Origin of the sequence: Streptomyces sp. A1136 (assembly GCF_004795055.1) — a bacterium.
Taxonomy (GTDB): Bacteria; Actinomycetota; Actinomycetes; order Streptomycetales; family Streptomycetaceae; genus Streptomyces.
Genome location: NZ_SSBJ01000004.1, coordinates 1 through 55954, shown reverse-complemented (window position 1 = coordinate 55954; position 55954 = coordinate 1). Strand labels below are relative to the sequence as shown.

The following is a 55954-nucleotide window of genomic DNA, read 5'->3' as shown; positions in this document are numbered from 1 at the left end:
GATGGCGGATTCGACGAAGCGCTCCCGGCCGCCGATCGCCTGGAAGTTCTTCGCGTTCCAGGGGAGCAGCGCTCCGGTCGCCTGGAGGGACGAGGACCAGGTGTTGCCGATGTTGAGGACATCCGGTCCCTGACCGGAGGCGGTGGCGGCGAGGATCCGGTTGAGCAGGTCCGACCAGGGGACGACTTCGAGCTTGACCTTGATGCCGGTCCGCTGCTCGAACTTCTTCAGTTCGGGGGCGAGCGTGGCCTGGTCCGCCGTGATGTCGGGGCCCTGGTTGGAGGCCCAGTAGGTGAGCTCCTTCGGGGCGGTGTCGGAGCCGCCCGCGCTGTCCGCCGATCCGCCGCCGCAAGCGGTGGCGGCGGTGGCGAGGAGCGAGACTGTGACGGCGGCGGCAGCGGCTCGGGTTCTGCGCATGGCGGCTCGGTCCCTTTCGGCGGGGCTGGGGGAAAGGCCGACGTGGCGTACTCCGTCCAGGCCTTAATTTAGGACGTGAGTTAAGCCTCGTGAAAGGGTCGCGTCAAGGGGTCACGCAAGGGTATGTTGCGAGCGATGTCACTGCGGAAGGGGCCGAATGACGACGGGGCGTAGCGGGCGAACGGTGCGGGACCTGCGGCGGGGCAATCGGAGCGCCGTCCTCCAACAGCTCTACTTCGGCGGGCCGATGAGCCGCCAGGAGCTGGGGCCCGCCACGGGACTGAGCTCCGGGTCGGTCAGCAACGTCGTCGGGGAACTCGTCGCGGACGGGCTCCTGGAGGAGGCGGGGATCGTCGACTCCGACGGCGGCCGGCCACGTACCCTGCTGCGCGTGGCGCCCGGCAGCGCGCACATGATCGGCGTCGATGTCGGCGAGACCCGCGTCCGCGTCGAGTTGTTCGACCTGACGCTGACCGAAATGGCCCGCGCCGAGATGCCGTTGCTCCCACGCGGCTGTTACGACGTCGGCCCCATCGTCGACCACGTCAAGGACGGGATCGCCACCGTACTCGCCGAGGCCGGGATCGGCACGGAACGGCTGCTCGGCGTGGGCATCGGGGTGCCCGGCATCGTCGACCGGACCGGGCCCGGCGGGACGGTGGTGCACGGCCAGACGATCGGGTGGGACGCGGTACCCCTGGAGGAACTGCTGCGCGCTACCGGCGCCCTGCCGCCGGAGGTCCCGTACATCATCGACAACGGCGCACGGACCCTCGGCCAGGCGGAGATGTGGTTCGGGGCGGGTCGCGGCGCCCGGGAGGCATTGGTCGTGCTGTTCGGCTCGGGCGTCGGCGCGAGCCTGATCACCGACGGCTCGCCGGACGGCGGGACGACGGAGGGAACCGCGCTGGAGTGGGGGCACCTCACGGTCTCCGTGCGCGGCCGGCGCTGCCGGTGCGGGGCGCTCGGCTGCCTGGAGGCCTACACCGGGGCGGAATCCCTGCTGGCCCGGTGGGCGGAGCGGGGCGGCGGCCCCCCGGACCCCGTGGACGAGGAGGAGGCGCTTTCGGCCCTGCTGGCGGCGGCCGTCGGGGAGGACCCGGTAGCGCGGGAGGTCCTTGAGGAGACCGCGGAGTACCTGGGGGCGGGCCTGTCCGACCTCATCAACCTCTTCCAGCCGGAGCGCATCCTGATCGGCGGCTGGGCGGGCCTGATGCTGGGCCCACACATCCTTCCGGCGGTACGCGAGCACGCCACCCGGTACTCCCTGCGCCATCCCGCCGGCCGGGTCACCGTGGGCATGGGCTCGCTGGGTCCGGACGCGGTGACGGTCGGCGCGGCGACGCTGCCCCTGTCCGCCTTCTTCGCCACGGGCGGCCGGCGGACGACACCCCGGCCCGACGCCGAACCCCCCGCCTGGCGCACGGCCCTGCGCGTCCGCGGCGGAACGACCCCCGGCGGTACCTGACCCCGCCGCGACCCTGACCCCACCCGCCTACGCGCGGCCCGCCGCGCCTCAGGCGGCGGGGGGAGTCGGCGTCCCGGGAAGCAGCCGGTCGGCGCCGGGCGCGGGCTTCGTCGGGGACCACGGACCCCCGGCGGTTCACGCCGACTCGCGCACCACCAGGTCGGGCGTGAACAGCACCGACACCGGCCCGGCCGCCGACCCGCTCGTGACGCGGTCCGACAGCAGCCGGACCATCTCGGCCGCCATCTCCTCTACCGGCTGACGCACGGTCGTCAGCCTCGGACGGCAGGCCGCCGCGGCGCCCGAGTCGTCGAAGCCGACCACCGCCACGTCCTGCGGTACCCGACGGCCGTGCTCGCGCAGCACCAGGCACGCGCCCTGTGCCATCAGGTCGTTGGCCGCGAACACCCCGTCCAGATCCGGTTTTTCGGCGAGGAGGGACCACATCGCCCGCTCGCCCCCGTCGAGGGTGAAGTCCCCCTCGACCACCGCGACCCGCCCTCCCCGCGCGCCCTCCCGGAAGCCCGCCACCCGCTCCCGGCTCGCCGGTACGTCCGCGGGGCCCCCGATCACCGCGAGTCGGCCGCGTCCCAGCCCCAGCAGGTGCCGGGCAGCCAGCACCCCGCCGTCGCGGTGCCTGAGGTCCACGTGGTCGAGCCGCTCCCCGGCCGGCGGCCGCGCGAACGACACCGCGGGCAGGCGGGCCTCCACGAGCATCCCGGGCAATGGATCGTGCGGACGGGTACTGACCAGGAGCGCCCCGTCCGCACTCCCCTGTGTCAGGTACGCGAGCACCTCGGCACGGTCCCCCGCGGTCTCGGCGAACATCAGCACCGGGTGCACGCCCGTCGGCCGCAGCGCGCGCACCACCCCGCTGACGACCCGCCCGAAGAAGGGGTCCTGGAAGTCCCCGGCCGCGAGATCGTCTCGCCCGCCGGCGGCGGCGGCGCCCGCGCCCGAGACCACCAGGGCGACGGTTCCGGAGCGGCGGGTGACCAGGGAACGGGCCGCCCGGTTGGGTACGTAGCCGGTCGCGGTGACGGCCCGCCGGACCGCCCGCGCGATGGCGGGGTCCACGTTCCGCACGCCGTTGACCACACGGGACACGGTCGCCCGGGACACCCCGGCGGCGCGGGCGACGTCTTCCAGCGTCGGCGCCGCCCCCGTACCGCCGCCCGCCCCCGCCCCCGTGTTCGTCGTGCCCTTTCCCGTACGCCGCCCCGTGTCCATGGCGGCACTGTAGCGGCCGGGTCCGGCTAGCAGACGTCGAAGTGCGTCCGCAGGGGCAGCCGGCCGGCGTTCGGTCCCGCGAGGACGGTGAAGCGGCCGGGCTCCGTCACCCCCAGCCGCCCGCCGCCGGGCACCAGTGCAGCCAGGTGGTGGGCAGCCGGCCTCCGGGTTCCGCGCGGCCGAGGAGTACGTCGGCCAGAGCTGTTCGGGGCGAGTGCGCCAGGTGTCGGCACCGGTCAGCAGGTGGACGCCCCTGCGCGGGTCGAGGCCCTCCGCGAGTCGCTGCTCCTCGCCGTCGCGCATGCGGGTTGCCCTTCGTCGCGGAGCGCCGGGGCGCCGACGGTACGAGCACGTGCCGGGGCGCCGTCCGCCGCGATCACGTGGGAGAGCGCTCTCCCGGATGATCCCGGCCACCCTGCTTCACTGTCAACGCACTTGCCCCGAAGGGGCTTTGCCGAGTCCCGGTGGCTCCGGCAGACAGCGGTGGCCCCGGCGCCGTGCGCGCCGGGGCCACCGCGGCCTGGAGTCAGTCAGCGCTCCGTCGTACCGTTGCCGCCGTACGAACGGCGCACCGCGTCGGCGGCCTTGTCGGTCTGGGCGTCGTACTTGTTGCCCGTACGCTCATCGACCAGTCGTTCGACGCTCTCGACGCCCTTGTCGGCCTGGTCCGGGTGGCCCTTCGCCAGCTCCTTGGCCTTGTTCGCCATGTCTCCCAGCCTGCTCATGAGTACCTCCGCGGTAGTGCGTGCGTCGTACGCAAGCGCGGTTACCCGCCCGATGCACTCCTACGCCGAGGCAGGCGGACGAGCCCGACGTGCCGAAGGGGCCCTGCCGGCGGGTCGCACTCACGGTGCCAGGTGAACCTCCAGGGCGGTTCGCACCGCGGATTCCAGGGCTCCTTCGATCCACGCGGGCTTGACGGAGGTGTGACACCCCCCGAAGTGCAGGTTCCCTTCGGGCCTGCGGACGTGCGGGAAGAGTTCGGTGTGCTGGCCGGGGAGCAGCACGGACGCTTCCCCGTACGCGTACGCGTCGCGCATCCAGGACTGGGTCCGGCCGACACCCGTGTAGAACACCTCGATCCGCTGGCCGTACACGTCCTGAACGCCGGCGAGGGCGCGCGGGTAGCGCTCCGCGTCGTCGAACGAGTCCCACTTGAGGGCGTCGTCCGACCAGCTGTAGGACGCGAGGAGCACGCCGCCCTTGCTGCCTTCCACGGGGTAGGACGGCTGGAACATGAAACGGTTGGGGTTGTCCGTGGCCGAGCCTCCGCCGATGACGCCGACCGCCTCGGGTTGATCACGCGTGACGAGCCGGCAAGCGGCGTAGTGGGAGCGCTGGGCGGCGGAGACGTGCCCCTTGGGTACGGAGGCGTGCGCGCCCAGCAGGCTGCCGTCCACGGGGGTCCGCCCCAGTTGGTACTCCCGGTACAAGCCGGGTCGTACGGCTTCCAGTTCGCGCTTCCAGTCGGCCTCGTCGAACTCCCACCAGCGGCGGCTGAACTCCAACAGGACCTTGGTGGCGGCGTCGTAGTGGAGTTCCGTGATCGCGCGCCGCTTGCCGTAGGAAAGGGCCGGGGTGACCGGGATGTGGCGCAGCCCCGAGAAGGGGACGGTGATGATCGCCGCGTCGCCCGTGAACGTCTCCCGTCGCACCGGGTCGCCGCCGCGGCCCTCGGAGACGGTGTCGATGGTGACCTTGCCCTCGCCGTGCGTGATCCGGGTGGCCCGGCGATCGAGCCGCACCAGGTCCTTGACGCGCGCGTAGAGGGCGTCGGCCAGGGTGGCCGTGCCGCCGGGCAGCTCGAAGAAGGCGGTGTCGGGGCTGATCAGTGACGCCCCGATGAAGCTGTGCACGAAGGCGAGATGCAGCCGGGAGGTCAGGTTCTCGACGGTTCCGATCAGGTCGATGGTCCGCTCGTCGAGTTCCGCCTCCTCCGTCAGGTACCGGTACATCGACATGTGGCCGTAGCGCTGGATGACGCGCGCCCAGCCTTCGACGAGCGCCCTGTCCTTCTTCCCCTCGATCTCCTTGCGGACGGGAGCGAAGGCGTTGCGCACGATCTGCGCGGCCGGGACCGACTCGTGGGCGGCCGGGACCCCGAAGGAGCGGTTGACGGCCTGCGGAGCGCGCGCGTAGTCGGCCCGGCGTACGCGGATTCCGTTGACGAAGATCCACGTACGGTTCGCCGGGCGGCCGGCCCCGTCGACGTCGACGAGGTGGAAGCGCCTGCGCTTGAGGCCGAGGCCGTCGATGAGCCCGGTGACCAGGGGGTGACTGTCGGGGATGCGCATGGCGCCGGCTTCGGCGTACTGCTTGGGGTCCGCGAAGGGCGCCGGGGACTTCTCGTGGCCGCCGGTACGGAAGGTCTTGATCCGTCCGCCCACCCGGTTGCCGTTGGCCTCGATGACGGTGACCTGGTGCCCGGCCTCCCGGAGCAGGTGGGCCGCGCTGAGGCCGGCGGGACCGGCACCGACGACCAGCACCCTTCTGCCGGTGCGGCGGGCCCGGGGCAGGCCGTCCCTCAGCAGGATGTCCGCGTAGCGCGGCACCAGGGGCTGATCGTCGTCGTCCCGTACGAGGATGGCCCGGGCGATGGCGAGGCAGGTCTCCCAGTCGGTGTCCGCGGCGCGCGCGGGAGCTCGCGTGGTCAGCGCGGACGCCGGGGCCACGGGCAGTGCGCCAGCTCCCGTGACGGCCGCCGCTCCGGCGATGACGGTACGTCGGGACGGTCGGCGCGCAGGCACGGGTACGGGCTCGTCGGGGCCGTCGGCTGTGGGGGGCGTCTGAATGATCACGGGCCAACTCTGGCGGGCGGCGCGACCGCGGGATGTCGAAAAGGCCCGAATCCGGGGACAACCACCCGGACGTGCGGGACGCCCTCGGACGCTGACGAACTGTTCGCACGGCCGCTGTCCCGACACCGGTGTGCGTCCCGTCTCCGGTATCCGGTATCCGGTATCCGGTATCCGATTGAGCGTCACCGTCCCGGCCGCAGCGGTCGGGACGGTGACGTCCCCTCCTTCAAGGGGGCACGGCGTGCTCATCCCCGAGCCCGGTCACCTGCCGACCGTGCAGCCCGCGCTTGCCCCGCCGGCACGGCGGAACCCTCGGCCGTTCGAGGTAACTCCCCCGCGCCGCACCACCCGCCCGGGCCTGCCGCATTCGACCTCGCGGTCCCGGACGCACCACGGCTCGGGCCCGGGAGGGGACGGCCGCCGCGAGTGAGGTGCTGCTGCTCCCCATCGAGGCGGTCGCGCGGGCGTGCTTTCGCAGCCGCTCCCGCCGGAGCACGCCGCGCGGTGGCACTACGCCACCGCGCCCCGGGTACCGGACTTCGCCGGGCAGTCGGTGCGGGCCCGCACCGACGACATCGCCCTGCTCCTCATCCGACCCGCCCGCCCAGGCGTCAGGCCCTGAGCAGCGCGATGCCCAGGACGAGAAGGGCCAGGACCTTCACCGACTCGGCGGTCACGTAGAAGAGGTGGGCGCGGGAGCGCGGAAGGGTCTCGCCGGCGAGCACCCGGTCGGAGCGGCGGTTGAGGGCCGGCCGGATCACGACGAATTGGACGGCCGACACGAGCCCCGCGACGGCGGTCGCCACGACCACGGACCCGGGCGGCCCTCCGGTGGCGACCGCCACGATGATCGCGGTGGCGGACAGCGCCTCCAGCCGATTGAGCGCCCGGAAGACGATGCGACCGATGCCGAGCCCGATGGGCACGGTCACGCCGGGTGCCCGGAACTTCAGCGGTGCCTCCACGAAGGAGATCGCCAGGACCATCCCGAGCCACAGGAAGGTGACCGCGGCGGCCACGGCGGCGGACGTGGTGTTCATGTGCCTGCGCTCCTTTCCCTGCCGCCCGGTCTACTCACCGCCGAGCCAGAGGTCGGGGCCGAAGACCTCGTAGTGGATCGCCTGTGCCGGCAGGCCACGACGCAGCAGGTCACCGCGTACCGCCCGCATGAAGGGCAGGGGCCCACAGAGGTACGCGGTCAGCCCTTCCGGCAGTCGGAGTCCGGATACGTCGACGCGGCCGGGCGACGCGTCCGGTACGCCGGCGCGCGGCTCGTCGTACCACAGGTGCAGCCGGGCATCGGGGAGCTCCCGGACGAGTCGGCGCTGCTCGTCCCGGTGGGCGTGGTCGACCGGGGCGCGGTCGGCGTGGACCACGATCACGCGACGCGCCCTCTCCTGGACGGCCAGGTGGTGGAGCATGGACAGCATGGGCGTGACGCCGACACCGGCGGACACCAGCAGCAGCGGACCATCGTCCTCCGGCAGGACGAGGTCGCCGAACGGCGCGGACACGGTGAGCAGGTCGCCCGCGCGGGCGTGTTCGTGCAGCCGGGCGGACACCTCGCCCTCCGGTCCCGCGCCACCGCGCACGCGCTTGACCGTGATGCGCCACCGGTGGTCGGTGGGGGCGCAGGAGAGGCTGTACTGGCGTATCTGAATGGCGCCGTCGGGCAGTTCCACCCGGACGCTCACGTACTGGCCCGGACGGAAGGAGCCCGCGGGAGCGCCGTCGGTGCGGCGCAGCACGAAGGAGGCCGCGTCGGGGGTCTCCTCGTGTCGCTCGACGATCTCCATCCGCTGCCAGACCTCACCCTCGGGGACGCCGGCGTCCTGGTAGAGCCGGGCCTCGGCGGCGATCAGCGCGTTGGCCATAAGCCAGTAGACCTCGTCCCAGGCCGCGACCACTTCCTCGGTGACGGCATCGCCGAGGACGTCACCGATGGCGGCGAAGAGGTGCCGGTGGACGAGTTTGTACTGGTCGGAGGTGATGCCGAGCGAGGCGTGTTTGTGGGAGACGCGGGAGAGCAGGGAGTCCGGCCGGGTTTCGGGATGATCGAGGAGCATGCCCGCGAAGGCCGCGATGGAGCCCGCCAACGCCTTCTGCTGCTCTCCGCTGGCCTGGTTGCCCCGGTTGAACACGTGCCGCAGCAGCTCGGGCCGGTCCTCGAAGAGCTTGGCGTAGAACAGCCGGGTGATCTCGCCGATGGCCGCACCCACGAGGGGCAGGGTGGCGCGGATGACGGGGGTGGACTGCTCAGAGAGCACAGCGACTCCTCAAACTGGTATTTCGCTTTCGTGTTTTCGCGCGAGCTTGCCCTGGAGAGTGGGCGGCGCGAGGGTCAGCCGGGGCGGGGACCGACGAGCCCCAGGAGCACCGGCCCGGTGGGCGAGGAGACCAGGTCGGCCACGGTCAGCGGATCGAGGGCGGCATAGAAGGCCTCCTGCGCGCCGCGCAACGCCCGGCGCAACCGGCAGGCGCCGCGCAGGGGGCAGGGCGAATCGCCTTCGCAGGCGACGACCTCGCCCTCCCCTTCCAGTTCCCGCACGAGCCAGCCGACGGAAGCACGGCGCCCGAGGGAGGTCAGCCCGAGGCCGCCACCACGCCCCCGCCGGGCCTCCAGTACGCCCAGGTGCTGGAGCCGGGTGATCGCCTTTGCCATGTGGGTGGCCGGCACGCCCATGGCCTCCGCCACCTCGCGGGTGGTCAGCGGCGCGCCCTCCCCGGCGACCGCCAGGCGCATCACGGCGCGCAGCGCCAGGTCAGTGAATTTCGTCAGCCGCACGCCAGGACGCTAGCAAACACGTATGGCGGATACCTATTTGCATGGGCCGGCATCGGTTGTGGAGTAGGCCACCAGTTCGCGGCCCCGGCGCGGTGCGGACTCTCAGAAGGGCGTCACCGATACTTCGACACTGACCGAAACGATGGGACATCATGGAAGCATGAACACATCGCACGCCGCGGCACCGGACGACGCAGCACCGGACAAGGGGGTTCCGGAAGAGGGGGTTCCGGAAGAGGGGGTTCCGGACAGGGGCGCTCCGGGCGAGGGGACGGTCACGGAAGGCGTCGCCCCCGCCGCACGCCTCGCGGCCTTGGCCGCGGCCCTGGCCGACGAGACCCGGGCCGCCATCTGCATGACGCTGCTGGAGGGACGCGCCTGGACGGCGGGCGAGCTGGCCCGGATCACCGCGGTCGCGCCGTCCACCGTGAGCGGCCATCTGGCCCGGCTGACGGAGGCCGGCCTCTGTGTGACCGAGCGCCAGGGCCGACACAGTTACGTGCGGGTGGCCGACGCGGCGACCGCCCGCCTCCTCGACGAACTCGCCTCCTACGCGATTCCGGACCGGGACGCGGCGCACACGGTGCCCGTGGTCGCGGCGCCCGACCCGCTCGCCCGCGCCCGCACCTGCTACGACCACTTCGCGGGCCGCCTGGGGATGGCGGTGACGGACGCCATGGAACGGCGTGGGCTGCTCCGCACGGAGGGTGTGTTCGAGTTGACGGAGGCCGGTCGGCGGTGGTGCGCCTTGGTGGGTGTCGACCTCGCGCCCGAGGGCCGCAGGCCCCCGGCGAGTTCCTGCCTGGACTGGACGGAACGCCGCCGCCACCTGGGGGGCATCGCCGGGGCGCGACTGTGCGCACGGGCGCTTGGTCGAGGTTGGGTCGTGCGCCCGGTGGGCGGCGGGCGGGCCCTGGATGTGACCTCGGCCGGGGAGCACGCCTTCCGGGAACTGCTGGGAATCACCCCTGACGACTGGAAGTGAGCGCGCGTGGGGTGGGCGCGCACACGCACCGGACACGCGAACATATTTCGGTGAGTGCCGAAGTGTTCTGGGTTAAGGTGCACACATGACCCGCCTCCCTCCGCGTCGGATATCGCCTCGCGCCCTCACGGCCGGCGCCGTGACCTTCACGGTCTTCGCCTGGGCCTCCGCCTTCGTCTCCATCCGCAGCGCGGGCGCCGCCTACTCCCCCGGGGCCTTGGCCCTCGGCCGCCTGCTGGCCGGTTCCGTGGTGCTCGCCGCCCTGCTGTTGATCCGCCGCCAAGGCTTGCCACCCCGTAGGGCTTGGCGGGGCATCCTGGTCTCCGGCGTGGTGTGGTTCTGTGGCTACACGGTCGCCTTGAACTGGGGGGAACGACTGGTCGACGCGGGTACGGCTTCCCTGCTCGTGAACACCGGGCCCATCCTGATGGCGCTGCTCGCCGCGCGTCTGCTGGGCGAGGCGCTTGCGCCACGCCTGTTGTCCGGCATGGCGGTCTCCTTCGTCGGGGCGGTCGTCGTGGGTGTGTCCATGTCCTCCGGTGGCAACGCGTCGACCTCGGTGCTCGGCGTCGCCCTGTGCCTGCTCGCGGCCGTGGCCTACGCGACCGGCGTCGTCGCACAGAAGCCCGCGTTGTCCTTCGGAACGCCCCTGCAGATCACCGCCTACAGCTGCATGACGGGCGCGGTGGCCTGCCTGCCCTTCGCCGGGCAACTGGTCACGGAACTGTCGAGGGCGCCGATCTCCGCGACGCTGAACATGGTCTACCTGGGCGTGGTACCGACCGCCCTCGCGTTCATCGCGTGGACCTACGCCCTGGCCCGCACACCCGCCGGCAAGCTGGGCGCGACGACTTACGCCGTTCCCGCGATCGTGGTGCTGCTGAGTTGGGCCCTCTTGGGCGAGGTGCCCGGGTGGCTGACCCTGCTCGGCGGAGTGCTCTGTCTGGCCGGGGTCGCCGTCTCCCGCTACCGGCCGCACCCGGCCGAACCGGCGACCGTCACTCCCGCACCGTCCGGCCCCGACCGGCCCGCCGGTGGCACCCGCGCCGAGGCCTGACCCGTTCTGTCGCCGGTCGTGCCCCCGGCGCGGCGAACCGGGTGCGGCGCCCCGTGGGCCTCAGTTCTCCTCGGCGGTACGGGCACGGGCGCCCGAGCGGGTGCGGGACGAGGTCTGGGCGCGCTGCGGGTGACGGCGCAGGTATTCGAGTTCCAGCTCGTTCATCCGCTTCGTGTGGGTGACCAGCGCATCGTCGGACCCGTGCAGCAGGGTCTCGTGGCGCGTGCGGTGGATGGCCTCCAGCTCCTTGAGCAGCACGCTTTCTTCGAGGTCTTGGGCCGACGGGCCGCCCTGGTGATCCGTCATCACAGGTGCGCCTCCTTCTGCTCACGCGCCGAGGGGCGGGCGCGGGCTCGCCCTGGGCGGCCCCACGCCGCTCCCTCCATCATGCTGCCCGTGGCGGGCGGCTGCTTGCCCGGCTTGGGCCCGGTGCGGATCCGATGGCTACTCCTTGACCGGGTCGGCGCCCGGCCGCTTGACGATCCGATCGCCGACCGCGACCGACTTCCAGAGTTGACGGCCGATGCGGACCTTGACGGATGCGCCGTCGGCGAGGCAGATCTCGACAAAGTGGTACATGTTCGAGCCGTCGAGCATCCCCCGGGACATATCGGTGACGACGCCTTCCCAAGCGTCGTCCCGTCCCTCTTCGCGTGTTTTCGACATGTGTGAAGTCTAGGGAGAGCGGCAGCCACGCCAGTAGGGCGGCGAATCATCTCCTGGCGAGTACATATGTCATGCGGGAGCGTCGAAGTCCCGCCGGGTGGCGGGCGTCTCGCTGTCGACCCGATGTTTCAGCCGCCGGGTCAGCCAGCCGCCGATCACTATGAGGCCGACGCCGAGCCACCACATGTCTCCGTCGAAGACGAGCACGGCGATCCCCACCGGTACGAGCATCCCCGCCAGCGGGAGCAACAGGTCCGCCGCCGACGGAACGGGCCGGTCGCCGCGAGCCCGGGCGCGGACGACCTCGGGGTACCAGACGGTGAAGCGCAGAGCCGCGACGATGGCCAGGATCTGGATGATCCATCCCGTCCAGATGTTGTTGGGGTTGTGCAGGACCAGGTCGCCGTAGCCGCCGGCGATGGCGGCCACCAGGAAGGCCACCCCCCAAGCGGCGGTGATCAGGTAGTTCGTCCGCAGGAAGGTGGGCGTCGTCCAGTAGGCCGGCGGGACCTGCTCACGTGCGTACTGGATGGTGAACGGCACCCTGAGCGCCATCGAGCCGAAGGCGATGGCCACCAGCGCGAGGTTGGAGATCTCGCCCGCGTACGTCTCCAGCCAACGGTGCGTCCCCGGGCTCGCGACAGCGCCGACGACCGCCATGATCGCGAAGAACACGAGATCGGAAACTTCCAGGATCTTCACCGAGCTCCCGCGTGCAGCCACCCGACCGCCGATCACGAGGGCGAGCGAGATGACGAGCGCCGCCCCTACCGCCCACTCGAAACGTCCCGGCCCCACCAGGATCGAGAACGCGATCCAGGGAGACATCCCGATGAGCGGGCTCCCGAGAAAGCCGGAGAGCGATCTGCCGGAACGGGCACTGTCCGTCGCTGCCATGGGCCAGACCTTCCTTCGCCGGCGCCCCGCAGGTTCCTCCAACGTACCGCGGACAGGAGAGGGCGGCAGGTGGTCGGCGGGCGGCTGAGGACTACCGGTCATGACGCGTGGCAGGAGTGGCACGGCGGACTCCGTGACAGACGCCCGACCGGGATCTCTCCCCAGTCGGGCGTCTCCGTCCCCGAGCGGGAACCAGGATCAGCCGGACGGCTGCTCCTGACCGGGCTGGTTGTCGGTCTTCTGGCCTGGGCCCTGATCCTGCTGATTGCCCTGGTCCTGACCTGGATTCTGGTTCTTGTCGGGGACCTTGTTCTGCTCCGGGACCTTGTTCTGGTCTTGCTTGTTCTGGTCTTGCTTGGGTTGCTCCGGGACCTTGTTCTGATCCGGCTTGGGCTGGTCCGGGACCTTGTTCTGATCCGGCTTGGGCTGGTCCGGGACCTTGTTCTGATCCTGCTTAGGCTGGTCCGGGACCTTGTTCTGATCCTGCTTAGGCTGGTCCGGGACCTTGTTCTGATCCGGGACCTTGTTCTGGTCCTTCTTGTTCTGATCCGGCTTGGGTTGCTCCGGAACCTTGTTCTGATCCTGCTTAGGCTGGTCCTGCTTGTTCTGGTCTGGGACCTTGTTCTGGTCCTGCTTAGGCTGGTCCTGCTTGTTCTGGTCCGGGACCTTGTTCTGATCCGGCTTGTTCTGATCCGGCTTGGGTTGCTCCGGAACCTTGTTCTGATCCGGCTTCTGCTGGTCCTGGCCAGGGTTCTGGTCCTTGTCCGGCACCTTGTTCTGGTCCTGCTTGTTCTGATCCTGCTTGGGTTGCTCCGGAACCTTGTTCTGATCCGGCTTCTGCTGGTCCTGGCCAGGGTTCTGGTCCTTGTCCGGCACCTTGTTCTGATCCGGCTTCTGCTGGTCCTGGCCAGGGTTTTGGTTCTTGTCCGGGACCTTGTTCTGGTCCTTGTCGGGGTTCTGGTTCTGGCCGGGGTTCTGGTTCTGGTTCTGGTCCGGGCTCTTGTCCTGGGGCGTCTCCGGCGGCTTCACCCCTGGTTCCTGCTGAGGCGCCGGGAGGACCGGATACGGCGAGTCGGGCTTTTGGCCGCTAGGGGCGGGGATCTCGTGGTCATGCCTGCCCTGCGCGTCGCCGCTCGGGCGCTGGTACCAGCCCTTGTGGCTCTGGTCGAACATCGTGACGGCCTTCACCGGCTTCTCGGCAGGCTTGACCGCAACGAGATCGGAGGACCGGAAGGACGTCCACTGTTTGCCGCTGTACGTCTGCTTGCCCTTGACGGCGACGGGCGGGGCCAGGGGGTTGCCGCAGGCGCAGCGGACGCGAGGTACGCCGTGGTTGTCGACCAGCACCGGGGTGCCTGCTTGCAGGACCGCCTGGTAACTGGTGGTCGCGCCGTTCCTGTACCCGTGATTGGTGACCCGGGTGTCCCAGCTCAGCCGAACGGGCGTCAGTGACCGCAAGTAGGCGGGCACGCCGGACTCCTGGATGTTCAGGGGTTGGGCGAAGGCCCTCCGCTTGTCCGTGTGCTGCCCGAGGAACTGAATCTGCTTCTCGACGTCGCAGCTCGCGACGTTCCTCGTACCTCCGTACAGGCCGGGCTGCGCGCCGTCGACCTGTAGGGTTCGCGCACCGCTCGCCCCGGTCTTCGACGCATTGGCCATGGCGGGCGTGACCTCGGTTTGCTCGGACGCGGTGGCCGTCGAGGGAGTGAACGGGTCGAGGCCGGCCGCCGAGGTGGCCTGGAGGAACACCTCACCGCCGCTCGCCTTGTTCCCGCCCATGACGGTGAAGCCGAGGACCACCGCCGTCGCGATGCCCACTGCCGCGCCGGCACTCATCACCGTTCTGCGTGACCGCCACCCGTGAGCCGGCCCTCCACGGCGTCCGCCCGGTCCGCCCTGCTCGCCGCCGCCCGCCGGCGGCGCCGGGGGCCCTGGTGGTGGCCCGGCTGGCGGCGGAAGGCCGGGTGGCGATGGCTGCTCATCCGTCGGCCGAGCGGACAACGGACCGGACGGTGGGCCGGTGGGGCGCTCGGACGAAGGAGGTAGGGAGGTCACGACACTCTCCCCTCGTCGTGGGACATCGGGGAAACGATGGCTATCCGCATTTCCTGCTCCTCTGGCCATTATGGCTCCACGTCCCGGGGACGTGAATCATGGAAATTCCGCTCCCGCGAAAAAACGTGAAGACGGAGCCGGACGGCCCCGTCCCCTCGCGAGCTGACGCGGATGGGTCACATGCTGCGGTGGCCCACGTCTTGAGTAAGCCCTCGGCCTCGGGTCGCGTCATGGCGCGATTTTTCGTGACTTGACGAGCGCCCGTGACCGCCTGATGGGAGAGGCCTGGGCACGTGGCGGGAAGGCCGCGATCTTTTCAGTGCCGCCCGGGGCCGGCCCGGCACGCTCCCACGACGTGCGGGGTGTCGGTCTCCGTCTCTCCGCGGGACCGGCTTGTGGTCCGCCCCGTCCACATGGTTCGTGCGGCCATCCATGTCGGCCGCCACTCCCGCCACTCCCGCCACTCAAAGGTTCGGCCGCACCTCGCGGCGCTTCACGCGGCTTTTACATGCGTCTTTTGACCGCGTCAAGTCCCGAGTCCTCGGAACATGACCCTGCCCGGCACCGCGGGCTTACTTGAAGCACGGACCTCGCCGGAAAGGCGAAAGGGCGGAACGGCAAGACCGAGTCTCTCCGAGAAACGTTCTTTCCGATCGAATCGGCGCCCCTTGGACGGTCCACCGGTTCACACCGATATCGCCACACTCATCGGCAGGAGAAAACCATGACCAGCAACGCTCACAGCAATGACACGGCCCGTCCCAGCCGTCGGGGCTCTCGCCTCGCGATGATTCTGGTCTCGGGTGCCCTGTTGTCCGGTGCCGCCATCCTCCCGGCCTCCGCAGCGACGGTGTCCGCCATGCCCGCCACACCGGTGGCGAGCGTCGTCCAGAGCCACGACTGGCATCACGACCACCACGACAGGCACCACCACGACAGGCACCACCACAACAGGCACCATCACCACCACCACCATCACCACCACCACAACCACCACTGACAGCGCGGCGGACGACGGCAGGGCACACGCTCGTCGGTCACGACGCCCCATACAGACCTGCGGGTCGGGCCTCCGGAAGGAGCCCGGCCCGCAGGCACGTCATCAGCCGTCATCAGCCGGCAGCCCACGTCATCGGCCCTGCCGGCTCCGGCGATCCCCGTCCCTGAACGGTCCTGCTCCGGCGACCCTCTTCACCGCGCTGCGTTGGTGCTCGTCGCCCGGCCGGATGATGCTTGTCAGTGGAGCCCGTGCAGGTTCCCGCGTGACAGCGGGCAGGAAACTAGCGACGGCGAGATGAGCGACGATGGAGCGACTTCCCACCTCTCCTGGTGAGTACCCGGAGAAGACGGACGCCTCCCCCGAGCCGACATACTCGGCCACGGCCAGCATCAACGACCAGGGCACCGTCACCGAGTGGAGTGAAGGCGCCAGTCGTCTGCTCGGATACGCCCCCTCCGAGGTCGTGGGTCTGCCCGCCGCCCGCCTGCTCGCCGACGGTGTCACCGACACGGCGTGGCGGATCCCGGCCGGGCAGGAACGCTGGAGCGGCACCGTGGCGCTGCGGCACCGTAACGGCCTACGGCTGGAACAGGCAGTGCTCGCGCACCGCTGGACGTCCACCGGCGGGACCACGAAGTGGTCCGTGGTGTCCGCGGTGGCGACCGCGTTCCGTACGCCCTTGGACGACGCGTTGAACGAATGGGCCTTCACCCAGTCCCCCTGCCTCCTGGCGATCTTCGACGCGGAACTGCGGCTGGTACGGGCGAACGCCGGCATGGAGCGCACGCTCTCCCTCACGGAGGCCGAGATGCGCGGGCTGCGTCTGCCCGAGATCGCGCCGGACCCGGTGAGCGACGACGCCGAGCGAAGTATGCGACTCACGTTGGAGACGGGTGAACCGCAGAACGTGCACGCGTTCGTGCGATCCCCGGGCGCCGGGACGGAAAAGCGCGGCTGGGCCACCTCTCTGGCCCCCTTGCGGGATTCCGGCGGCCGGGTCGTCGCCGTGTACCTCGCCGCGCACGACCGGACGGTCATCGAGGCCGATCGTCGGGAAATGCTCCTGCCGGACCACGCGGACCCCGTCATCGGCACCACCCTCGACAGTGCCCGCACCGCGCAGGAACTGGCGGACATCGCCGTTCCCCGGCTCGCCGACTTCGCGGTCGTCGACCTGCTGGAGCCGTCCCCGCGCGGGGACGATTCGTCTTCCCGCCCGGGGGCAGGGCCCGTCGCCGCGCGCCGCACCGCCGCGCGCTCGATCCTCGCGGGGAACACGGAGGTCGAGGTCGGGGTCGGGGAGACGACCGTCTATCCCCCGCTGTCACCTCCCGTGGAGTGTCTGGCCGCGGGCCGGGGCGCCGTCTACGGGAGGGCCGACCCGGGTATCGCCCGGTGGGTGGCCCAGGACAGGGGAGCCGCCCTGATCAGCGGGGACGGCACCCACTCGATGATGGTCCTGCCGCTGCACGCCGACGGCATCACGTTCGGTCTGGCCTTCTTCAGCCGTCACCAGCACCGGGAACCGTTCCAGCCGGAAGACCTGTGGCTGGCCGAGGAATTGACGACGAGGGCTGCTGCGGGCATCCACAAGGCGCGCCGGTACACCCGCGAGCACACGACCACGATGACGCTACAGCGCAGCCTGCTCCCGCACACGATGCCGACGCAGGCCGCACTGGAGATCGCCTCGCGCTACCTGCCCGCCGGTACCGGGGCCGGCGTGGGCGGCGACTGGTTCGACGTGATCCCGCTGTCGGGCGCGCGGGTGGCCTTGGTGGTCGGTGACGTCGTCGGCCATGGCATCCGTGCCACCGCCACGATGGGCCGGTTGCGCACCGCGGTGCGGACCCTGGCCGATGTGGACTTGCCTCCCGACGAGCTGCTCACGTATCTGGACGACCTGATCATCCACCTTTCCGCCGACGAGGCCGATCAGGACGCCTCGGCGGAGGCCTCCGGGGGTATCGGCACCACCTGCCTGTACGTGGTCTACGACCCGGTCACCCGCCGGTGCACCGTCGCCCGGGCCGGCCATCCCCCGCCCGTCGTGGTCTCTCCGGAGGGCTCCGTCTACCTCCTGGACGTGCCCGCCGGTCCGCCGCTGGGCCTGGGGGGCCTGCCCTTCGAGGCCGCCGAGGTCGAGCTTCCCGAGGGCAGCATCCTCACCCTGTACACCGATGGCCTGCTGAGGGCCCGCGACCACGACATCGACGACGCCCTGGACAACATGTTCGAGGCGCTCATCCGGCCCGCCTCCACCCTGGAGACGGTCTGCGACCGCGTGCTCACGGCCATGCTGACCCACCCGCCCGAGGATGACGTCGCCCTGCTCGTGGCCCGCACCCGAGCCCTCCATGCCGACCAGGTCGTCGTCTGGGACCTGCCCTCCGATCCCTCCGTCGTCGCCCAGGCCCGCCGGTACACCAACGATCAATTGACGGCTTGGGGGCTGGAGGAGGCCGGCTTCGTCACCGAACTCGTGGTCAGTGAGCTCGTCACCAACGCCATCCGCTACGGCGAGCCGCCGATCCAGCTGCGGCTGATCCACGAGAGCGAGAACAGCACTCTGATCTGCGAAGTCTCCGACGCGAGCAGTACCGCCCCCCACATGCGGCGGGCCCGGATCTTCGATGAGGGAGGGCGGGGCCTGTTGCTGGTGGCCCAGCTCGCCCAACGCTGGGGCACCCGGCACGCCCCCGTCGGCAAGACCATCTGGGCCGAGCAGTCGCTCGTCGGGTTCTGAGGACTCCGCACGGCGTGTCCCCTGTGACGCGCCTGTGACAGTCGACGGACACGGTCATGACGTCACGCGAGCACGCTTTTCAGTAGGGACAAACAGCGACATTCAGGTATTTGTCCCCTGCTTCCGAGGGCGCGAGCAGCGATGACCGACCCGATCCGTCGGAGGAAATCCCATGAGCCTCACACTCGCCACGCCGCAGACCGACACCGCCGCGCCTACGCTGGCCCCGCGCGAGCAGGAGGCGCTGCGGCACATCGCCGCCGGGCGCACCTACCTCCAGACGGCCCGCCACATGGGACTTTCCAAGCACACGGTCGACGCCTACCTCCGCCGCATCCGAGCCAAGCTGGGCATCAACAGCACGGCGGAGATGACCCGACTGGCCATCTCCCTGGGTCTGTGACCCCCCGGCTTCCCGCGTAACGATCGCCGCCCGGCGGCCCCGTTGCCCGCACGAAACGGCCCCGCCCCACCCCTGACCGGGTGGGGCGGGGCCGTTTCGTGCGGGCGCGGTACTACGCCGTGCCCGGAAGGCCGCGGAAGACCGGCCGCGCCCAGCGGGGCGGCTGCGGGGGTGGCGTGTTCACCATCGTCCCGGGGTGGCGGGCCCGCGTCCGGGACGAGACCTCGGCGCCCTTTCCGGCGCCGACTCCCGTCGCGGCACGCAGGGCCGCCATGAATTCCAGGCAGGAGCCGTAACGGTCCTCGGGGATCTTCGACAGGGCCTTCGCCATGACGTCGTCGGCGGCGGGCGCGATCCCCGGCCGCCTTTCGGTCAGCGCCGGGGGCGGGTCGTACTGGTGGGCCCACAACAGCGCCACCACGTCGTCGTCACGCTCGAAGGGCGGCCCGCCGACGAGGGATTCGTAGACGACACAGGCGAGGCTGTAGAGATCGCACCTGCCTTCCACCGGCCGGCCGGAGATCTGTTCCGGCGCCATGTAGTCGACCGTCCCGACGAACTCCCCCGCCGTGGTGAACCCCGTGAGGGCCAGCGACCTCTTCGTCAGCCCGAAGTCCGTGAGGTAGACGTGCTCGGGGTGGTCGCTGTCGGTGCCCGTGGTGACCAGGATGTTCCCCGGCTTGACGTCCCGGTGCACCAGGTCGTGCTCGTGGGCCGCGTCGAGGGCCGATGCCACCTGGGTGCCGATGCGCAGGGCCGTCGCGACGGGGAGCGGGCCGTCCCGGTCCAACAGGGCCCGCAGGTCCAGACCGGCCACGTAGCGCATGGCGATGTAGAGGACGCCGTCGGTCTCACCGGCCTCGTAGATCGGGACGATGTGCGGGTGGTCGATCTGCGCCGCCACCCTGGACTCGTGGGTGAAGCGGCGCCGGAAAGTCTCGTCACGGGCACGTTCCGGGGCGATCAGCTTGAGCGCGACCGTCCGGTCCAGGCGCAGGTCCTTCGCGCAGTAGACGACGGCCATGCCGCCGCGGCCGATCATGCTGTCGACCCGGTAACCGGCGATCTGCTTGCCGATCAGACCGGAGGCTCGATCCGTGTACACGCTCAGGTCAGATCTCGAACTCATCGGGCGCCCCCGTCCCCCGACCGGACCGACGAGGCCCGGCGCCGCGGTGCCCGTGGGTGAAGGTGTCGATCATGCCGACCCCGTCCTGGATGGTCCGTGACCGGTCTCCACACGCGCTCCGCATCGCGCCGCCGGTCACGAGCGTCGTCCGGCGCGGACGACACTGCCTACCCGAAGTCTATCGAGTGATCCACACGTGTGCCGGGCGGCGGAGGGCGTCGAGCCGCCGTCCCCACCGCGCGGCACCGGGGTCCCGGCGGTCGTCAGCCGGCGCCGCCGTTGCCGCCGCGGCCGCCCTGTCCACTGGTCTCACAGCCGGTGCCGACGCAGATACCGCCGTTGCCGCCGCGGCCGCCGTTGCCGCCGTCACCACCGGGGGGCGCTGCCCCGCCGTTGCCGCCGTTGCCGCCGTTGGCGCTGCCGTTGCAGACCCCGGCGCAGATACCGCCCTTGCCGCCGTTCGTGCCGTTGCCGCCCTGGCCGCCCTCGGTGCCGTCGCCGCCGTTGGCGCTTCCGTTGCACAGCCCGGCGCAGATACCGCCGCTGCCGCCCTTGGTGCCGTTGACCGATCCCGTGCAGTTGCCCGCGCATATCCGATCACCGACACGGACACTGCCGTTTCCGACCTTGACGTTGCCCTGGCCCAGTTTGACGTTGCCGAGCACCGAGCCGTCGGCCCCGAACCGGCCCGCGCCCGGGCGACTTTCACCGTTGCCGAACGGCGAGCCGAGGGCGTGGCCGACGGACGCGGAGGCCGGCTGGTACGTCGGCGCGGCCGTGGCCGCCGGAGCCATCGCACCGGCCCCGACCAGGGTGGACGAAATGACGAGACCGAGACGGAACTTCCAAGAACGCACACGCATGACATTCACCCTTGCCGTAGAGATCGCTTTTCCGTACGCGGTTCCACTCGCTTGTCTTCCGCGCCTTTACAAGCGGAGGCCGACGGTTGGATCCGCCGGCCTCGTTTCCTCCCCGAGACTTTCCTCCCCTGGTTCACCGCCGTCGCCCATACGGGTTCAGGAGGGGAAATCTCCTCCCATCAGGGCGAACCAGTCGCCGTGGAGGTAGTCCTGCTTCCAGGTGTCGAGCTGGTCGTGGGAAAGGTCGTACTTCTTGGCGATCTTGTCCCTCGTCGCGTCCGAGTCGTCGGCGACGAGCACCATGACGATGTAGACCCTGTCCACGACCGTCAGCTTCGACTTCGGCTTGTCGGGCAGGTCGTCGAACCGAAGGCAACCGGGACGACCGGGCTTGCCGGGCTCACCGGGCTTGCCGGGCTGACCGCCCTTTCCGCCCTCACCACCGTCCCCGCCTTCCCCGCCCCTGCCGAACGCGGCGCAGGGCTTCGGGTGGTCGGCGACGGCCTTGGAGCTGATGCCGGCCTGCATGTGGGGCTCGGACGCTTGCGCGGCGCAAGCCGTGCCGGTGAAGAGAGCCAGGGAGGCCGCCGCCAGTATGAGCGGACGCTGCCAGGTACTTCTGAACATGGGGTTCTCCGTTTCCGTCCGCACGGGTACTCGCTTGCGGGCGCTGCGTCCCGGGTGTCGCCGGACTGGCGATCGGGACCGATCAGGGGACGAGAAGGGATGAGATGGGGGGGGTCGGGGGGTGGAGGCCTCAGCGGCCTCCACCCCACCGGGAACGGGCCGGCTCAGAAGATGCTGCGTCCTCCGGCACCACCGCCGCCGCCGAGGCCACCGAAGATGCCGCCGTGGCCACCCTTGCCGCCCTTGCCGCCGTTGCCGCCCTGGAAGACGCCGTCGCCGCCCTTGCCGCCCTTGCCGCCGTTGCCGCCGACCAGGACGCCGTCACCGCCGCCACCGCCGCCACCGGCGTTGCCGCCGAACAGGCCGCCGCCGCCGTCCCCGCCCTTGCCGCCGTTGCCGCCGATGACGCCGTCACCGCCGCCACCGCCACCGCCACCGCCGCCACCGGAGAGGACACCGGTCCCGCCCTTGCCGCCGTTGCCGCCGTTGCCACCGGTTCCCAGGACGCTGCCGCCCCCGGAGCCGCCGGAGCCGCCACCGCCTCCGATGAGGCCGCCCCCGCCGTCACCACCGTCCCCGCCGGCGCCGCCACCCGTGTGGAAGGCGGTCACCACGTGGGCGGGCACCGGAGCGGCGACCGCGGCGGATGCCGGAAGGGCGATCCCTCCTGTGATGACGGCAGCCGAGGCGACCAGGGTCGCCAGGCGGAAACCTCGGCGGTTGGGACGGGCGACGTTGTTGGTGCGAATCTTGCGGTTCATGACTTTCTCCTACTTGTCCTGAGGGGATTCACCGCCCCGGGATTCCGGGGCGAATGCGGTGACTTCGTGGGAGAAGGAAAACCTCTGCGAGGTATTTCGTTTCTTCCGTCTTGCCTCGTTTCCTTCTCGGTGAGGCCCGCACCACAAGTAAGCGTCGACCGGCACACCCCGGTCACGTTCCGGAAAGTCGGGACTTGACAGGCCCCCCGGCACCACCTAAAAGGGGCCGGACGGGGCGGCGGCCTAGCGGCGCCCGTCCACCACCGCGAGGAGCTTGCCGCTGGTCGGGCTGCGGTCCAGCGAGGCACCGTCGACCGCCTCGACCACCAGGTCCAGCAGCCGCTCCGTCACCGCCGAGCGGAGCTCCGGGTAGCCGGCCAGGAACGTCTCGCGCAGCATCTGCGGGTCCGTCGCCCCGCCGCGCTCCACCCGTACGGTCAGCCGCTCGCGCGTCTCCGCGGCGTCGAGCCGGATCTGCAGCTCGCCGCGGTGGCCCCCGTCCTCGGCCAGGTCCAGGAAGCGGCCGTGATTGAGGAAGTACGTCGCCACCCGCATCACGTCACCGGTGCGCCCCCGCAGCTCGAAGCGCGGCGCGTGCCGGCCGCAGGCGCACCGGCCGGCGACCTGACGGCCGAGGTCCCCGATCACGTACCGGCCCAGGTGCTGGCCGCGCCGCGCGTGCGTGGTGAAGACCAGCCGACCCGTCTCGCCCGGGGCCACCGGCCGGTCCTCGGTCAGATCCAGGATCTCCATCGTGTGGAGGTCGGCGTGCAGGTGGTGGACGCCGCCGGAGCTCTCGGTGCACTGGTAGCCCAGCGGCCCGAGGTCGGTGCTGCCGTAGGTGATCGAGCGTATGACCTCTATGCCGAACGTGGCCTTCAGAGTGCGTTGTTGCTCCCGCGTGAAGTGCTCGCCACCGTAGAAGATCTTGCGCAGGCCCCCGTACGCGCGCAGCGCGTCGGCCTCGGCGTGGAGCAGTTGCCAGAGGTATGAGGGCATTCCGAAGAGGGTGTCGGCCCCGAGGTCGATGAGGGCCCGGGCCGTCGCCCGGTGGTCGGGCCCCGCGGACATCGGCAGCTGTACGCCGCCGAGCCGCTCCAGCACGGAGAAGAAGCTGATGAAGCTGCCGTACATCGAGCCGCAGTAGAAGAGGTTGGCCGTGCGGTCCCCGACCGGGTCGTAGCCCGCCGCGAGCAGGCCGCGGGCGGCGGCGTGCATCTGGGTGTCGTAGTCGTCGTAGCTGAAGATCGACAGCGCCGGGGCGCCGGTGCTGCCGCCGCTGCGGAAGTACAGCTCGGCGTCGTCGCGGGTGACGTGCCGGTTCCGTTCCTGCACGTCCTCCTTGCCCAGCAGCGGGCCCGAGGGCAGTGGCAGCACCACGGGCCCGGCCAGGTCGTCCAGGCAGGCGGTTGTGGCGAAACGGGCCGGGTCGGCCTGGACGGCGACGCGACGGCTGTAGCGCTGGAGCGCGTAGACGCCGTCGTGCGGCTCGCCCGCGTAGCTGTCCAGCATGGCGCCGACCGGCGTGACACGGGTCGCGCCGGCGGCCAGGAGGGTGCGGGAGAGTTCGGCCGTGTCGGTCGCGCTGCCGGCCAGGCCCGCCGTCTGCAGGTAGCGGCGCATCGGGCGCAGGGTGGCGATCAACGACCTCCGGGCGAGGGGTTTGACCCACACGCTGCGACTCAGCGGCGAGGCGGTGAGCGGGGACCGGGTGTCCGCCATGACCCGCCACGAACCGTCGGGCGCGGCGAACACGCGGGTCAGACCGAGGTGTTCCTCCAGTCGGGCCACCAGTTCGGTGGTGGTCAGCTCGGCCTCCTCGGCGGGATTCGGCCCCTCCGTGGAAGCGGGGAGGACGGCCGGCGGCCGGGCCGCGAGGACGGCGGCGAAACGCTCGGCGAAGGCGAAGACCTCGCCCTCGTCCTCGGTGTCGAGGTACACCACCTGAGGGCTGGAACACGCCTGCTGCTCGTGGAGGCACACATCGTGCGCGAGTGCATCGAGCGTGCCCGCATCCGACCAGGCGTCGCCGGTCAGGTAGGCGAAGGAGATCCGGTGGCCCCACTCCACCAGCCGGCAGCCGGCCGGCACGTGGGCCCTGACACCCTCGACGGCGCCTTCCCCGCCCCATACGGCGACGGCGTCCGCGGGTGCGCACATCAACCGCAGCCACTCCTGCCGGGAGGACGGGAAGCGCAGCACGATGACCCTCGCGGCCAGCGCACCCGTGGGGTCCTGGGCCGCGAGTTCGGCCATCAGGTCCCGGCACAGGAGGGTGTCGCCGCTGCTGGTCTTGAGGATGTTGACGTTTCCGGCGAGCAGCCCCTCGACGATGCTGAGCGGCGCGACCGTCGCGGCGTTGCCCGGGGCGATGTGGGCGACCAGGCCCACGGGCGCCCACGCCTCGTAGACCGTCTCGCGCGGATCGGGCCGGTTCAGCCGGCCGGGAGTCGGGCTGCCGAGCTCGCGGCGCAGTTTGCGGGTGAGCTCCCGCCGGCCGAGGAGGTGGCCGAGCTCGCCCAGGACGGCCGGGTCCTCCCCCTCGGGCAGGTGCGCGGCGAGCCGGACGCGTACGGGGTGCACGGGATCGCGCAAGGCCGTGGCGAGGGCGTCGCAGGCGGCCAGCACGGTCTCGGTCTCCAGCACCGTGGCCAGCGCGGTCTCGACGACGGCCGGCAGATCGGCGAGCCGGCGCCCCGCCTCCTCGTCCCCGATGAAGGCGCCCTGCCAGTAGTGGTGCGCCGGCCGGTCGCCGGGCCGGTGGGCCGGGGCCACGGCGCCGGGGCCGCCTTCCGTCCCCGACACGGTCATCGTCGCGGTCTCGGTCTCGGTTTCGGATTCGGATTCGGACACCGCTTCGGCCTCTGTCTCGGTAACGATCTCGGTCACGCCATTCCCTTCATCAGTTCGGCCGCGGCCACCGCACAGCTGCGGTTGCGGCTCACTCCGGCACGGCCGTGGACGGTGAACCACGGGGTCCCCACGTCGCACCCGCACGCCTCGCCCGGCCAAAGGGAAGCGAGGTCGCCCATGACCACGCTCTGCGCCGGTACCGAGGTGATGTACGGGGACACCAGGTGCAGGTAGCCCGGCTCCCCGTACGGCAGGGGTTCGAGCGTGCGGGTCGAGCGGATCGTCACCCGGGACCAGACGGGCGCGTGCAGCCGGTGGTGGTCGCACTCGACGTACGGGACGCAGTGCTCGACCGACCCGAACGTGTCCCGGATCCGTTCCCCCGGGATGCCGAGTTGCTCGGTGACGCGGGCGTACAGCTCCTCCTTGCCGATGCGCCGGTCGGCGTGCCCCTTCCAGCCGCCGCCGAGGACGACGAGGGAACCCGCGGGCAGGCGCAGCGGAGGCAGCCCCATGGCCCGCATGCGTTCCAGGGTGAAGAAGAGGAAGGCCGGGAAGCCGAGGATGCGGACCGGGGCGTCCTCCCCTTCGAAGCGGCGCAGCGCGGCGATGCATCCGAAGGGGTCGAACTCGTGGTCGCCGCCCGTGTGGCGCAGCGCGTACTCGACACTGCGCGCCGGGGCGAAGTCGCACAGGTAGTTGTCGGTGAAGGCGGTCCCGAGGTTGAGCGAGGGGGACGGTTCGTAGCTGTACAGCAGGTAGTTGACTTCTTGGTCGGGGGTGATCCAGCCGTTGCGCTCGAAGATCCTGGCGACCATGCGTTGAGCGGAGCGGATCGTCCAGTTGTCGAAGAACATCTGCGACTTCTGGCCGGTGGTACCGGAGGAGGTCAGGTGCAGCTCAACCTCCTCGGGCGCGACGGACAGCACCTCGTGCCGCTTGAAGAAGTTCGCGTGGACGAGCGGGGCACGGTACGGCTCCGTCGGCGGGGTGGCCTCGTACAGGGAACGGAAGAAGGGGGAGCGCTGGGCGTGCCAGGCGTTGATCTCCGCCATGGCGGCGGCGAACAGTTCGTCTTCCGCGGGTCCACAGGCGTACGGGTCGGTCAGGTCGCACAGTTGTTGTACGTGCGGCAGGAGGGCCGGGTCGGGTACCGAAACAGGTGCGAGATGTGGGTTCATGAGGCAACCTCGGGTGATGTGGGCAGGTGGGTCGACGCCCAGGCCGACGCGTAGCAGTCCAGGTAGGGCCGCAGGGGCGGTTCGACGACGACGCCGCGGAAGTCGATCCGCTCGCTGGAACGGGACAGGACGGCGTAGTCGTGGAAGCCGTCGCCGTCCGCGCGCATCGCCGGGTAGAGGGCGCCGGCGACGAAGCCCTGGGCCAGGAACGTCGAGAGGGCCTCGTGGTGGGCGAGCGGTACCAGGGCCTCGACGTACCCGGCGCCGGCGCGGGCCAGGGCCCGGGTGACCGGTTCCAGGTACGCGGCCGCGGCGGCCGGGTCGGGGTGGGCGGTCAGCAGCGAGCAGTAGCCACCGGCGCGGTTGAGGTAGGCGTAGACCTCGAACCGGCCGTCTTCGGGGGTGAGCAGCACGTTCGGGGTGTGCAGCGGGTAGAACCAGCCCTGGGTGTCGGGGAACCGCTCGCGGAAACGGCGGCGGACGAAGGCCGGTGCCTCGATCATCTCCAGCCGCTCGACGGCCTCGGGTGGCGCGGATGTCGCCGGGAGCGGGCCGGCGGCCCGTACCCCGGGGTAGCCGATGCCGAGCGCGGCCTCGGCGGTGCGCAGCAACGGCAGCATCGGGGAGGGGACTTGGGTGACGGGGATGCGACGATCGAGCACACCGGCGGAGTGACGCGCGTAGAGTGCGAGGCTTTCACGGCTGCGGAGATCGACGGCGTTGGGCAGGATACCGAGGGGGCGGAAGCCGTTGCGCGCGACGACCCGCTGCGGTCCGGTGCTGACGGTGCGTACGGTCGCGTACACCGAGTCCAATCGGCCCGTGTCCAGCATCCCGGCGCACAGTGCCTCCGTGAGGGCGGCGGCCAGGCCCGCCGAGCGGTGCGCGGGGTGTACCGCGATGCCTTCCAGCCGGCCGATGCGACTGCCCGCCTCACCGTGGATGGCGGCGGACGCCGTCAGCGCCCCGGTGTCGGGGCAACGGCCGACGAGCCACAGGGAGTGCGGGTCCTCGATGAGCCGGGCCATCTCGGCCGGGTCGGTGCCGAGGGCGACGGGGTAGTGCGGCCCGTAGACGGCGTAGTAGAGCTGGCGCAGTTCCGCGATGTCCGCGCAGGCGGCCGTGGTGATGAGGGGCTTCACCGCTTGCCCGCCGATGTACGGGGTCCGCCGAGCAGGGCCAGCGCGCAGGCGGCGGGGAGCAGGCCCACCCCCTGCGCCAGGCACAGCGTCCGGGGCGAGAGGAAATCACCCGCCAAGCCGAACACCAGGGACGCGACCGGCAGGGAGGCGCCCAACACGGCCTGCATCACGGCGAAGAAGCCGGGCTTGTCCGCCGTCGGCACCAGCCGTTGGAACAGGGCCACGAAGCGGACACTGACGGCCCCGGCACACCAACCGGCCACCCCGAGGCAGCCCGCGATGACCGGGCGGTCGGCGACCAGCCCGGGCAGCGCCAGGGCGAGCGCCATCAGCCCCAGGCAGTAGGCGCCGGCGACCGTGGGACGCCCCGGCACCCGGGCACCGGTGAAGGCGCCGACCAGCGCGCCGGTGCCGAGGGAGGCCTCCAGCAGTGCCACGGTGCCCCCACCGCCCGCCAGGACCGAGCGGGTGTAGAGGGGGATGACGACGAACACGGCGGTGGTGAAGAGGTTGGCCGCGGTGAAGCAGAGCAGGATCGCCCGGACGTAGGGCAGTTCGCCGAGGATGCGGCGGAGCGGGCGCCGCTGGGGCGCGGCCTCCTCGGTGGTCCCGGCCGGCTCCGTGGTCGAAGGGGTCCCGGCGGCAGCTGCGGCGCGAAAACGGACGCCCGCGATGAGGACGGCGGCGCCGAGGTAGGCGACCGCACAGCCGGCGGCCAACCCGGCCACCCCGGCACGGTCGACGATCAGGGCGCCGAGCAGGGCTCCGCCGAGGCCGGCCAGGGACTGGGTGGACAGCTCGAAGCCGGTCGCGGTCTCGATGTCGACGTCGTCGACGAGTTCGGGCACGGACGTGGTCAGACAGGGGTCGAAGAACGCCTGGCAGGTGGCCAGGGCGAGCGCCGCGGCGTACACGGCGACGAGCGGCAGATGCTCGCCCTGCGCGCACACGGCCAGGGCGCCCGCCACGGCGCCGGCAACGGCGGCGCCGGTCCGCAGGACCGAACGGTGCGCGAAGCGGCCGACGGTCGCGGCCACGACTGGAGCCAACACGACGGCGGGCAGCGTGCAGGCCGCCATGAACAGCCCCGAGGCCAGACCGCGGGCGTCCCGCACGGCGTAGGCGACGAGCCACCACGACACGCCGACCTGGAACATGCGCACGGCGGCTTGGGTGAGGACCTGGCCGAGCCACACGGCACCGAAGGTGCGATTGCGCAGGATCAACGGGGCGCGTCGCCCCTCTGCGCCGGCCACGCCGGCGTCCTGCGTCTCGCTCGCGGTCACGGACGTGGCGGTCATGCGGTCGGCCTCTCGTCGAGGACGCGGACCAGCTTGCCCGAGCGCGGATTGACGACCAGGTCGCGGTGGCACGCCCACTCGACCGACATCGGGTGCACGAACCCGGCGCGCACGCTGTCCGGGTACAGCGGCCGTACGGTCTCCAGCTCGGCGACGACGGCCTCGGCCAACGCCTTCCGGCGAGCGGCGACGTCGGAGGCGCCACCGGGGGCGGTCTCGCCGGCTGCCTCGTCACCGGGGGCCGTCGCCAGTCGCAGGACGAGGCCGTCACGGCCGTCCCAGCGGCGGACGACGAGCTGCGTGCCGACCACCTGCCCCGCCGTGTCGGCTTTGGTCACGGCGTCCTGGACGTCCTGGGTGTAGAGGGACACGGGACCCACCCGTACGCCTTCCTCGGCGCGACCGAGAATGCGGAAGTGTCCGGGCCCGGTGCCGGTCCACTCGGCCCGATCCCCCGCGGGATAACGGATGATCGGCATGAGTCGGCGGAACAGGCTGGTGACGACGACCCGGCCGGGCCGCCCCGGTTCGGTGATGGGCTCATCGGTGGAGTCGTCGAGGATCTCGACGACCGAGTACGGAGTGAAGGGCCGGTGCACCCGGGTGTCGGAGCCGGGCACGGGGCGACCGAGGAGACCGGCGTCGACGCTGGCGTATCCGACGGAACGGACCTCGGCGCGCGGGAACGCGGTGGCCAACAGGCGCCGCTGGTCGTCGAAGAGGGCCTCGCCACCGAAGAGCAGCAACTCCACCGCCTCGGGCCGGACACCCGACGAGATGGCCTGTTCGGCGATCCGGCACAGGGTGGTGGGTGTACCCGCCAACACCTGGGCGGCGAGGTCGCGCAGGGTGGGGAGGGTCGACTCCAGGGGTGCGCCGCCGCCGATGGGCAGGCGGACGTTGTCCACGGGCGCGTGGGCGAGCGAGTCGAGGACGAAAAGGAAGCTGGCGTACAGCTCCCCCGCGTAGAAGAGGTCGGCGACGCGGTGCCCCGGGCGCAGGCCCGCGTCCACGAGTCCTTGGCCGAAGGAGGTGACGAACGTGCGCCACTCGTCGCGGGTGTAGACCGAGAACTTCGGCGATCCGGTGGTACCGCCGGTCTTATAGAGCGTGGCTTCGCTGAGCGGTCCGGTCAGCACTCGGCTGTCGGAAAGCGTGTTGGCTGCCCAGAACTCCTGCTGGTCGACCACCGGCAGGTCGGTGAGGCGGTCGACGCGCGTCGGCAGGGGAGCGTAAAGCTCCCGGTAGAACGACGAGTTGTGGCGGGCGAAACGTATGAGGTCCGAAAGTTGCTGCGCGGACATGGGCCTTTGCCTTGTGACGGGAATGGGAGTGAGGGAGGCACCGCAGGGTCGCGACGAGGGAGCGATGGCTCACCTGCGTGATCAACCGGTGTGAACGGGGGCCCCCGGCGCCCCGCTTCCCCGACGCACGCCTAGAACTGACGTGCAGTCACAATCATGAAACATCAGTGCCCTTGTCACCAAATTGGCCAAGGACTTCCGGCCATGGCGGCCATAATCGCCACTATTTCGCGCCCCCTCTCACGCGTCGGACACGAGCCGGCAGGCGCGGCGCCGCACTTTCGGCCCGGCCGCCGTCGTCGGCACCTGCCCGAACGCCACGGCGCCCCGGCCCCTCAAGGCGCGCCGCGGAGCGACCCGGGAGACGATGGGCGTGTGGACGAGGTGTGCTTGCGGACCGCGGTCACGGGTCCGGGAAGCCGGGGTCTTCGCAGACCACGGCCGCGTCGGCGTGCGGCGGCTCGGCACCCGCGGGAGGCGTCGGATGTCTGATCAGACGCCGATCGAGGAACTGGTCAGCGGCGCCGCCCAAGACGCCGGGGGCTGGGTGGGCGCGCTGGCGGTGGCGCAGATGGCGACCGGCTCGGACGGCGCGGTCGTGCGGTGGAGCCACTCCGCACAGGAACTGCTCGGTTACACACCGCCGGAGGTGGTGGGTCGCCACATCGCCGACCTGCTGCATCCCGGTGCGGACCGCGTGCTCGGCCGGGCGCTGTGGGAGACGGCCACCACCGGCCACGGGGTGATGGGTACGGTCACGGCCTGGCACCGCGACGGCCACCCCCTCGAACTGGAGATCTGGGCCTCTCCCCTCCCCGATCGCCGCCAGGGGGCGTCCGCGGTGCTGGTCTTCGCCGCGGACGCCCACGCCGCGCGCCGTATCCGAGGCTCGTCGGCGGTGTGGGACGGGCTGTTCTCCCGCTCCCCCGTCGGTATTGCCGTTTTCGACACGCAGCTGCGGTTCCTCCAGGTCAACGCCGCGCTCGAAGCCATGAACGGGCTGCCGGAGTCCTCGCATCTGGGACGGCGCCTGGCCGAGGTGCTCCCCGAGGTGAACGCGGAGGAGATGGAGACGGCCATGCGGGAGGTCCTGCGAACCGGCGAGCCGGCGCTGGACCGGTACCGGATCGGCCGGACGCCCGCGGATCCGGGACACGACCGGATGTGGTCGTGTTCCTACACGCACGTGCAGGACCCCGCCGGGCGACCGATCGGGGTGATCGCCACGCTCGTCGACATCACCGTCCAGCGACGGGACCACATCGAAGCCGAAGCGGGCCGGCGCCGACTGGCCCTGCTGAACGAGGCGAGCGCCCGCATCGGGGCGAGCCTCGACCTGGAGCGCACCGCCCAGGCGCTCGCGGACCTCACCGTCCCGTACCTGGCCGACGCCGTCACCGTCGACATACTCGAAGCACTCGCCCGAGGTGACGAGCCGGGCGCCGGGCTGTCCGCGGGCGTCGAACTACGGCGCCTCGGCAAGGCTCCGCTGACCGGCTCCGCCGTGACCCGCATCCTCGCGCCCCTCGGCAGAACCCTGAGCTTCCCGGCCACCGCCCCCTACACGCAGGCCCTCGCGGCACGCGGACCGTTCATGATCGCCCACCTCGACGAGCGGTCCATCGCCCCGGCGGCCCGCTACTCGACCGTGCCCGCCCGGCTGCTCGCCGCCGGCGTGCACTCCTTCCTCATGGTCCCCCTGACCGCGCGGGACCTGGTTCTCGGCGTCGCCACGCTCTGCCGTACCCGCCCTGGGAACCCGTTCGGATCGGAGGACGCCGCGCTCGCCGTCGAGCTGGCCACCAGGGCCGCCGTCGGGATCGACAACGCCCGTCTCTACCAGCACGAACACGAGACGGCGGTCGTCCTGCAGCGCAGCATGCTGCCGCAGCACATCACGCCTCCCGCGGGGATCGAGGTGGCGCACCGGTACTTGCCCGCCAGCGACGTGAACGAGGTCGGCGGGGACTGGTACGACGTCCTCTCCCTGCCCGGCGGAAAAGCGGCCCTGCTCATCGGGGACGTCATGGGCCACGGAATCGGCGCCGCAGCCGTCATGGGGCGGTTGTCCGCCAGCGTCCGAACCCTCGGCCGCCTCGACATGCCCCCCATCGAGATCCTCCACCAGCTCGAAGCGACACTGGCCGATCTCGCCGAGCCGATGCTGGCCACCTTCCTCTACGTCCTGTGCGACCCGGCGACCGGCCATTGCGACGTCACCCGCGCGGGCCATCCACCCCCGGCCGTGGTCGAACCCGATGGCACCGCCTACCTGGTCGACACCCCGCCCGGCGTGCCGCTGGGCGTCGGCGGCGTCGACTTCACGACCACCCGCCTCGCCCTCCCGCGCGGCAGTGTGCTGGTCCTCTACACCGACGGACTGGTGGAGGCGCGGGGCAGCGACCTCGATCAACGTCTCGACGTTTTGACCCGCCTGCTCACGGAACCGCGGCAGTCGCTGGACCACCTGTGCGACTCGTTGATCACGCGGCTGGTGCCGGCGTCCGCCGATGACGACATCGCCCTGCTCACGGCCCGTGTCGGACCTGTTCCCGACCGGCTTCCCGAGAGGCCCCCCGGGAGGCCTCTCTAGCGGGACGCCGCGCCGGGACGGCCGTCGATCATTGGAGGTGAGCAGGTTCCTGCTGCGTCACGGCGGCCGTCCCGGCTGTCCTGCGGATACCTCTGATGCCCTCGGCGAGTGCTGGGGACGCCGTGGCACCGATGGCGGCAGGTTCGCGTTCGCGCGCGGACATCAGTAGTAGTGCTTGCGGCCGCCGACGGCGTGCCCGACGGCGCCCAGGATCCAGAGGACGAGTCCGATGACGACGAGGACGATGCCGATCGTCCACAGAATGCTGATGCTCGTCAGGAAGCCGACGATAAGAAGAATGACGCCGAGGACGATCATGGTGTCCTCCCGTTTCGCGGGGTCAGGTTCCAGTTCAGGAGTGCTCCCCCAGCCCGGCACTCCTCTTCCGGACTGCGCATACCCGGAGCCGGCATGATCACCCCCCTGCGGCGCATCCGGTCTCGAACCGGGGAACCAGGGGATCGGTGGCGGGAGCGGAAGGCCGCCGCGCACACCCGCTTCGAGCAGGCGGCAAAAGCAAAGGCAAGGAGAGTTCTCTCTCCTTGCCTCTCCTAACTTATAGCGCACGGGGGGGCTTGCGGCAAGGCCCGGGTCTTGCCGCAGAATCGGCGACCGAGCCCACGACCTGCGGAAACGGGGTCGACGTGTGTCAACAGTCGACCCTTCCCACGGAACTGGAGCTGCCGGTGAATCGATCGACCAGTCAGTGCGGTGCGGCAGAGCACGGCTGTTCCGGAGGTATGGCAATGACCGAGCAGTACGTGTTGGATCTTCATGAGGTTGACGACAGCCAGGTCGGGGCTGTCGGCGGCAAGGGGGCGAACCTGGGCCGGCTGGCCTGTATCGGGGGCCTGAGCGTGCCGGCGGGTTTCTGCGTGACGACGAACGCCTTCCGTCGGGTCATGGCGCAAGCACCGTCGATCGACGATCGGATCGACCGGCTGTCGCGCCTTGAGGCGGACGACCGGGAGGCGATCCGGGTGCTCAGCGCGGAAATCCGCCGCACCATCGAGGAAATCCCCGTCCCGGGGGACCTCGCGGCGCAGATCACGGGCGCGTTCGTCCGCAGCGGCGAGCACGCCGCCTACGCCGTCCGCTCCAGCGCGACGGCGGAGGACCTGCCGACGGCCTCCTTCGCGGGCCAGCAGGACACGTACCTGAACGTCGTCGGGCCGACGGCGATCCTGCGCCACGTCAGCCGGTGCTGGGCCTCGCTGTTCACCGAACGGGCCGTCACCTACCGCGCGCACAACGGCATCGACCACCGCGCGGTGCACATGGCGGTGGTCGTGCAGCAGATGGTCTTCCCGCGCGCCTCCGGCATCCTGTTCACGGCCGACCCGATGACGGGCGACCGGAGGGTCGCCACGGTGGACGCCGGCTTCGGCCTCGGTGAGGCCCTGGTCTCCGGCTTGGTGAACCCCGACGTCTTCAAGGTGCGGGACGACGAAGTCGTCGCCGAGTCGATCGCCACCAAGCGGCTCGCCGTCGAGGCCCTGCCGGGCGGCGGTACGGAAGAAGTGGCGATCGACCCGCGGCGGCAGGGGCAACCGGCGCTGACGAACGCGCAGGTCCTGCGGCTCGTGCGGCTCGGGCGGCGGATCGAGGCGCACTTCGGCCGCCCGCAGGACATCGAATGGTGCCTGGTCGGCGATGACTTCCGAATCGTGCAGAGCCGGCCGATCACGACGCTGTACCCCGTCCCGGAGCGGGATGACGAGGAGAACCACGTCTACGTGTCCGTCGGTCATCAGCAGATGATGACCGACGCCATGAAGCCGCTCGGCCTCTCCATGTGGCGGCTGACGGCCATGGTGCCGATGCACGTCGCCGGGGGGAGACTGTTCGTCGACATCACGCCCCACTTGGCCTCCCCCGCGAGTCGCGCGGGCATGCTGGAGATGGTGGGCAGATCCGATCCGCTGACCAAAGACGCGCTGGAAACGGTCCTGGACCGCGGCGATTTCATCCCGTCACTGCCCGACACGGGGCCCGGCGGACCGCCGGCCCGCGGCGTGCGGGCCCCGATCGAGACAGATCCGGCCATCGTCACCGGACTGATCGAGCGCAGCCAGGCGTCCATCGCCGCCCTGAGGCACGACATCCGGACGAAGACCGGGCCGGCCCTGTTCGACTTCCTGTTGGAGGCCTTCGAGGAGCACAAACGAGTCCTCGGTGATCCGCTGAACCTCCAGGTGATCATGGCGGGGATGGAGGCCACGTGGTGGCTCAATGACAAGCTGTACGAGTGGCTGGGCGAGAAAAACGCCGCCGACACGCTCACGTTGTCCGCTCCCGGGAACATCACTTCGGAGATGGGACTGGAACTCCTCGACGTCGCGGATGTGATCCGCCCGTTTCCGCAGGTCATCGACTTCCTGCGGGTCGCCGAAGACGAGGGCTTCCCGGACGGGCTGGCGAAGGTCACGGGTGGGGCCGAGGCGCGCGACGCCATCGAGGGCTACCTCGACCGGTACGGCATGCGTTGCGTCGGCGAGATCGACATCACCAGGCCGCGCTGGCGTGAGCGCCCCACCTCGCTCATACCGGTGATCCTCGACAACGTCAGGAACTTCGAGCCGGGGGCCGCCGGGCGGCGCTTCGAGCAGGGGCGCCAGAAGGCGCAGAAGAAGGAACAGGACGTGCTGGCACGGCTGCGTGCCCTACCGGACGGGGAGCGGAAGGCCGACGAGGCAAAGGGGATGATCGACCGGGTCCGGACCTTCATCGGGTACCGGGAGTACCCGAAGTACGACATCGTCAGCCGCTACTTCATCTACAAACAGGCCTTGTCTGAGGAGGCCGAGCGCCTCGTGCGGGCCGGTGTCCTGGCCGGGAAGGAGGACGTCTTCTACCTCACGTTCCAGGAGTTCCACGAGGTCGCGCGCTCGAACCGGGTGGACGACCGGCTCATCCGGCAGCGTGAGGAGGCTTTCCGGTCCTACCGCGCGCTCACGCCGCCGCGGGTGCTGACATCGGACGGCGAGTGCGTCACCGGGGCGTACCGGCGCGATGACGTTCCGGCCGGCGCGTTGGTCGGCCTGCCGGTCTCCACGGGGACCGTGGAGGGGCGCGCCCGCGTCGTCCTCGATATCGCGGAGGCCGAACTGGAGGCGGGTGACATCCTGGTCACGGCCCACACGGACCCCAGTTGGTCGCCGCTGTTCGTCGCCATCGCGGGCTTGGTGACGGAGGTGGGCGGTCTGATGACCCATGGCGCGGTGATCGCCCGGGAGTACGGCTTGCCCGCGGTCGTGGGAGTGGAGCACGCCACGCGGCTGATCCGCGACGGGCAGCGCATCCGCCTGCACGGAACCGACGGCTACATCGAAATCCTGTGAGAGCCCGTGGGTGGTCGCCGTCGTTCCCGTCCCCGCAGCGGTCGGCCACTCCGGACGTTTGGATCGCGCAGGGGCGAGCAGAAGGACGGTCACGACCAACCCGGTACTACACGAGGAGGTCCGCATGTCGGGCGAACAGAAGAGCAAGGCCCTTGCCGAGCAGGCCACCGGTAAGGCAAAGGAGGCCCTCGGCCGCATGACCGGCAACGAGCGCATGACCACCGAGGGACGCGCCGACCAGGCCAAGGGCGATGCCCGCCAGGCCAAGGAGAAGACCAAGGACGCCTTCCGTCACTAGGACGCCCAGGCCCCAGCCGGCAGATCCCCCGACCTCTTCCCCCGGTCGGGGGATCTGCCGTATCCGGACCCGTGCGCCTCGCGGGAGGCTTCGCCGCGACGGGGAGCGTGGAGGCCCTGGTGCGCACGCAAGACCTGACCCGGGGGTTCGGGCTTGCCTGGAACCCGCCCGCCGATCTGTGCGCACGGGTGCTCGCCCGGCCGTTTCCGAACGCCCGGGCCGGCACGGAGCCGTGGCTCGCGCCGCTGTGGGCCACCGGGCGCGCCGGGCTCGACGGACTGCCCCGTCTGAGCACGTGGCGCTGGGACGGCACGCCCCCGGGAGCAGGCCGCGCCGCGCCGGAAACCCGGATGCGGGTTCCCCACGGCCGCCCCTAGGCTGCGCCCGCGGGGGAGGTGAAGCTCCGTGTGGGTCGTCGACGGATCGGAGATGCCCGGGGTATGGCCAGTCAACTGTTCGCGATCTGCTTCAACGCCGCCCGACCGTCGGACCTGGCCCGGTTCTGGTCAGGGCTCCTCGGTTGGGAGTCGGTCGACGGCCCGGACGAGGACGTCGTCATCCTGCCGCCTGTTTCCACCGGGTTCCGCATCCGCTTCCTGCCGAGCGACGAGCCGAAGATCGGGCGGAACCGGGCACACTTCGACCTGACGAGCACCGCCCCCGAGAGCCAACGGCAGACCGTGGCCAGGGCTTTGGAACTCGGTGGGAGAAACATCGACGTGGGCCAACTGCCGGAAGAGGGGCACATGGTGCTCGCCGATCCCGAGGGCAACGAGTTCTGCGTGATCGCGGCGGGCAACAAATTCCTTGCCGACACGGGCTTCATCGGAGCGCTGGCCTGTGACGGTACGCAGGAGGTCGGCTACTTCTGGAGCCAGGCGCTGCGGTGGCCGTTGGTCTGGGACCAGGACCAGGAGACGGCGATCCAAGCGCCGGGCGGTGGCACGAAGATCACCTGGGGCGGTCCTCCGGTGGCGCCCAAGTCGGGGGTGAACAGGCTGTACTTGGAGCTGACGATCCCCGCAGACGTCGACTGGGAAGCGGAGGTCGACCGCCTGACCGCGCTGGGTGCGACCCGCACCGACGGCAACCAGGGCGACGGCGCCCGGCTGCTGCTGCTCGACCCAGACGGAAACGAGTTCTCCGTGCGCCGGCAGCGGTAGGGACGAGGTCGATCCACCTGCCGGGGCTTCGGCACCTCGGCCGACGTCGGGGCAAGCGCCTGGGCGGCCAGGACCGGGGACTCGCCCTGCCGGGCGTCCTGACCGGCTGGTTGCTCCTCCTGTGAGCGCTGCTTCCGGTGCTCGCGTACGTCGGACTGCTCGCCGGGCTCGCGCTGCTGACCGACGCCGCGGGCTGAGGGCAGCCGCACGGATTTGCCGGTTCGCCGCACCTCGAATCCGAGGTCTTCCGCCACGGCCGGCGGCGGCGCCGTCCGGGTGGCGTCGCCCGTTCGCCCGCCCCAGACGAGCCGGAATCGACGCGCGGGCGTGTTGTGCTGCCGCCAAGGCCTGACGGCCCGAAGTGGGGCCGGCCGGTTCTCGGGGCCGGTCCACCCGACCGTGAAGGAGGACTGATGTCTCGTTCCCAAGGCAGCCGGCGAACCGGAAGCACCACCTTGGCCCTGCTCTGCGCCGTGCTCCTGTTCTGGGCCTCACCGGCCCATGCGAACACCCACACAGCCGCCTACAACTCCAAACCCGGCGTCGACTGGGACGCGATCGCCCGATGCGAGTCGGGTGGCAACTGGCACGCCAACACCGGCAACGGGCACTACGGCGGTCTGCAGTTCACCCGGTCGAGCTGGAAGGCGGCGGGCGGCCATCGGTTCGCCACCCGGGCCGACCTGGCCACCAAAAGACAGCAGATCGTCACGGCGGAGAGGCTCGCTGCCATGCAGGGCATGGGGGCTTGGAGTTGCGCCCGCCGGTAGGAATCACCACGCTGGATAGCCTCCCGCCGCGCGAAATGCCCGTGGGAGGCGGGGCCGGATGCCCCGCCTCCCACCTGGCCGACGACCGCTCAGACGTGCACAGCCGGCCCGGTCAGTGCGCGGCGATCTGCTGGAGTGCGGCGCCCTGGTAGCGGGCACCGGCGTTCCACAGGATGAAGGAATTCATCTTGTTGTCCGCCGCGGCCTTGATCTGTTCGGCCACCTCGGTCGGCCCGTAGGTGCTGCCCAGCGAGAAGTCCTGGAGCCACGGGACGATTTCGGTCTGCGTGCCCTTCGCCTGACGGGCGAAGTCGGCGAGCGAGCGCTGCACGATCGCGTACGGGGCGGTGTCGGGCTGCGCGACGCCGTACTCCCCCGGCCCCCAGTGGGACGGGTAGACCATCGGTGCGATGTAGTCGGTGACCTTGACCAGGGCCCCGATGTCCTGGGCGATCTCGGTGGGCCGGGTGGCGGCGATGCCGAAGACCGAGACACCGAGGTACTTGGCGTGGGGACGCAGGGCGGTGCGGGTGTCCGCGACGAACGAGGTGATGGACTGCTCGGGCGTGGCGGTACCGATGCCCGGGAACCGCATGTGCGTCAGCGGACCGTCCGGGCGGCGCACGTAGTCGTAGAGGATGTCGTCGAAGCCGAGCCGCGCCGCTTCGACGGCCAGGTCCTGGTTGTACTTGCGGACGGCGGGGTTGGCGAAGTTGGTGAACGACAGGGCGCCGTAGTGGCCGCCCTCGTAGGGCTGTCCACCCGGGGTCAGCACGAGCTGGTCGCTCTTGCCGGACTTCCAGGAGGCGGAGGCGAGCTTGGGGTCTCGGAAGGCCACGATCCGGCCGATGACCTGGGCGCCGGCGGCGTGGATCTCGGCGATCGCCTTGTGGGCGTCGTAGTAGCCCTTGGCCGCGCCGATCTGGCGGGCCAGCGGCACCTGGGACGCGTACCCGACCTCGCCGTCTTCGTCCTTGACGTCCAGCTCGACCGCGTTGAGCTTGCCACTGCGGACCAGCGCGAGGATGTTGCCGCGCAGCGTGTCGTCGCCCCAGCCGATGGCGGTGATGTGCGCGGCACGGATCATGGGGCGACGGCCGCGGGCGGACACGCTCTTGGTGGTGGTGTTCCCGGCGTGGTCGGTCGCGATGACCGTGACGAGGGGTGTGCCCTTGGGCACCGTGGCCTTGAACGCCCCGGACTTGTCGACGGGGACCTTCTTGCCGTTGACGCTCACGTCGGCGTCGGTGGAGGCGTTGCCTGTGATGGTCACGGGGGCGGCGACGTTCTTGATCTCGGGGTCGGCCACCTTCAGCTCGGGGGCGGTGGCGTCCACACTGAAGCCGACTACCTTGCGGTACGAGGCGAAGGGGAGGCTGCTGTCGCCCGTCACCACCAGCGTGTGGCGGCCTTCCTTGAGGTGGGGGAAGGCCAGTTTGAGGCGGGCGCCCTCAGCCGTGACGGGAAGCGCCGCGCCGTCCAGGGTGGCGTGCAGCCGGTCCCTGCCGCCGGCCTCGTCGGCGGCGAGGAAGGCGCTGACCTGTGCGGCTTTACGCCCGTCGAGGACGACGCCGTCGCCCAGGCCCTGGATGGCCGGGCCCGGCGCGAGGAAGGTCCAGGCTCCGACGCCGGCTCCGGCCAGTGCGAGAGCCCCGGTCGTGGCTATCAGGGCGCCCTTGCGGGCCGGGCGGCGCAGACGGAGGGAGGGGACTGAGTTCGATATGCCTTTGCGGGACATCATGACGTCCTTCGTGCCGGGGGCCGGAGTGGGCCGGATGCTGCCTCCATTCATTGCCGCGCGACGCGCCGGTCGCTGCTTTCTGCCCGCATTTCACACGAAAGGCGGCATTCGGGTCCGGCGTGGCGGCTACGCCATGCAGGGGACAGTGCGGTATGCGGCCCCCCGTCGCAGGTAGGTATGGCTCCACACATTCGCCGTGGAGGGGCTTCTCATGCGCCACCCGATCGTCCCGCTCGGCGCCCTGGCCGGCGCCGTCCTGCTCGCCTCCGGCTGTTCCACGGGGTCCTCACCGGCCTCGGGGGAACGCCACGCCGCCGCCCCGCGCGCGGCCGTCAGCCCCGTCGCGGCGAAGGCCCCGGCGGAGGTCGGCGCCAATGAACTCGGCCAGGTGCCGGTACTGATGTACCACCAGCTCACCGAAAAACCGGCGAGCGTCTACGACCGCACACCCGCCGACTTCCGGGCCGAACTGGAGCGTCTCGCCCGGGAGAACTACGCACCGGTGACGGCCCGGGACTTCCAGACGGGCCGCATCGACATCCCGGCCGGCATGCACCCGGTGGTCCTCACGTTCGACGACTCCACCAACAGTCAGGTGCGCCTGAACCCGGACGGCACCCCGGCACCGGACACCGCCGTGGCCATCTTGACGGAGACGGCGAAGAAGCACCCGGCCTTCAAGCCGGTGGCCACCTTCTTCGTCAACGCGGACGCCTTCTCGGCCACGGGTTCCGCCAAGGCCCTGACCTGGTTGAAGGAGCACGGGTACGAAGTCGCCAATCACACCGATCGCCACGAGAACCTGCGCTCCCTGGACCAGGCGGGCGCCACACGGGCGATCTCCGCAGGACAGCAGGCGATCGAGAAGGCCGCGCCCGGGACGCCGGTCACGTCGCTCGCCCTGCCCTTCGGCGCCATGCCCCAGCCCGCAGAGCTCGCCGCGCGGGGCACGGGGTACCACTACGACGGGGTGTACCTGGTCGGGGCCAACCCCTCGGTCTCGCCGTTCGCCAAGGCGTTCACACCCGGCGCGATCCCCAGGATCCGCTCGGCGGGCCCCAAGGACGAGGACGCCGAGTTCGGTTCGTCGCGTTGGCTGGACAAGCTGGCCGCGGGGAAGAATCGTTACGTCTCCGACGGGGACCCGACCACCGTCGCCTTCCCGAGCGCCTCGCGCAACGAGCTGTCGCCGGCCTTCGCGAAGCAGGCCCGGCCCTACTGACGGGTGACGGCGGGGCGTTGCGCGCGCGGCCCCGGGCGGGCGGACGAGCGCGTCAACGCCCCAACGCGTTACGGATCGACAGCCCGTGATGGCGGCGCAGTCGGCGCAACTCCCACCAGGACAGCGCCGTGACCGTGACGGGGGCGCCCAGGATGAAGACCGCCCGGGCGACCGGGGGGACCTGCGGGTAGGCCCCCGTGATCACGTCCATCAGCGCCATTTCCCACACCAGCACACCGGCGAGGACCGGGGGCACCACCTCGTGGATGTCGGCGGTACGGAAGACGTGCACGAGCGACAGACCGATGCCGTAGAGGGCGAAGCAGATCGACCACAGGCACAACACCCCGATGGCGATCTTTCCCGGCAGACCGACGGCGTCCCGGAATCCGGCGAACTCCGGCGCCATCGCCGGCGCGGAGGTCCCCATGGACGCCATGATGGCCACCACCGCACCGAGCGGGCACGCGGCCCGTCGCAGGTAGACGCGCCGCAACCCGACCCGCGCGGCGGCGATGAAGCCGCCGACGACCACGGGGAAGGTACACACCAGCGCCAGGACGCCGGACCAACTCTGGTTGAGGCGTTCGTCCGCGACGGCCTCGACGTCGTGGGCGCTGACGACGGCCCTGTAGGTGACCATCAGGCCCACCCAGGCGAGGAGCCCCAGAGCGGTCCGCCACAGTTGGAGCTTGCGGACCTCCGGATCCTCCACGATCCCGGGCCGCGAGGGCCGGAACGTCCGCTGGGCGGCGTACAAGGGATTGACGATGCCGCGCACGATCTTCCGACCGCGCGACGGCTCGACCGGCGGCGGGGCGACGGGCGGGTGGGTCGGCCCGTACGGATACCCCTGCGGGGGGAGCGGCCGCTCGTACGGATACCCCTGCGGGGGGAGCGGCCGCGCGTACGGGTACCTCTGCGGCGGGGCCGGGGAACCGTGGCCGGCGTATCCCCCCGGAGGGCCGCCACCCGCACCGTCGACCGGGCCCCCGTACCCGCCCCCGCCGTAACCGCTCATGCCGCGCACCCCCGCCGTGTCGCCCTGTCGACCTCCGCATCGTATCGACCACGCCCCCGCGAAACAGACCGCGGACGGTGCGACGAACCGTCATGAACCCCCGTCCGCCCACCGGTGGAGCCGCCCGCCGTCCTCGGTGCGGCCGAACCGTCCCACGGGCAACCGGCCTTACCCTCGGGCGCGCGGAGGACAGCGGTCACCGGAGTCGAATCCCGGGAAGCGGATGGACCCGCTCCCGTCATGCGCGGCCCCCCCGGTCCCCCCGGTGAGGCTCCGGCAGGATGGGGACGTGCACCTCGACCCCGGAACCCGTGTCCCAGCCGTGCGAGCCGACCTTCCGCGCGTCCGCCTGGCGGCAGCGACCGCCGCGGCGGCGACCGTCGGCTCGGGTCTGGGGCTGCGCGCCGCGACGGCGGGCAGCGTGGCCAAGTACGGCGGCGACGCGCTGTACACCGTCCTGCTCCTCGCCCTCGTCGTCCTGATCGCGCCCCGGGTGACACCCCTGCGGGCCGCCGCGACCGCGCTGGCGATCAGCTGGACCGTCGAATTCCTCCAGCTGGGTCCGGTCCCGGCGGCGCTCGCGGCGCGCAGCACGATCGCCCGCCTGGTCCTCGGATCCACCTTCAACGCGCCCGACCTGTTCTGGTACGCGGTCGGCGCCGCCGCGGGCTGGGGAATCCACACCGCGGTGGGCTCGCGCCGCCGGCCGTGACGCATCTCACCCGCGACCCCCTGCCGTGACCCTGCGCCGGAACCCAACGGGCTCCCCGCCCGTGCGGGGGGCGGCTCCGGCTGTCGAAACCGGCCGTTCCCACGGCCGATCGGAGGAGAAATCGGCCGAAAGGGATGACCTAGCCTGGATCGAAAGCTCCGCGAGACCGGGGGCCGAGCCCGAAGGAAAGGCGCGCCCATGGGCACCAACACCAGTTCCGCACGTCGTCGGCGGGCGGGTTCCGCCGTGACTGCGGCCGTCCTCGGTCTCCTGACGGCGGCCGTCGCGCCGGCCGTCGCCGCCACGGACGGATCCGCCGGCCGACGCCCGGTCGGGCATCCCGCGGAAGCCGGCCGACGCCCGGTCGGGCATCCCGCGGAAGCCGGCCGACGCCCGGTCGGGCATCCCGCGGAATCGGCCCGCGGCGCCTCCCGGATCCCGTTGGGGATCTCGCGTCTGGCCCAGGGCCCGGGCCGGACCGTCGCCATCACCATCGATGACGGCCCGGACCCCCGCTGGACCCCGCAGGTGCTCAAGGTGCTGCGGGAGAACCACGTCAAGGCCACCTTCTGCATGATCGGGACGCGAGCGCAGAAGTACCCGGAGCTGGTGCGGGCGGTCGCCGCGGACGGGCACCAGCTGTGCGACCACTCCGTCGACCACGACGTGACGATGGACCGCAAGCCCGTGGCCTACCAGCAGCAGCAGATACTCGACGGCAAGACCATGATCGAGAAGGCCGTGCCCGGCGTCGCCGTCAACTACTACCGGGCGCCGGGCGGTGCCTTCACCCCCGACAGCCGGGCGATCGCCGCCGCGAGCGGGATGCGTCCCCTGGGCTGGAGCGTGGACCCCAAGGACTGGAGCCGTCCCGGCCTGCCGGCCATCGTCGCCGCCGTGGAGGACAAACTGCCGCAGCAGCCGACCGTCCTCTTCCACGACGGGGGCGGCGACCGCAGCGAGACCGTCGCGGCGCTGAAGGAGTACCTGCCGTGGCTCACCGCGCGCGGCTACACCTTCGCCTTCCCGGCCCGCAGCACCCCGTAGGGCCACCGCGGGGCGCCGTCCGGGCTGCCGTGGTCCGGGCGCGGTCGGGGGCGGGGGTCGGTCGGGTCGGTCGGGTCGGTCGGGCGAGGTCAGTGCCCCCGGGGCGCGTACATGATCACGGCCATGCCCGCCAGACAGACCAGGGCGCCGATGACGTCGTAACGGTCGGGGCGGTAGCCGTCGGCGACCATGCCCCAGGCGATGGACCCGGCGACGAAGACGCCGCCGTACGCGGCGAGGATGCGGCCGAAGTTGGCGTCGGACTGGAAGGTGGCCACCACCCCGTACAGGCCCAGCGCGACGACGCCGGCGCCGACCCACGCCCAGCCCCGGTGTTCGCGGACGCCCTGCCACACCAACCAGGCGCCGCCGATCTCGAACAACGCGGCGACGAGGAACAAGGCGACGGAACGGGCGACGGTCATACCCGCTGACCCTACTGGCCGTCGTATCCGACCTCACCCGCGCCCTTCAGCGCCAGGTCGGCGGAGCGGCCCGGGTGCGCGGCGGCGCAAACGCGAGGGCCGTCGGCGCCGCTTCGACCGGCGACCCGCCGTCTTCGAAGGCCCCGGGAACGTACCCGGATGACGGAAGCGTCGTTGCACCTGTGTGAAAGAAACCACCGACCTCGACGACAGCGAATGGGAAGCCGTCCGCGGCCTGCTCCCGCGATGCGGACCCTCCGGGCCGGACTACCGGATCGTGATCAACGGCATGCTGTGGCAGCAGGCCACCGGCCGCCGCTGGCACGACCTGCCCGCCCGTTACGGGCCCTGGCACCGATGCGCGGAACGGCTGCGCCTGTGGAACCTCGACGGCACATGGCAGAACATCCTCACCACGCTCGCCGCCGGCCGCCCGATCCCCCACGACGCCGAGCACCCCCGCACGGCCGGGGAGACGGTCGACGACTGGAACACCCCGTGGCTCACGTGAGTCACTCGCTCCTGGGGACGATGAGGCCGCCGGAGAAGCGCCCGGTGGGCTGAGGGGACTGCGGGGAAGTACGGCTCGCTTCCCCGCATTCCTGTTGGGCCATAGGGGGCGAGGCACTCCGACATCGCGGCCGGTCATTGCACAGGGGGGATTCGCGCCCTAGGTTCCCACCGAATCCAAGGCTGCCGCTTGCCTTACGACCGGAGGTCCCCCGTGCCTGGCAGAAATCTCATTTTGGCGGCGGCAGCCGCGCTGCTCTTCCTCGGCCTCCCGGCGGCTGCCGCCGACACCTCCGCGGCCACCTGCTTCGGACGCGCGGCGACCATCACCGGAGCGGGCACGATCAACGGGACCGAGGGCGACGACGTCATCGTCGGCTCCGCGGGCGCCGACATCATCAACGGGCGCGGCGGGAACGACCTGATCTGCGGCCTCGCGGGGACCGACACGCTCGCGGGCGGGCTGGGCGACGACCGGATCGAAGGCGGTGAAGGCGGAGACCTGATCCGCGGGGACCTGATCACCACAGGAGCTTCCGCCGAGGGAGGGGGAGACGACATCCTCTTCGGCGGCCCGGGCGACGACCGCATGGGCGGCGACAGCATGGCCTTCGGCGGCAGCGCGTCGGGGGGCGGGAACGACATCCTCTTCGGCGAGGAGGGCAATGACGCGATGATCGGCGACAGTCGCGGCGGCATCGACGCCTCCGGCGGCGGCGCGGACGTCCTCGACGGGGGGCCCGGGAACGACAGCATCACCGGTGATTCCTCCGCCGAGGGAACGGCCACCGGCCACGGGAAGGACATCCTCCTGGGCGGCCCGGGCACCGACAGCCTCATCGGGGACAGCCTCTCCGGGCACGTCGCGCACGGCAAGGGGGACGGCAACCACAAGGAGCGCCCCGCCCGCCCCGCCCCGTCCACGGCCACCCCCGGCTCCATGACTCCCCGTCAGCAGACCGCGCCGGCGCCCGAGGCGGAAGGCGGCGACGATGTCCTCGACGGCGGTGACGACACGCCGGACACCTGCGACGGCACGGGGGGAATCGACGTGGCCGTCCGGTGCGAGACCACGACGAACGTTCCGTAGCCGCTCGATCGCCCGGCGGCGGGTCCGTGCGCGTAGGCGGGGAGCGGCGCCCTCTCCATGCGCACCGCGAAGGGGACGCTCGACCCACGGGACGTCCTCCACCCGGGCGTACCGGTGGGCCGGCCGAGCAGGTGGGCCGGCCGACCCGGCGCGGGTGTTCGACGACAGGTCCGGAAGAAGTCGGTCGGGGAAGATCAGGCGTCGAGCGCGGCCAGCCCCTCCTCCCAGCGGGAGCGCCGTTCTTCGGAACTCTGCTCCCACCACGGGGTGCCGCGCTCGCCGAGGGCCACCTTCGCCGTCTGCACCCGCGCCCGTGCGGCCCGCTCCGCCCCGGGGTCGTCGGCGCGATGGGCGGCGGCGATGGCGCGCCGGGCCGCCACCAGATGGACGCGCAGCCGTGCGGCGGCCTCGGCGGGGATCTCGGGGTCGCGGGCACGCCGGCGGCGGCCGTCGATGACGACGTGGTGGCCGTCGGCGGTGGTGGGCGGCCTTGCTTTGGACGCCACGGAAGGCGGCTGTCCGCACTCGGCCGCGGCCAATCCTCGCGCCGCGCACACGTCGCCGCCGGCCGGCGGAAGCGGGCGCGGAGCGGGGCCGTGCACACGGGCCAGGGGCGCCTGCCGGCGCGTCAGTGGCCGCGCCGCCTCCGGATACGGATCGGACCGCGGGCCTTCGTCGGCTCCACGGGCCGGCCACCTTGGGTGATCTCCACCTCGCCGGACTCGACCAGCCGCCGGGCCGCACGTCGGGCCGGTTCCATGAGAGCGCGCCAGCCGTCGTCGTCCCCGGCGTACACCGCTCGTGCGGCATCGGAGGGGCAGATCGTCGCGGTCGGGTCACGACGAGCCAGCAGCTCCAGGATGACTCGTTCCAGGCGGCGGTCCATCTGCCGTTCGCTGTCCGTCACCCGGTCAGTGTCGCACCGCCGGCGCCGCTTAAGGGACCTTCACGGTGCGACCCGTCCCGGCGGTCTCACCGTCGTACGGACGGCACGAGGCGCAACAGGGTGTGCAGGACGGCGTCGACGCTGTCGTGGGCCGGTTCGTCGGTGACGTGGGTGAGGAGGCGGGCCAGGTAGCGCAGCAGCGGGGGCGAGGCCATGACGCGGGGGTGCAGGAGCGGCCGGTAGCCGTACCGGGCGAAGAGGAGATCGCCGGCGAGGTTGCCGAGCCGGTAGTAGCGCCCCCAGCGGCGGTGGATTTCGGCCGGATACTGTCGCAGCGCGTGTTCGCGCCGCGGGCCCGCCGGCCTGGCCAGGGCCAGGGCGATGGTCTCGGCGGCCACTTCCGCGGCTTCCATCGCCTGGGCGATGCCCTCGCCGCTCCACGGGCTGACCATGCCCGCGCTGTCCCCGACCAGGAGCAGCCCCCGGTGGTATTGGGGGCGCCGGTTCAATCCCATCGGCAAGGGGGCGCTGCGCAGGGGCGAGTCGGCGTTCTCCTCCCGCACCCCCCAGTCCTCGGGCAGGCGGGGCAGCCAGTGTTCCAGGGCCGCCCGCAGCTCCACCGGGCGACGCCGCCGCTGCGGCAGGGCGCCGAGGCCGACGTTGACGCGCCCGTCCCCGAGCGGGAACACCCAGCCGTATCCGGGCAGGTCCAGCCCGGTGCGCGGACAGCGCAGGTCGGCCCACAGCTCCAGGTACGGGTCGTTGGTGCGGGCCGGGCTGCGGTAGTAGCGGCGGGCCGCCGCCGCGACCGGTCGGCTCGTGTCCCGGGCGAGTCCGAGGGCCAGCGCGGTTCGCGCCGAGGCGCCGTCGGCCGCCACGACGAGCGGTGCCCGGTAGCGGACCGGCTCGCGGTCCGGCCCGCGGGTCGCGGTCACTCCTGTGATGCGCCCCGCCCGGTCGATCAGGGGGGCCGTGACCTTCACGTGGGTGCGCAGGCGCGCTCCGGCGGCGCGGGCGTGTGCGGCCAGCAGGTCGTCGAAGTCGTGGCGGCTCCGCGTGAGCCCGAAGTCGGGAAGGCTGCCCAGCCGGGGCCAGTCCAGGTCCGCCCGGTGGCCCTCACACACCCACCGCATTCCGCGGTTGCGCATCCAGCCCGGTGCGTCGATGTCGACTCCCATCCGCACCAGCTGGGCCACGCCTCTCGGCGTCAGCCCGTCGCCGCACACCTTCTCCCTGGGGAAGCCGCTCTTCTCCAGCAGGAGTACGTCCACACCCGCGCGCGCCAAGTGGACGGCTGCGGCCGAACCGGCCGGTCCGGCGCCCACCACGATGACATGCGCCTCTTCGTCACCTACGCCGTCCGGCGCCGAAGGGCTGCTGCCCGCGCAGGGGCGGTCGTCGCGCGCGTCATCACGTTCAGCGGTCACACCGTCACTATGCCGTCTCCGGAGCGGGCCGGCCCGTGAGACGGGGCCGAAGGGTCCGACGTCGGTGGCAATCGCAGCCACAGTGCCCTGGCCGACACCCGGGGCCGGGGCCCCTCGCGGACGGAAGTCAGTGTGAGAGGTGCCAGTCGGGGACCGTGGGCATGTGCGGGGCGAGCGTACGGGCGCGCTGCCACACGCCGTGGAGCTGCTCGGCGGGGCGCTGCTGTTCGCCGTGCAGGGCGTTGAGGATCACCAGGCCGCCGGTGAGGGCGGGTACGGCCCACTGCAGGCACGCCAGGTGCCGCTGCGCCTTGTCCGTGTCGATGGGGTGCTTGGCCGCCTTTTCGGCGTCCCCCGGGTCGGCGGACCCGGCCAGTTCGATCTTCTTGCCCAGGACGCGGCTGTAGGCGGTCGCCGCGAGGGCGGCGCCGGTCAGGACCGTCTTGGCGAGCGTGGAGGCGGCGACTCCCTGCTGGGCGGCGACGCGCGGCGCGTTCACGGCGAGCAGACCGCCGGAACCGAAAAGGTGCGCGGCGATCGCGGCCGCGTTGACAGGCGTCCACTTCGCCCAGCCGTCACTGGCGATCCTGGCCGAAGCGGCCCACGTACCGCCCTGGTCACGGGCGGCCCCGTTCAGGCCCACCGCGCCCATCAGGGATCCCCCGAACCAGGCGGCGAGACCCGCATCGTGGAGGCTGCGCAGCACCGTATGACGATCGGACATGACCGGCTCCCTTGCCCAGGCGGAAGAAGCACCGGCGAACTACCGGCGCCCTCGCCACCGTCGGCCATCGGCAGGTGAACCGCCACCGCTCTGGTACGAACGGAGCAGACACCGGCAACCGCGCACCGTGACCCGGTATGGCCACCGGCCCCCGGCGGAGTCGGGGCGAGCCCGCCCCGGGGACGGGGCCACAGCACAGCAGCGATGGCCGGATCTGCGACTACCTCGTCATTGCGGACACGGCTGCCCGGAGGCGAGGATCGACGCATGCCCGCACCTCAGCGCGTCGTCATCGTCGCCTTCCCCGGCGTGGAACTCCTGGACGTCACAGGACCCGCCGAGGTCTTCTCGGTCGCGTCCCGCGTCGCCGGCGACGAACACCCCCGTTACGCCGTTGAGATCGCGACGGAGGACGGCGGCGCCGTGACCACTTCCAGCGGTGTCCGGCTCCTTGCCGACCTGCGGCTGGACGAGGTCACGGGCCGGGTGGACACCCTGTTGGTGTCCGGTGCGGTCACCCACGCGAAGGGAGGTGGGACCCGGGCAGTCGTCGATCCCGCCATCACGGACTGGCTGCGCACGGCGGTGCCCCGAGCGGGCCGCACCGGATCGGTGTGCGCAGGCGCCCATCTCCTGGCCGCGGCCGGCCTGTTGGACGGCCGGTCCGCGACGACGCACTGGCTCACGACCGCACAACTGGCCGCCGCCCACCCCGAGATCGACGTGGACCACGATTCGATCTTCGTCCGCTCCGGTTCGCTGTGGACCAGCGCCGGCATCACCTCGGGGATGGACATGGCGCTGGCCATGGTCGCCGAGGACCACGGCCGCGCCCTCGCGCTCGCCACCGCCCGCATGATGGTGATGTACGTCAAACGATCCGGTGGGCAGAGCCAGTTCAGTGTGCCGCTCTCCGTCCAGGAGTCCGCCCCGGGTGCCACCTGCGACCGGATCGGCGAGTTGCGGCAATGGATCACCGAGCACCCCGACGCGGACCTTTCCGCCGAGGCGCTCGCCCGCCGCGCCGGTCTCAGCACACGCCATTTCTCCCGGCTCTTCACCCAGCGCACCGGCACCACGCCCGGTGCCTACGTCGAGTCCGCTCGACTGGAGACGGCCCGCCGGCTCCTCGAAGAGAGCGACACCGCGCTGCCCCAGATCGCCGCCGCGAGCGGACTAGGCTCCCCGCACACCCTCCACCGGGTGTTCCAGCGCCACATGGGAACCACTCCGGCGGCATATCGCCGCCGCTTCCGCTGACGCCCCTTTCGCCCGCTTCCCCCCTTCGCCCGTTTCCCCCTCACCCGCGCACCCCACCGACCGGTGGGGACACCGAGGCATGCCCATGCCCATGCCCGGCTCGTACACGAAAGGCCCCCCGTGTCCCGCACGAAGATCGTTCCGATACCGGTGCTCGGAAAGCACGCCGTCAACGCCTACCTGCTGCTCGGCCGGCGCCCCGTCCTCGTCGACGCCGGAACACCCGGCAGTGGGCAGTCGATCCACGATCGGATCGCCGGCCACGGCGTGGACCCCTCCGACCTGGCCCTGATCGTCATCACCCACGGGCACATCGACCACTTCGGCTCGGCCGCGGAACTGCGTCGCCTCACCGGCGCGCCGGTCGCCGGCCACGTCGCCGATCTCGAACCCTTCCGTACCGGCAAGCCGCGCATGCCCTACCTGCCCACCGGTCCCATGGGCCGCGTGATGAACCGGAACAGGAGGCTGCACGCCTCCGCCGATCCCTTCGAGCCCGAGATCCTGATCAGCGGTGACACCGACCTGGCCGACTTCGGGCTCGCGGCGCGCATCGTGCCCACCCCCGGCCACACGGCGGGTTCCGTCTCCGTCCTCACCGACGAGGGGGACCTCGTCGCGGGCGACCTCGTGGCCAACTCGTTCATGGGCCTCATCCCAGGCAGACCCGCCAACCCGCCCTTCCACGACGACCCCCTGGGCAACCTGGCCAGCCTGCGCGCCATGCTCGCCCTGAACCCCACGAAACTCCACGTCGGCCACGGCGTCCCCCTCGACCCCGAACGCGTCCGTCGCTGGGCGGAGCGCGAGCGGCGGCGCCTGTCCGGCCGGGCGGCCCGTGGGCGCCTGCGCAGCCGTACCACGCTCTGACACGGCCGTTCCCACGGCCGCACCGCGGGCTCGCAGGCCCGACGGCGATGGTCATCCGGGCCGCCTGCCGGGAGCCAGTTCGGCGAGCGGGGAACGCCGGCCTTTGGGGAGGGCCCGTACGGCGACCCAGTCCACCTCCGGGTGTTCGGCCGGAATCCGGTCGACGTCCGCCCGCCGGTAGAGCCGAATCCGTACGGTGCCGCCTCTGGCCGCGCCGAACTTCACCCTCACCTCCAGTGCGCAGGTGATCCAGCCGAGCCGTACCAGGTGGTCGAAGTCCGTTCGGCGGACCCGGAGGCGGGCGGCGCACTGGTCCGGTCCCAGTGGGGTGGCTTCGGTTGTCAGGCGGTCCAGGTCGGGGCGTCGGGCCAAGCCCATCACCTGATCGGGGTGCAGCAGCGGCCGGTCCGGGTCGTCGGAGAGATCGGTCAGGAACCCGGCCGCCGCCATCTCCCGCACGCAAGCCACACTCACCCTGGCCGGTCCACCGGGCGGGTTCGGTGTCCCCAGGGCCTCGGCCAGCCGGTCGGCGGTCTCCGCCCCTGACAAGGCGTATGGCAGCCGGCTGCCGATCGCTTCGGGGTCCATGGACTCCACCGCCGCCCGCGACCAGATCATGGGCCCCACGTCCGCCGCCGGCACCGCCCCGATGTGGACCGCCCACCGTAAGGCCGCCCTCGGCACCCGCAGCCGCGCGGCGGCCTGACCTTCGTCGTACTGAGCCTCTTGCCCCACTGCCGACCTCCTCCCGATCGCCCGCCCCTCCCGCTGCCCCGAAGTTCCCGTCACATGCGGATTAATCCCGACATGTCGAAGGAGAGAGCGCACTGGAGCGGCTGCGCACACCGGCCTCGGACGCCCACCCGGAGGAGGGCCCGGGAGGCCAGCGCCGATGACGGCGGCAGGCCTTGACCTCAAGTCCGCTTGAGGTAGGAGGCTTTCGTCATGGACACCACCGAAATGCAGCGACAACTGCGGGCCCTGACCGACCGCGCGGAGATCACCGACCTGATGGACCGCTACCTACGCTCCCTGGACGACGGGGTCTTCGACGAAGCGTGGGCCCGGGATTTCCACACCGAGAACGTAACCGCCGACATGCCCATCGGCGTCGTCCATGGCCGGGCCGCCTTGTCGGCCCACGTTCAGCGAGGGATGGCGCTGTTCGAGCGGACCGTCCACCTGGGCGGCAACAACGTCATCGAGATCGATGACGGCCGGGCGACCGTCCGCGGCGCCCAGCTGAGCACCCACGTCCTGGCCGACGACCCCGGCAACGTCTTCGTCTCCGCCGGTCACACCGAGACCGAACTGGTCAGGACCGCCGACGGCTGGCGGATCTCCGCCTCCGCACTTCGGGTGGTCTGGACCCAGGGCACCCCTCCGCAGCTTCCGGACGACCTGACCCCGGCCGGCGCGGCCGAGGTGCACTGACCCGAAGGGCTGCCCCACACGCCGGGTTCGGCGAGGGTGCGCGCATCGGCGCGACGGCGTGCGCCCGTGGTCTCCCGACGGCGCCGCGGGTCACTCCTGGCCGGCGCCGGACAGGGCGTTTGCGATCAGGCGGGTGGCGTAATCGCGGTCTCCGGTGAGCCGGTTGATGTGCTCCGCGAGGAGAAGGGCGGTGGCCTCCAAGGGGTTCATCTCGTCCTTGGTCCACTCCCCGTACTGCTTGCGCCACAGACTGGGGCTCAGGTCCGTGGCTGCCGCGATGACCATGCCGGCCATGGTCGGGATGGCCTCGGGGCGCACACTCCTGGGCATCGTGCGCATCGTGGCCACGAGGTGGGGGACCACGTATTCGATGGCGTCTTTGTCGTGAGCCTCGTACGCCTTCCGCAGCCACGTCGTGAACATGTAGACGAGCGTGCACGCGCCGTCCACCAGGTCGCGGACGCCCTCGGGGTCAAGGGAAGCGGCGAACTGATCCATCAGGCGCCGCTGTTCGGGATCGGTCCCGGACCTGCCGTCGTAGACGGCTTTGAGGCGGGAGTCGATCACCATGAGCGCCGCACCCACGTCACCGGCGGGGGCGTACTGGGGGTCACACGACGATGACACGGATCCTCCTCATGCGGACACGGCGGGCAGCACGGCACGACCGTACGGCAGATCTCCGGGCAGGGAGGCCGAGTTGGCGATCGGCAACCGGTTCGGGTCGGGGTGGCGGGGCCCGAGGATGTGAAGGGCCCGCCGGCCCCGCGCTCTCCGCGCGGTTCAGTGCTCGGGCTTGGCGGCCCGCTGCGACAGCGAGCCGGCGGGCCCCGCGAGGGTGACCGGATGAGCGCCCATGGCCACCGCCGCCCGAGCGGCCTCCCGCAGGCCGGTGCCGCTCTCGATGCCCTTCATCAGCGACACGATCACGGCGTCGGGTCCGATGTGCCGGGCCCGGGCGCCGAGGTTCACACGTGGGGACCGCGCGGGAATGGACACCCCCCTGGGCGCTCGCCCCGCTCGCGGATACTGGACGGGCAGCCGGCGGTGGATCAGCCGAGTCCGGCTCATGTCGATGGGGGACGCATCATGCGCGTAGGGGTATATCTCGCACATCCGCGGCCGGGGAGTTTCAACCACGCCGTGTTCGAGGCGGTCGTGGACGAACTGCGTGGGCGTGGATGCCGAGTAGCGGCGCACGACCTGTATGCCGAGGGATTCGCACCGCAACTCTCGGCCGCGGAGACGGGGACGGTCGAGTCGGCGTCCGAAATCCCCGACCCGCAGGTGGCACTGCACCAGGAGGAGGCGGCGACGCTCGACGCCATGGTGTTCGTCCACCCGAACTGGTGGGGCATGCCGCCCGCCGTCCTCGTCGGCTGGGTGCAACGTGTGCTCGCGCCCGGCGTCGCGTACAAACTGGGTACGGCCGAGGGCGAGCCCGTGGGGCTGCTGAAGGCGGGCAGGGCCCTCGTCCTGAACACCTCCGACACTCCCGCGGAGCGGGAGGAGAGCGAGTTCGGTGACCCGTTGCGGAGCATCTGGTCGGCCTGCGTGTTGCCCTACGTGGGAATGGCCGATGTGCGCCGGGTCGTCTTCCGTACGATCGGCGACGCGGACGACGCGACGCGCAGGGGGTGGCTCGAAGAGGCCCGCCGGCAAGCCGGCGCACTGGTGGAGGGGGACGTGGTTCCCGCGCACGGCGGCTGACCATCCCGGCCGGCCGCCGACCGGCGGGGGGCGCGCGCGACGGGTTCGGGGGCGGGAGAGGCCGTCAGCGGTGGCCGAGCACGTTCACCACCCGCCCGCTCGGGTCGCGGACGAAGAACCTCCGCACGCCCCACTCCTCGTCCTGCAAGGGATGAACGATGTCCGCACCGCTCTCCCTCATGACCGCGTAGGCCGCGTCCACGTCGTCCACCTCGATGCTCATGTCGGGGGCGACGGGCGCGGTCTTGTCACCGGACATGACGCTGATCTGCGCTGCCGGACTCGACGGGGAGGCGAGGGTCATGATCCAACCGTGGTTCATGACCTCCTCGAAGCCCAGCAGACCGTAGAACTCCCGGCTCTCCCGCGCGGCTTCGGACCGAATGTTGGGTACGACACGACGAACGGCCATGGACGACTCCAAGTCACGACAAAGGTGTCCCTACGTCTCTACGTCTCCCCCGCATTACTACGCCACGTCGGCCACCGGTCGCCATCGACTGTGGCGAATCGGTTTCCCGCGCACTCCTGGCCCAGGTGCCGGCGCCGGCGCACTGTCGGCCACTGACACGCGGAGGGGACCACGGCATTCACCCGTTCGGGCCACTTAGAGGGTGCCGGCCGCCCCGAATGGCCCAGCATCGGGGTCTCGGACAGCCCACTACTCGGATGCCATGACTAACGTCACTGCAAGAATCATCCACCAGCGAAGCTTGGGGAGGCGCCATGTCCCATCGAGGCCGTTGGCTGGCGGGCGCCTGCGCGAGCATGGTCGCGGTCGCCATGCTCCTGACAGGCGGCGCCCTCGCCACGACTCCGCAAGACGGTCCGGGTGAGGACACCGAGAGCGAAGTAGCGGTGGGCGCCTACCTCCAATACGACCAGGCCGGTGTCGACAGGATGCGGGAGCTCTCCCGCTGGCTCGGAGGCACCGAACTGCGCGCCGGGCACACCTACCTGCCCGGCGACACCTGGATGAACATCGAGGGCGCGCCCGACTCCCTGCCCAGTTGGGCACGGTGGCGCAACGCGCGACCCGATCGACTCTTCGTCCTGAACGTGCCCATGCTGGAGCGCAACGAGGCCGGCGTCCCCGACGGTCAAGTCGCCGCGCTGCTCCGTTCCGGTGCGCAGGGCAAGTACGACCACCACTTCCGGCGGCTCGCCGAGCGCCTGGTAGGCCTCGGGGTGCCGGACACGGTGATCGTGCTCGGCTGGGAGATGAACGGTTTCAACTACACGCACCGATGCCGGCCCGACCCCGAGAACTGGAAGAGGTACTGGCGGCGCATCGTGACGGCGATGCGCTCGGTGGAAGGCCAGCAGTTCCGCTTCGACTTCGCCCCCAACCGCGGTAGCGACGCGGTCCCTTGGACCAAGTGCTACCCCGGGGATGACGTGGTCGACATCATCGGCATGGACACCTACGACCAGCCGCCCGGCGATTCATTCGACGAGCAGGTCAACCAGCCTTACGGCCTCAAGCAGCAGGTCGACTTCGCCCAGGCGCACGACAAGCCGATCTCGTACCCCGAATGGGGGCTGTTCCGCAACGGCGACAACCCCGAATACATGCACGACATGCTGGCATGGATCGCCGAGCACAAGCCGCTCTACCACAGCATCACCGACTACTGCCCGCACGGCGTGTGGCAGTGCAGCCAGAACCCGCGCTCGGCACAGGTGTTCCGGGAGTTCCTGGCCAACAACGGCGGCCACAAAAGGGCTTACGGCATTGTCGGTGACTGGGCGCGGCCGAAGAAGTGACTATCCGGTCCGGTCTGATCTGATCTGGCCTCGCCTGTTCGAATGAGGTCGGTTCGTCCGGCAGTCCTCGCGCTCGGTGGCGGCGGTCACGATTCCGGGCGCTCCGCGTCGCGCGATCGGTCAGTTGGGAGTCCCCCGCCCCCCGCATCTAGTGACCTGAGTCAGAGATTCGTCGTTAGTCGAGCATGAGTCGTCCGGGTCCGAAGATTCCGCCGTTGTCGGTCACTGATGCCCAGCGGGCGGTGCTGGAGGGTTGGTTACGTCGCCGTACGACG

54 protein-coding genes and 1 pseudogene (1 of these 55 cut by a window edge) are annotated in these 55954 nt (G+C 71.3%); 23 read left to right on the top strand and 32 right to left on the bottom strand.

What is annotated here, in order from left to right; all coding sequences use genetic code 11:
- A protein-coding gene (locus tag E6R62_RS05065; protein ID WP_136211795.1) for a sugar ABC transporter substrate-binding protein crosses the window boundary here: on the bottom strand, window positions 1-417 show its start. The gene continues 903 nt to the left of window position 1, outside the view; the window shows 417 of its 1320 coding nt (coding positions 1-417); it begins with the start codon at window positions 415-417; its stop codon lies beyond the left edge, outside the window.
- Window positions 418-574: 157 nt separating this feature from the next.
- Here E6R62_RS05065 and E6R62_RS05060 point away from each other — a divergent pair, with 157 nt between their 5' ends.
- The gene (locus E6R62_RS05060) at window positions 575-1885 is read left to right on the top strand and encodes an ROK family transcriptional regulator (protein ID WP_136211793.1); all 1311 of its coding nucleotides are present in this window, start codon (window positions 575-577) and stop codon (window positions 1883-1885) included.
- Window positions 1886-2020: 135 nt separating this feature from the next.
- Here the strand turns inward: E6R62_RS05060 and E6R62_RS05055 are convergent, their stop codons facing one another.
- The 3 genes from E6R62_RS05055 to E6R62_RS05045 form a co-directional block, all read right to left on the bottom strand.
- Entirely contained in the window at window positions 2021-3115 is a 1095-nt protein-coding gene (locus tag E6R62_RS05055) for a LacI family DNA-binding transcriptional regulator (protein ID WP_136211791.1), read from the bottom strand.
- 530 nt (window positions 3116-3645) lie between these two features.
- Window positions 3646-3840, bottom strand: a complete 195-nt coding sequence (locus E6R62_RS05050) for an antitoxin (RefSeq protein ID WP_136211789.1) — start codon at window positions 3838-3840, stop codon at window positions 3646-3648.
- A gap of 120 nt (window positions 3841-3960) precedes the next feature.
- Window positions 3961-5787, bottom strand: coding sequence for an NAD(P)/FAD-dependent oxidoreductase (locus tag E6R62_RS05045; RefSeq protein WP_240801500.1), 1827 nt, complete (start codon window positions 5785-5787; stop codon window positions 3961-3963).
- Window positions 5788-6379: 592 nt separating this feature from the next.
- Between E6R62_RS05045 and E6R62_RS39385 the strand changes: the two genes are divergently transcribed.
- A complete protein-coding gene (locus E6R62_RS39385; protein WP_168713968.1) occupies window positions 6380-6535 on the top strand; it encodes a hypothetical protein in 156 nt (51 codons plus the stop codon).
- Here E6R62_RS39385 and E6R62_RS05040 read toward each other — a convergent pair.
- The 3 genes from E6R62_RS05040 to nsrR all read right to left on the bottom strand — a co-directional run bounded on the left by E6R62_RS05040 (window position 6525) and on the right by nsrR (window position 8698).
- Window positions 6525-6953 carry a hypothetical protein gene (locus E6R62_RS05040; protein WP_136211785.1) on the bottom strand — a complete coding sequence of 143 codons (429 nt, stop codon included), beginning with the start codon at window positions 6951-6953 and terminating at the stop codon, window positions 6525-6527. The genes E6R62_RS39385 and E6R62_RS05040 overlap by 11 nt on opposite strands.
- 30 nt (window positions 6954-6983) lie before the next feature.
- On the bottom strand, window positions 6984-8180 hold the full coding sequence (locus E6R62_RS05035) for a globin domain-containing protein (protein ID WP_136211783.1): 1197 nt from the start codon (window positions 8178-8180) through the stop codon (window positions 6984-6986).
- A 74-nt stretch (window positions 8181-8254) separates the two neighbouring features.
- Window positions 8255-8698 (bottom strand): nitric oxide-sensing transcriptional repressor NsrR, encoded by a 444-nt coding sequence (gene nsrR, locus E6R62_RS05030; RefSeq protein ID WP_136211781.1) that lies wholly within the window; start codon window positions 8696-8698, stop codon window positions 8255-8257.
- 160 nt (window positions 8699-8858) lie between these two features.
- On the opposite strand from nsrR, the gene E6R62_RS05025 reads away from it, so the two are divergent.
- Window positions 8859-9683 carry a helix-turn-helix transcriptional regulator gene (locus E6R62_RS05025; protein ID WP_136211779.1) on the top strand — a complete coding sequence of 275 codons (825 nt, stop codon included), beginning with the start codon at window positions 8859-8861 and terminating at the stop codon, window positions 9681-9683.
- An 85-nt stretch (window positions 9684-9768) separates the two neighbouring features.
- Window positions 9769-10740, top strand: coding sequence for a DMT family transporter (locus E6R62_RS05020; protein WP_136211777.1), 972 nt, complete (start codon window positions 9769-9771; stop codon window positions 10738-10740).
- A 60-nt stretch (window positions 10741-10800) separates the two neighbouring features.
- On the opposite strand, the gene E6R62_RS05015 is transcribed toward E6R62_RS05020, so the two are convergent.
- The 4 genes from E6R62_RS05015 to E6R62_RS39380 all read right to left on the bottom strand — a co-directional run bounded on the left by E6R62_RS05015 (window position 10801) and on the right by E6R62_RS39380 (window position 14139).
- The gene (locus E6R62_RS05015; protein WP_136211775.1) at window positions 10801-11046 is read right to left on the bottom strand and encodes a DUF6158 family protein; all 246 of its coding nucleotides are present in this window, start codon (window positions 11044-11046) and stop codon (window positions 10801-10803) included.
- 138 nt (window positions 11047-11184) lie between these two features.
- Window positions 11185-11406: a hypothetical protein gene (locus tag E6R62_RS05010; protein WP_136211773.1), complete on the bottom strand. Its 222-nt coding sequence runs from the start codon at window positions 11404-11406 to the stop codon at window positions 11185-11187.
- A 69-nt stretch (window positions 11407-11475) separates the two neighbouring features.
- Window positions 11476-12303: a hypothetical protein gene (locus tag E6R62_RS05005; protein WP_136211771.1), complete on the bottom strand. Its 828-nt coding sequence runs from the start codon at window positions 12301-12303 to the stop codon at window positions 11476-11478.
- A 198-nt stretch (window positions 12304-12501) separates the two neighbouring features.
- A complete protein-coding gene (locus tag E6R62_RS39380; protein WP_168713967.1) occupies window positions 12502-14139 on the bottom strand; it encodes a DUF6777 domain-containing protein in 1638 nt (545 codons plus the stop codon).
- Between the two features lie 943 nt (window positions 14140-15082).
- On the opposite strand from E6R62_RS39380, the gene E6R62_RS40215 reads away from it, so the two are divergent.
- The 3 genes from E6R62_RS40215 (at window position 15083) to E6R62_RS04980 (ending at window position 18507) form a co-directional block, all read left to right on the top strand.
- Window positions 15083-15358: a hypothetical protein gene (locus E6R62_RS40215; protein ID WP_206308649.1), complete on the top strand. Its 276-nt coding sequence runs from the start codon at window positions 15083-15085 to the stop codon at window positions 15356-15358.
- 304 nt (window positions 15359-15662) lie between these two features.
- Window positions 15663-18104: a SpoIIE family protein phosphatase gene (locus tag E6R62_RS04985; RefSeq protein WP_136211765.1), complete on the top strand. Its 2442-nt coding sequence runs from the start codon at window positions 15663-15665 to the stop codon at window positions 18102-18104.
- A gap of 172 nt (window positions 18105-18276) precedes the next feature.
- Window positions 18277-18507 carry a response regulator transcription factor gene (locus E6R62_RS04980; protein WP_136211763.1) on the top strand — a complete coding sequence of 77 codons (231 nt, stop codon included), beginning with the start codon at window positions 18277-18279 and terminating at the stop codon, window positions 18505-18507.
- Between the two features lie 112 nt (window positions 18508-18619).
- Here E6R62_RS04980 and E6R62_RS04975 read toward each other — a convergent pair whose 3' ends face one another.
- The 9 genes from E6R62_RS04975 to E6R62_RS04935 all read right to left on the bottom strand — a co-directional run bounded on the left by E6R62_RS04975 (window position 18620) and on the right by E6R62_RS04935 (window position 29668).
- Entirely contained in the window at window positions 18620-19636 is a 1017-nt protein-coding gene (locus E6R62_RS04975; RefSeq protein ID WP_136211761.1) for a serine/threonine-protein kinase, read from the bottom strand.
- 263 nt (window positions 19637-19899) lie between these two features.
- Window positions 19900-20499: a hypothetical protein gene (locus tag E6R62_RS39375; RefSeq protein WP_168713966.1), complete on the bottom strand. Its 600-nt coding sequence runs from the start codon at window positions 20497-20499 to the stop codon at window positions 19900-19902.
- A gap of 156 nt (window positions 20500-20655) precedes the next feature.
- Window positions 20656-21126 (bottom strand): hypothetical protein, encoded by a 471-nt coding sequence (locus E6R62_RS04965; RefSeq protein WP_136211757.1) that lies wholly within the window; start codon window positions 21124-21126, stop codon window positions 20656-20658.
- Between the two features lie 164 nt (window positions 21127-21290).
- Complete coding sequence (locus E6R62_RS39370) at window positions 21291-21887, bottom strand: hypothetical protein (RefSeq protein ID WP_168713965.1); 597 nt, start codon at window positions 21885-21887, stop codon at window positions 21291-21293.
- Window positions 21888-22130: 243 nt separating this feature from the next.
- A complete protein-coding gene (locus E6R62_RS04955) occupies window positions 22131-24776 on the bottom strand; it encodes an acyl-CoA reductase (protein WP_240801480.1) in 2646 nt (881 codons plus the stop codon).
- Window positions 24773-25921, bottom strand: a complete 1149-nt coding sequence (locus E6R62_RS04950; protein ID WP_136211755.1) for an acyl-protein synthase — start codon at window positions 25919-25921, stop codon at window positions 24773-24775. The genes E6R62_RS04955 and E6R62_RS04950 overlap by 4 nt, the downstream gene beginning before the upstream one ends.
- A complete protein-coding gene (locus E6R62_RS04945) occupies window positions 25918-27063 on the bottom strand; it encodes a GNAT family N-acetyltransferase (protein WP_240801479.1) in 1146 nt (381 codons plus the stop codon). The genes E6R62_RS04950 and E6R62_RS04945 overlap by 4 nt, the downstream gene beginning before the upstream one ends.
- On the bottom strand, window positions 27060-28364 hold the full coding sequence (locus tag E6R62_RS04940; RefSeq protein ID WP_136211753.1) for an MFS transporter: 1305 nt from the start codon (window positions 28362-28364) through the stop codon (window positions 27060-27062). Before E6R62_RS04940 ends, E6R62_RS04945 begins: the two co-directional genes overlap by 4 nt.
- Entirely contained in the window at window positions 28361-29668 is a 1308-nt protein-coding gene (locus E6R62_RS04935; protein WP_136211751.1) for a phenylacetate--CoA ligase family protein, read from the bottom strand. The genes E6R62_RS04940 and E6R62_RS04935 overlap by 4 nt, the downstream gene beginning before the upstream one ends.
- A gap of 484 nt (window positions 29669-30152) precedes the next feature.
- On the opposite strand from E6R62_RS04935, the gene E6R62_RS04930 reads away from it, so the two are divergent.
- Window positions 30153-32261, top strand: a complete 2109-nt coding sequence (locus tag E6R62_RS04930; RefSeq protein WP_136211749.1) for a SpoIIE family protein phosphatase — start codon at window positions 30153-30155, stop codon at window positions 32259-32261.
- Between the two features lie 162 nt (window positions 32262-32423).
- Here E6R62_RS04930 and E6R62_RS39365 read toward each other — a convergent pair whose 3' ends face one another.
- Window positions 32424-32579, bottom strand: a complete 156-nt coding sequence (locus tag E6R62_RS39365; RefSeq protein WP_168713964.1) for a DUF6131 family protein — start codon at window positions 32577-32579, stop codon at window positions 32424-32426.
- Between the two features lie 428 nt (window positions 32580-33007).
- Here E6R62_RS39365 and rph point away from each other — a divergent pair, with 428 nt between their 5' ends.
- The 5 genes and pseudogenes from rph (at window position 33008) to E6R62_RS04905 (ending at window position 37833) form a co-directional block, all read left to right on the top strand.
- Window positions 33008-35602 (top strand): rifamycin-inactivating phosphotransferase, encoded by a 2595-nt coding sequence (gene rph, locus E6R62_RS04925; RefSeq protein WP_136212176.1) that lies wholly within the window; start codon window positions 33008-33010, stop codon window positions 35600-35602.
- 124 nt (window positions 35603-35726) lie between these two features.
- On the top strand, window positions 35727-35900 hold the full coding sequence (locus E6R62_RS04920; protein ID WP_136211747.1) for a CsbD family protein: 174 nt from the start codon (window positions 35727-35729) through the stop codon (window positions 35898-35900).
- An 86-nt stretch (window positions 35901-35986) separates the two neighbouring features.
- Window positions 35987-36277, top strand: a pseudogene (locus E6R62_RS04915) (hypothetical protein); the annotation flags it as partial.
- Between the two features lie 63 nt (window positions 36278-36340).
- On the top strand, window positions 36341-37063 hold the full coding sequence (locus E6R62_RS04910; RefSeq protein ID WP_136211745.1) for a VOC family protein: 723 nt from the start codon (window positions 36341-36343) through the stop codon (window positions 37061-37063).
- A gap of 413 nt (window positions 37064-37476) precedes the next feature.
- On the top strand, window positions 37477-37833 hold the full coding sequence (locus E6R62_RS04905) for a transglycosylase family protein (protein ID WP_136211744.1): 357 nt from the start codon (window positions 37477-37479) through the stop codon (window positions 37831-37833).
- A 112-nt stretch (window positions 37834-37945) separates the two neighbouring features.
- On the opposite strand, the gene E6R62_RS04900 is transcribed toward E6R62_RS04905, so the two are convergent.
- Entirely contained in the window at window positions 37946-39574 is a 1629-nt protein-coding gene (locus E6R62_RS04900) for a putative glycoside hydrolase (RefSeq protein ID WP_240801478.1), read from the bottom strand.
- A 211-nt stretch (window positions 39575-39785) separates the two neighbouring features.
- Here E6R62_RS04900 and E6R62_RS04895 point away from each other — a divergent pair, with 211 nt between their 5' ends.
- Complete coding sequence (locus E6R62_RS04895; RefSeq protein ID WP_136211742.1) at window positions 39786-40796, top strand: polysaccharide deacetylase family protein; 1011 nt, start codon at window positions 39786-39788, stop codon at window positions 40794-40796.
- 52 nt (window positions 40797-40848) lie between these two features.
- Here the strand turns inward: E6R62_RS04895 and E6R62_RS04890 are convergent, their stop codons facing one another.
- Window positions 40849-41817 carry a hypothetical protein gene (locus E6R62_RS04890; protein WP_136211740.1) on the bottom strand — a complete coding sequence of 323 codons (969 nt, stop codon included), beginning with the start codon at window positions 41815-41817 and terminating at the stop codon, window positions 40849-40851.
- A gap of 289 nt (window positions 41818-42106) precedes the next feature.
- Between E6R62_RS04890 and E6R62_RS04885 the strand changes: the two genes are divergently transcribed.
- A complete protein-coding gene (locus tag E6R62_RS04885; protein WP_240801477.1) occupies window positions 42107-42529 on the top strand; it encodes a DUF2809 domain-containing protein in 423 nt (140 codons plus the stop codon).
- 198 nt (window positions 42530-42727) lie between these two features.
- Window positions 42728-43576: a polysaccharide deacetylase family protein gene (locus tag E6R62_RS04880; protein WP_136211736.1), complete on the top strand. Its 849-nt coding sequence runs from the start codon at window positions 42728-42730 to the stop codon at window positions 43574-43576.
- 89 nt (window positions 43577-43665) lie between these two features.
- Here the strand turns inward: E6R62_RS04880 and E6R62_RS04875 are convergent, their stop codons facing one another.
- The gene (locus tag E6R62_RS04875; protein WP_136211734.1) at window positions 43666-44001 is read right to left on the bottom strand and encodes a YnfA family protein; all 336 of its coding nucleotides are present in this window, start codon (window positions 43999-44001) and stop codon (window positions 43666-43668) included.
- Between the two features lie 184 nt (window positions 44002-44185).
- Here E6R62_RS04875 and E6R62_RS04870 point away from each other — a divergent pair, with 184 nt between their 5' ends.
- Both E6R62_RS04870 and E6R62_RS04865 read left to right on the top strand, forming a co-directional pair.
- Window positions 44186-44512, top strand: a complete 327-nt coding sequence (locus E6R62_RS04870; RefSeq protein WP_136211732.1) for a transposase — start codon at window positions 44186-44188, stop codon at window positions 44510-44512.
- Window positions 44513-44725: 213 nt separating this feature from the next.
- Window positions 44726-45601 (top strand): calcium-binding protein, encoded by an 876-nt coding sequence (locus E6R62_RS04865; protein ID WP_136211730.1) that lies wholly within the window; start codon window positions 44726-44728, stop codon window positions 45599-45601.
- A 194-nt stretch (window positions 45602-45795) separates the two neighbouring features.
- On the opposite strand, the gene E6R62_RS04860 is transcribed toward E6R62_RS04865, so the two are convergent.
- From E6R62_RS04860 to E6R62_RS04845, 4 genes are all read right to left on the bottom strand, one after another.
- Window positions 45796-46107, bottom strand: a complete 312-nt coding sequence (locus E6R62_RS04860) for a hypothetical protein (RefSeq protein WP_136211728.1) — start codon at window positions 46105-46107, stop codon at window positions 45796-45798.
- Window positions 46108-46229: 122 nt separating this feature from the next.
- Complete coding sequence (locus E6R62_RS04855) at window positions 46230-46508, bottom strand: DUF3253 domain-containing protein (RefSeq protein WP_136211726.1); 279 nt, start codon at window positions 46506-46508, stop codon at window positions 46230-46232.
- Between the two features lie 65 nt (window positions 46509-46573).
- The gene (locus tag E6R62_RS04850; protein WP_240801499.1) at window positions 46574-47818 is read right to left on the bottom strand and encodes a geranylgeranyl reductase family protein; all 1245 of its coding nucleotides are present in this window, start codon (window positions 47816-47818) and stop codon (window positions 46574-46576) included.
- A gap of 223 nt (window positions 47819-48041) precedes the next feature.
- A complete protein-coding gene (locus E6R62_RS04845) occupies window positions 48042-48638 on the bottom strand; it encodes a hypothetical protein (protein WP_136211722.1) in 597 nt (198 codons plus the stop codon).
- Window positions 48639-48905: 267 nt separating this feature from the next.
- On the opposite strand from E6R62_RS04845, the gene E6R62_RS04840 reads away from it, so the two are divergent.
- Window positions 48906-49898 carry a GlxA family transcriptional regulator gene (locus E6R62_RS04840; protein ID WP_136211720.1) on the top strand — a complete coding sequence of 331 codons (993 nt, stop codon included), beginning with the start codon at window positions 48906-48908 and terminating at the stop codon, window positions 49896-49898.
- A gap of 120 nt (window positions 49899-50018) precedes the next feature.
- Window positions 50019-50768, top strand: a complete 750-nt coding sequence (locus E6R62_RS04835; RefSeq protein WP_136211718.1) for an MBL fold metallo-hydrolase — start codon at window positions 50019-50021, stop codon at window positions 50766-50768.
- A 51-nt stretch (window positions 50769-50819) separates the two neighbouring features.
- Here the strand turns inward: E6R62_RS04835 and E6R62_RS04830 are convergent, their stop codons facing one another.
- Complete coding sequence (locus E6R62_RS04830; protein WP_206308647.1) at window positions 50820-51503, bottom strand: hypothetical protein; 684 nt, start codon at window positions 51501-51503, stop codon at window positions 50820-50822.
- Window positions 51504-51713: 210 nt separating this feature from the next.
- Here E6R62_RS04830 and E6R62_RS04825 point away from each other — a divergent pair, with 210 nt between their 5' ends.
- Window positions 51714-52202: a nuclear transport factor 2 family protein gene (locus tag E6R62_RS04825; protein WP_136211716.1), complete on the top strand. Its 489-nt coding sequence runs from the start codon at window positions 51714-51716 to the stop codon at window positions 52200-52202.
- Between the two features lie 90 nt (window positions 52203-52292).
- Here E6R62_RS04825 and E6R62_RS04820 read toward each other — a convergent pair whose 3' ends face one another.
- Window positions 52293-52829, bottom strand: a complete 537-nt coding sequence (locus E6R62_RS04820; protein ID WP_136211713.1) for a hypothetical protein — start codon at window positions 52827-52829, stop codon at window positions 52293-52295.
- A 156-nt stretch (window positions 52830-52985) separates the two neighbouring features.
- On the bottom strand, window positions 52986-53174 hold the full coding sequence (locus E6R62_RS04815; RefSeq protein ID WP_136211711.1) for a hypothetical protein: 189 nt from the start codon (window positions 53172-53174) through the stop codon (window positions 52986-52988).
- Between the two features lie 117 nt (window positions 53175-53291).
- Here E6R62_RS04815 and E6R62_RS04810 point away from each other — a divergent pair, with 117 nt between their 5' ends.
- Window positions 53292-53912, top strand: coding sequence for an NAD(P)H-dependent oxidoreductase (locus E6R62_RS04810; RefSeq protein WP_136211709.1), 621 nt, complete (start codon window positions 53292-53294; stop codon window positions 53910-53912).
- 64 nt (window positions 53913-53976) lie between these two features.
- Here E6R62_RS04810 and E6R62_RS04805 read toward each other — a convergent pair whose 3' ends face one another.
- Window positions 53977-54324, bottom strand: a complete 348-nt coding sequence (locus tag E6R62_RS04805; RefSeq protein WP_136211707.1) for a VOC family protein — start codon at window positions 54322-54324, stop codon at window positions 53977-53979.
- A 314-nt stretch (window positions 54325-54638) separates the two neighbouring features.
- Between E6R62_RS04805 and E6R62_RS04800 the strand changes: the two genes are divergently transcribed.
- Window positions 54639-55679 carry a glycoside hydrolase family 26 protein gene (locus E6R62_RS04800; protein WP_240801475.1) on the top strand — a complete coding sequence of 347 codons (1041 nt, stop codon included), beginning with the start codon at window positions 54639-54641 and terminating at the stop codon, window positions 55677-55679.
- Window positions 55680-55954 lie beyond the last annotated feature (275 nt).

Excerpts from the sequence above, each read along its gene's own strand:
- E6R62_RS05060 (WP_136211793.1), top strand. The coding sequence starts at position 575 with ATGACGACGGGGCGTAGCGGGCGAACGGTGCGGGACCTGCGGCGGGGC.
- E6R62_RS05055 (WP_136211791.1), bottom strand. The coding sequence starts at position 3,115 with ATGGACACGGGGCGGCGTACGGGAAAGGGCACGACGAACACGGGGGCG.
- E6R62_RS05050 (WP_136211789.1), bottom strand. The coding sequence starts at position 3,840 with ATGAGCAGGCTGGGAGACATGGCGAACAAGGCCAAGGAGCTGGCGAAG.
- E6R62_RS05040 (WP_136211785.1), bottom strand. The coding sequence starts at position 6,953 with ATGAACACCACGTCCGCCGCCGTGGCCGCCGCGGTCACCTTCCTGTGG.
- E6R62_RS05025 (WP_136211779.1), top strand. The coding sequence starts at position 8,859 with ATGAACACATCGCACGCCGCGGCACCGGACGACGCAGCACCGGACAAG.
- E6R62_RS05020 (WP_136211777.1), top strand. The coding sequence starts at position 9,769 with ATGACCCGCCTCCCTCCGCGTCGGATATCGCCTCGCGCCCTCACGGCC.
- E6R62_RS05015 (WP_136211775.1), bottom strand. The coding sequence starts at position 11,046 with ATGACGGATCACCAGGGCGGCCCGTCGGCCCAAGACCTCGAAGAAAGC.
- E6R62_RS05010 (WP_136211773.1), bottom strand. The coding sequence starts at position 11,406 with ATGTCGAAAACACGCGAAGAGGGACGGGACGACGCTTGGGAAGGCGTC.
- E6R62_RS05005 (WP_136211771.1), bottom strand. The coding sequence starts at position 12,303 with ATGGCAGCGACGGACAGTGCCCGTTCCGGCAGATCGCTCTCCGGCTTT.
- E6R62_RS39380 (WP_168713967.1), bottom strand. The coding sequence starts at position 14,139 with ATGAGTGCCGGCGCGGCAGTGGGCATCGCGACGGCGGTGGTCCTCGGC.
- E6R62_RS40215 (WP_206308649.1), top strand. The coding sequence starts at position 15,083 with ATGACCAGCAACGCTCACAGCAATGACACGGCCCGTCCCAGCCGTCGG.
- E6R62_RS04985 (WP_136211765.1), top strand. The coding sequence starts at position 15,663 with ATGGAGCGACTTCCCACCTCTCCTGGTGAGTACCCGGAGAAGACGGAC.
- E6R62_RS04980 (WP_136211763.1), top strand. The coding sequence starts at position 18,277 with ATGAGCCTCACACTCGCCACGCCGCAGACCGACACCGCCGCGCCTACG.
- E6R62_RS04975 (WP_136211761.1), bottom strand. The coding sequence starts at position 19,636 with ATGAGTTCGAGATCTGACCTGAGCGTGTACACGGATCGAGCCTCCGGT.
- E6R62_RS39375 (WP_168713966.1), bottom strand. The coding sequence starts at position 20,499 with ATGCGTGTGCGTTCTTGGAAGTTCCGTCTCGGTCTCGTCATTTCGTCC.
- E6R62_RS04965 (WP_136211757.1), bottom strand. The coding sequence starts at position 21,126 with ATGTTCAGAAGTACCTGGCAGCGTCCGCTCATACTGGCGGCGGCCTCC.
- E6R62_RS39370 (WP_168713965.1), bottom strand. The coding sequence starts at position 21,887 with ATGAACCGCAAGATTCGCACCAACAACGTCGCCCGTCCCAACCGCCGA.
- E6R62_RS04950 (WP_136211755.1), bottom strand. The coding sequence starts at position 25,921 with ATGAACCCACATCTCGCACCTGTTTCGGTACCCGACCCGGCCCTCCTG.
- E6R62_RS04940 (WP_136211753.1), bottom strand. The coding sequence starts at position 28,364 with ATGACCGCCACGTCCGTGACCGCGAGCGAGACGCAGGACGCCGGCGTG.
- E6R62_RS04935 (WP_136211751.1), bottom strand. The coding sequence starts at position 29,668 with ATGTCCGCGCAGCAACTTTCGGACCTCATACGTTTCGCCCGCCACAAC.
- E6R62_RS04930 (WP_136211749.1), top strand. The coding sequence starts at position 30,153 with ATGTCTGATCAGACGCCGATCGAGGAACTGGTCAGCGGCGCCGCCCAA.
- E6R62_RS39365 (WP_168713964.1), bottom strand. The coding sequence starts at position 32,579 with ATGATCGTCCTCGGCGTCATTCTTCTTATCGTCGGCTTCCTGACGAGC.
- rph (WP_136212176.1), top strand. The coding sequence starts at position 33,008 with ATGACCGAGCAGTACGTGTTGGATCTTCATGAGGTTGACGACAGCCAG.
- E6R62_RS04920 (WP_136211747.1), top strand. The coding sequence starts at position 35,727 with ATGTCGGGCGAACAGAAGAGCAAGGCCCTTGCCGAGCAGGCCACCGGT.
- E6R62_RS04910 (WP_136211745.1), top strand. The coding sequence starts at position 36,341 with ATGGCCAGTCAACTGTTCGCGATCTGCTTCAACGCCGCCCGACCGTCG.
- E6R62_RS04905 (WP_136211744.1), top strand. The coding sequence starts at position 37,477 with ATGTCTCGTTCCCAAGGCAGCCGGCGAACCGGAAGCACCACCTTGGCC.
- E6R62_RS04900 (WP_240801478.1), bottom strand. The coding sequence starts at position 39,574 with ATGATGTCCCGCAAAGGCATATCGAACTCAGTCCCCTCCCTCCGTCTG.
- E6R62_RS04895 (WP_136211742.1), top strand. The coding sequence starts at position 39,786 with ATGCGCCACCCGATCGTCCCGCTCGGCGCCCTGGCCGGCGCCGTCCTG.
- E6R62_RS04890 (WP_136211740.1), bottom strand. The coding sequence starts at position 41,817 with ATGAGCGGTTACGGCGGGGGCGGGTACGGGGGCCCGGTCGACGGTGCG.
- E6R62_RS04880 (WP_136211736.1), top strand. The coding sequence starts at position 42,728 with ATGGGCACCAACACCAGTTCCGCACGTCGTCGGCGGGCGGGTTCCGCC.
- E6R62_RS04875 (WP_136211734.1), bottom strand. The coding sequence starts at position 44,001 with ATGACCGTCGCCCGTTCCGTCGCCTTGTTCCTCGTCGCCGCGTTGTTC.
- E6R62_RS04845 (WP_136211722.1), bottom strand. The coding sequence starts at position 48,638 with ATGTCCGATCGTCATACGGTGCTGCGCAGCCTCCACGATGCGGGTCTC.
- E6R62_RS04840 (WP_136211720.1), top strand. The coding sequence starts at position 48,906 with ATGCCCGCACCTCAGCGCGTCGTCATCGTCGCCTTCCCCGGCGTGGAA.
- E6R62_RS04825 (WP_136211716.1), top strand. The coding sequence starts at position 51,714 with ATGGACACCACCGAAATGCAGCGACAACTGCGGGCCCTGACCGACCGC.
- E6R62_RS04810 (WP_136211709.1), top strand. The coding sequence starts at position 53,292 with ATGCGCGTAGGGGTATATCTCGCACATCCGCGGCCGGGGAGTTTCAAC.
- E6R62_RS04805 (WP_136211707.1), bottom strand. The coding sequence starts at position 54,324 with ATGGCCGTTCGTCGTGTCGTACCCAACATTCGGTCCGAAGCCGCGCGG.
- E6R62_RS04800 (WP_240801475.1), top strand. The coding sequence starts at position 54,639 with ATGTCCCATCGAGGCCGTTGGCTGGCGGGCGCCTGCGCGAGCATGGTC.